35 protein-coding genes are annotated in these 46,127 nt (G+C 57.8%); 12 read left to right on the top strand and 23 right to left on the bottom strand.

Annotated elements, in window-relative coordinates; genetic code table 11:
* Nucleotides 1-562: 562 nt before the first annotated feature.
* From HRQ60_RS21040 to HRQ60_RS21010, 7 genes are all read right to left on the bottom strand, one after another.
* A complete protein-coding gene (locus HRQ60_RS21040; RefSeq protein WP_172199864.1) occupies nt 563-1,978 on the bottom strand; it encodes a zinc ribbon domain-containing protein in 1,416 nt (471 codons plus the stop codon).
* 343 nt (nt 1,979-2,321) lie between these two features.
* Entirely contained in the window at nt 2,322-5,690 is a 3,369-nt protein-coding gene (locus tag HRQ60_RS21035; protein ID WP_172199862.1) for a GH32 C-terminal domain-containing protein, read from the bottom strand.
* 211 nt (nt 5,691-5,901) lie between these two features.
* The gene (locus HRQ60_RS21030; RefSeq protein WP_216671660.1) at nt 5,902-6,855 is read right to left on the bottom strand and encodes an ROK family protein; all 954 of its coding nucleotides are present in this window, start codon (nt 6,853-6,855) and stop codon (nt 5,902-5,904) included.
* Between the two features lie 3 nt (nt 6,856-6,858).
* Nucleotides 6,859-8,331: a glycoside hydrolase family 32 protein gene (locus tag HRQ60_RS21025; protein ID WP_246281424.1), complete on the bottom strand. Its 1,473-nt coding sequence runs from the start codon at nt 8,329-8,331 to the stop codon at nt 6,859-6,861.
* 45 nt (nt 8,332-8,376) lie between these two features.
* Nucleotides 8,377-9,978 carry an ABC transporter substrate-binding protein gene (locus tag HRQ60_RS21020; protein ID WP_172199860.1) on the bottom strand — a complete coding sequence of 534 codons (1,602 nt, stop codon included), beginning with the start codon at nt 9,976-9,978 and terminating at the stop codon, nt 8,377-8,379.
* Between the two features lie 84 nt (nt 9,979-10,062).
* A complete protein-coding gene (locus HRQ60_RS21015; protein ID WP_172199858.1) occupies nt 10,063-10,944 on the bottom strand; it encodes a carbohydrate ABC transporter permease in 882 nt (293 codons plus the stop codon).
* Between the two features lie 26 nt (nt 10,945-10,970).
* Complete coding sequence (locus HRQ60_RS21010) at nt 10,971-11,933, bottom strand: ABC transporter permease (protein ID WP_172199856.1); 963 nt, start codon at nt 11,931-11,933, stop codon at nt 10,971-10,973.
* Between the two features lie 311 nt (nt 11,934-12,244).
* On the opposite strand from HRQ60_RS21010, the gene HRQ60_RS21005 reads away from it, so the two are divergent.
* From HRQ60_RS21005 to HRQ60_RS20990, 4 genes are all read left to right on the top strand, one after another.
* The gene (locus HRQ60_RS21005; RefSeq protein WP_172199855.1) at nt 12,245-13,294 is read left to right on the top strand and encodes a LacI family DNA-binding transcriptional regulator; all 1,050 of its coding nucleotides are present in this window, start codon (nt 12,245-12,247) and stop codon (nt 13,292-13,294) included.
* Nucleotides 13,295-13,388: 94 nt separating this feature from the next.
* Nucleotides 13,389-13,862 (top strand): translation initiation factor IF-3, encoded by a 474-nt coding sequence (infC, locus tag HRQ60_RS21000; RefSeq protein WP_172199853.1) that lies wholly within the window; start codon nt 13,389-13,391, stop codon nt 13,860-13,862.
* 505 nt (nt 13,863-14,367) lie between these two features.
* Nucleotides 14,368-14,838, top strand: a complete 471-nt coding sequence (locus tag HRQ60_RS20995) for a pyridoxamine 5'-phosphate oxidase family protein (RefSeq protein ID WP_172199851.1) — start codon at nt 14,368-14,370, stop codon at nt 14,836-14,838.
* Nucleotides 14,835-15,446 (top strand): GNAT family N-acetyltransferase, encoded by a 612-nt coding sequence (locus HRQ60_RS20990; RefSeq protein ID WP_172199849.1) that lies wholly within the window; start codon nt 14,835-14,837, stop codon nt 15,444-15,446. The genes HRQ60_RS20995 and HRQ60_RS20990 overlap by 4 nt, the downstream gene beginning before the upstream one ends.
* Nucleotides 15,447-15,743: 297 nt before the next feature.
* Here HRQ60_RS20990 and HRQ60_RS20985 read toward each other — a convergent pair whose 3' ends face one another.
* The 5 genes from HRQ60_RS20985 to HRQ60_RS20965 all read right to left on the bottom strand — a co-directional run bounded on the left by HRQ60_RS20985 (nt 15,744) and on the right by HRQ60_RS20965 (nt 22,148).
* A complete protein-coding gene (locus HRQ60_RS20985; RefSeq protein ID WP_172199847.1) occupies nt 15,744-16,013 on the bottom strand; it encodes a hypothetical protein in 270 nt (89 codons plus the stop codon).
* A 68-nt stretch (nt 16,014-16,081) separates the two neighbouring features.
* Complete coding sequence (locus HRQ60_RS20980) at nt 16,082-17,047, bottom strand: sigma-70 family RNA polymerase sigma factor (protein WP_172199846.1); 966 nt, start codon at nt 17,045-17,047, stop codon at nt 16,082-16,084.
* Nucleotides 17,048-17,073: 26 nt separating this feature from the next.
* Nucleotides 17,074-18,354 carry an NAD(P)/FAD-dependent oxidoreductase gene (locus tag HRQ60_RS20975; protein WP_172199844.1) on the bottom strand — a complete coding sequence of 427 codons (1,281 nt, stop codon included), beginning with the start codon at nt 18,352-18,354 and terminating at the stop codon, nt 17,074-17,076.
* Nucleotides 18,355-18,496: 142 nt separating this feature from the next.
* Entirely contained in the window at nt 18,497-20,350 is a 1,854-nt protein-coding gene (locus tag HRQ60_RS20970; RefSeq protein WP_172199842.1) for an ABC transporter ATP-binding protein, read from the bottom strand.
* Nucleotides 20,343-22,148, bottom strand: coding sequence for an ABC transporter ATP-binding protein (locus HRQ60_RS20965; RefSeq protein ID WP_172199840.1), 1,806 nt, complete (start codon nt 22,146-22,148; stop codon nt 20,343-20,345). Before HRQ60_RS20965 ends, HRQ60_RS20970 begins: the two co-directional genes overlap by 8 nt.
* Nucleotides 22,149-22,460: 312 nt before the next feature.
* Here HRQ60_RS20965 and HRQ60_RS20960 point away from each other — a divergent pair, with 312 nt between their 5' ends.
* A complete protein-coding gene (locus tag HRQ60_RS20960; protein WP_172199838.1) occupies nt 22,461-23,261 on the top strand; it encodes an SDR family oxidoreductase in 801 nt (266 codons plus the stop codon).
* Nucleotides 23,262-23,423: 162 nt separating this feature from the next.
* On the opposite strand, the gene HRQ60_RS20955 is transcribed toward HRQ60_RS20960, so the two are convergent.
* Together HRQ60_RS20955 and HRQ60_RS20950 are read right to left on the bottom strand one after the other, a co-directional pair.
* Nucleotides 23,424-25,796: a glycoside hydrolase family 3 N-terminal domain-containing protein gene (locus tag HRQ60_RS20955; RefSeq protein ID WP_172199836.1), complete on the bottom strand. Its 2,373-nt coding sequence runs from the start codon at nt 25,794-25,796 to the stop codon at nt 23,424-23,426.
* 154 nt (nt 25,797-25,950) lie between these two features.
* The gene (locus HRQ60_RS20950; protein ID WP_172199834.1) at nt 25,951-27,033 is read right to left on the bottom strand and encodes an S-layer homology domain-containing protein; all 1,083 of its coding nucleotides are present in this window, start codon (nt 27,031-27,033) and stop codon (nt 25,951-25,953) included.
* Nucleotides 27,034-27,581: 548 nt separating this feature from the next.
* Between HRQ60_RS20950 and HRQ60_RS20945 the strand changes: the two genes are divergently transcribed.
* On the top strand, nt 27,582-28,784 hold the full coding sequence (locus HRQ60_RS20945) for a MalY/PatB family protein (protein ID WP_172199832.1): 1,203 nt from the start codon (nt 27,582-27,584) through the stop codon (nt 28,782-28,784).
* Between the two features lie 146 nt (nt 28,785-28,930).
* Here the strand turns inward: HRQ60_RS20945 and HRQ60_RS20940 are convergent, their stop codons facing one another.
* Together HRQ60_RS20940 and cypC are read right to left on the bottom strand one after the other, a co-directional pair.
* Nucleotides 28,931-31,030 (bottom strand): CAP and S-layer homology domain-containing protein, encoded by a 2,100-nt coding sequence (locus tag HRQ60_RS20940; RefSeq protein WP_172199830.1) that lies wholly within the window; start codon nt 31,028-31,030, stop codon nt 28,931-28,933.
* A 150-nt stretch (nt 31,031-31,180) separates the two neighbouring features.
* Entirely contained in the window at nt 31,181-32,464 is a 1,284-nt protein-coding gene (gene cypC / locus HRQ60_RS20935; RefSeq protein ID WP_172199828.1) for a CYP152 family fatty-acid peroxygenase CypC, read from the bottom strand.
* Between the two features lie 206 nt (nt 32,465-32,670).
* Here cypC and HRQ60_RS20930 point away from each other — a divergent pair, with 206 nt between their 5' ends.
* Complete coding sequence (locus HRQ60_RS20930) at nt 32,671-34,152, top strand: methyl-accepting chemotaxis protein (protein WP_172199825.1); 1,482 nt, start codon at nt 32,671-32,673, stop codon at nt 34,150-34,152.
* Nucleotides 34,153-34,287: 135 nt separating this feature from the next.
* On the opposite strand, the gene HRQ60_RS20925 is transcribed toward HRQ60_RS20930, so the two are convergent.
* On the bottom strand, nt 34,288-34,947 hold the full coding sequence (locus HRQ60_RS20925) for an HAD family hydrolase (RefSeq protein ID WP_172199822.1): 660 nt from the start codon (nt 34,945-34,947) through the stop codon (nt 34,288-34,290).
* Between the two features lie 187 nt (nt 34,948-35,134).
* Between HRQ60_RS20925 and HRQ60_RS20920 the strand changes: the two genes are divergently transcribed.
* Nucleotides 35,135-36,145: an FUSC family protein gene (locus HRQ60_RS20920; RefSeq protein WP_172199820.1), complete on the top strand. Its 1,011-nt coding sequence runs from the start codon at nt 35,135-35,137 to the stop codon at nt 36,143-36,145.
* 159 nt (nt 36,146-36,304) lie between these two features.
* On the opposite strand, the gene HRQ60_RS20915 is transcribed toward HRQ60_RS20920, so the two are convergent.
* On the bottom strand, nt 36,305-37,996 hold the full coding sequence (locus HRQ60_RS20915; protein ID WP_172199818.1) for an alpha/beta hydrolase: 1,692 nt from the start codon (nt 37,994-37,996) through the stop codon (nt 36,305-36,307).
* 208 nt (nt 37,997-38,204) lie between these two features.
* Between HRQ60_RS20915 and HRQ60_RS20910 the strand changes: the two genes are divergently transcribed.
* Nucleotides 38,205-38,510 (top strand): hypothetical protein, encoded by a 306-nt coding sequence (locus HRQ60_RS20910; protein ID WP_172199816.1) that lies wholly within the window; start codon nt 38,205-38,207, stop codon nt 38,508-38,510.
* Nucleotides 38,511-38,632: 122 nt separating this feature from the next.
* On the opposite strand, the gene HRQ60_RS20905 is transcribed toward HRQ60_RS20910, so the two are convergent.
* Nucleotides 38,633-38,860, bottom strand: coding sequence for a hypothetical protein (locus HRQ60_RS20905; RefSeq protein WP_172199814.1), 228 nt, complete (start codon nt 38,858-38,860; stop codon nt 38,633-38,635).
* 324 nt (nt 38,861-39,184) lie between these two features.
* Here HRQ60_RS20905 and HRQ60_RS20900 point away from each other — a divergent pair, with 324 nt between their 5' ends.
* The 3 genes from HRQ60_RS20900 (at nt 39,185) to HRQ60_RS20890 (ending at nt 42,248) form a co-directional block, all read left to right on the top strand.
* On the top strand, nt 39,185-40,540 hold the full coding sequence (locus HRQ60_RS20900; RefSeq protein WP_172199812.1) for an MFS transporter: 1,356 nt from the start codon (nt 39,185-39,187) through the stop codon (nt 40,538-40,540).
* 319 nt (nt 40,541-40,859) lie between these two features.
* Nucleotides 40,860-41,690 carry an aldo/keto reductase gene (locus HRQ60_RS20895; RefSeq protein ID WP_172199810.1) on the top strand — a complete coding sequence of 277 codons (831 nt, stop codon included), beginning with the start codon at nt 40,860-40,862 and terminating at the stop codon, nt 41,688-41,690.
* A 129-nt stretch (nt 41,691-41,819) separates the two neighbouring features.
* Complete coding sequence (locus HRQ60_RS20890) at nt 41,820-42,248, top strand: GTP pyrophosphokinase (RefSeq protein ID WP_172199808.1); 429 nt, start codon at nt 41,820-41,822, stop codon at nt 42,246-42,248.
* A 155-nt stretch (nt 42,249-42,403) separates the two neighbouring features.
* Here HRQ60_RS20890 and HRQ60_RS20885 read toward each other — a convergent pair whose 3' ends face one another.
* The 4 genes from HRQ60_RS20885 to HRQ60_RS20870 all read right to left on the bottom strand — a co-directional run bounded on the left by HRQ60_RS20885 (nt 42,404) and on the right by HRQ60_RS20870 (nt 45,979).
* Nucleotides 42,404-43,135 (bottom strand): DUF998 domain-containing protein, encoded by a 732-nt coding sequence (locus HRQ60_RS20885; RefSeq protein ID WP_172199806.1) that lies wholly within the window; start codon nt 43,133-43,135, stop codon nt 42,404-42,406.
* A 97-nt stretch (nt 43,136-43,232) separates the two neighbouring features.
* A complete protein-coding gene (locus HRQ60_RS20880) occupies nt 43,233-44,279 on the bottom strand; it encodes an ABC transporter ATP-binding protein (RefSeq protein ID WP_172199802.1) in 1,047 nt (348 codons plus the stop codon).
* 51 nt (nt 44,280-44,330) lie between these two features.
* A complete protein-coding gene (locus tag HRQ60_RS20875) occupies nt 44,331-45,167 on the bottom strand; it encodes an ABC transporter permease (RefSeq protein ID WP_172199799.1) in 837 nt (278 codons plus the stop codon).
* On the bottom strand, nt 45,164-45,979 hold the full coding sequence (locus HRQ60_RS20870) for an ABC transporter permease (RefSeq protein ID WP_172199796.1): 816 nt from the start codon (nt 45,977-45,979) through the stop codon (nt 45,164-45,166). The genes HRQ60_RS20875 and HRQ60_RS20870 overlap by 4 nt, the downstream gene beginning before the upstream one ends.
* Nucleotides 45,980-46,127 lie beyond the last annotated feature (148 nt).

The raw sequence follows: 46,127 nt of genomic DNA, 5'->3' as shown, positions 1-46,127 counted from the left end.
TGTAACCTTTAATTCTTATTCTTATTTAGATTTAAATTTATTTATGAAGGTAAAAAGTGAAGAAACGTATCATATACGTAGGTTTGAGGGCTTCTATATCACTTTTCTTTTTTGCATTTTATATTCGAGCACCTCTGATAAGCAACATACATAAACAGAAAAAATGTTGTTTATCCCACTTCTGTTTTTTTATAGCTGTCCATCAGAAAAGAAAATGAACGTAAAGTTAACAGTGGCATAGGGATTAGTCCTGCCCGTTTTGAAGTTCCTCTTATAGGGCCTATTCCTAAAGCAAAATCAGGAAAACAACTACAAATAACTCCTTTACTATTCTTTTTTAAATAATTCGCTATAACTAAAATATGTAACAAATGAAAAATGACATTTTTCTTTCGTTCAATTTACTTTTAAACAGCCTTCTTCGGCTGTTTTTTTCTGCAAACAGTGTGTTTAAAAGCATGCTTTTAAGCACATAGGAAAGCGATATCCTTCTTAGGATTGCTTCACAGGCAACCAAAAAGAACGTCTCATGTACGAGCCGTTCTTTTAGCCATGCTTTTATTTATGAGAGTTTCTCGCCTTTGCCGCTCAAAATTTTCATAATGCCGTTCTCGTAACCTACTTGGTACACGGATCTATACCGGGAGTACACGGTTCCTAGGTCTGAGCTCTCTTCGGCTGTGATTAAGATTGTGACTTCCGTATTCTCATCGCCCTGCGCGGAATCGATCGAATCGATCCAGACGGAGCTTGTATTCGTATATCCGTTGACAAAATCCGAATATCCGGTATTTTTCTGCCATCGGCTGCCCAGCAGCGCGTACGCTCCACTGTAATTCCACGCGGACAAATTGTTGTAGAATTCCTGCACGGTGTACTCCGCCTGAGCCTGCGCCGCTTCTTGCTCGACCTGTCTGTTCTGCATGGCTTCTTCTTCCGCTTTTCGCTTCTCTTCCGCTTCCAACACGGCGGCTTGTCGGCGTTCTTCGGCTTTCACTTCGGCCTCTGCTTGACGTTCCTCGGCCTCGCGTTCTTCGATTTCGATCCGGCCGTTCAATACGATTAGCGCGGAATCCGCCTTCGCATATCCTAATGCCGTGTCCACTACTTTCGACGCAGACGCATATTTTTCTTCTTTGAGCAGCTGCTCGGCCTGACGGGAACTTACAGATACGATTTTTTGGACGATAAGATCCTGTACCTCTCGTGCTTCGTCGGTATCGATTTTCTCGACGTCATCCATCAGCGCGGCCAGTTTGCCTACATCGTCCGCGGCATCCAGTTCTGTGCGGACATGCAGCAGGCCCAGACGCTGCCGCTGATCCGCGGCGGCTTCTTTTTCACGATTCAAGAGTGTATTCGAACCGTCTCCCAGTTCCGCCTCGATCTGGGCAAGACTTTGCTCGGCTTCTTCTAACTTATGGCTGTCCATTTGCAAAGCAACCTGAACCAATGCGCTTTGTGCCCGGCTCGCTGCATGCAGCGACTCCTTGTCCGTGCTGATCGACGTGTCGTTGGGCAGCAGCTTCGCAGCTTCTTCCAATTTGATCTGCGCGGCCTGATATTGCCCCTGCTGCGCAAGCGCCCCTGCTTCCGTTTGAAGCAGCGAGGCCTGCTCGACGATCCCCGACTTATAGGAACTCCAAGCGTACCAGCCTCCTGCGATCATCACGACAAGGCACAAGAGAGCAAGCAGCGAACCGTAACGCTCGGCAAAAGTCGGTTTCGGTTCCGGATAACGATAGCTGCTCCCCTTACCAGACCGGCCGTTTTGGGAGAGTAACACGGAAGGAAGCTCGTTGACTGCCTGCCGTACAGGCTCTTTTGCCAGCGAGATTTTCGGTGCCTCTTTCACTTCCGTTTCCGGTTGGGCAGGCAGCGCAGACGGCACGGGTTTCCCCTTCATCAGACGCGTTCCGCAGGCGGAGCAGTAAGACGCCTCCTCAGGCTGCTTTACGCCGCAATGGGTACAATACATGGTGAATCCCTCCTGCAAGTAGCTGTTATTTACCTTAGTGAAAAGAACAATACAGGAAGCAGCCTCTCCTGCTTGCTCAGCTGCTCATAATGTAGCATAATTCATGAACGTTTAGGATGACATTTCCTTCCGATCAAAAAACTCTTAAACTTTATCGGCTTTTGTAACGTTCCTAGTAAGCCGAATCTGTGTCGAAAATGTTCGAACTCAAGAAAAGATCGGAAGAAATCGCATCGTGCTGGGAGACGAGACGGCCTGCCTCCATAGGCCCGCATCAAAAAAGCTTCTTTCAACCGGCTTCGCTGCCGGAAGAAAGAAGCTTTTTCACATTACCTGTTCGATATTATTTCTTGAGCTTCCACTGCTGCGCCCGATTATCGGGATCGTAGGCGCTCAGGATCGGCTTACCGTCGCTGCCCGAGGTCAGCGCCAAGCCGTTCGCGGCATTCAGCAGGAAGGTCTGTCCGCCTTTTTTGCGAAAGATCCAGCGCTGGTTGTCGTAACCCAGATAATCGTAAATTTGCAGCGTGCCGCGTCCGGTATCCAGATCGAGCGCCTGCCCTTCGGGCGTACGCAGCGACACCGATCCGTCGGCCAGCCCGGTCGGCACGGCGGTCCAGAGCGGATTGTCCTTCTTCTCCGCCTGCCGCAGGTCAACCGCCGAACCCCGCGCAGGGGCCGAAGCCGCAAGTACCCGTGCCGATTCGCGGTTGATCAGCGCAAAAGATTCCAGTTTGGCCGCAGAAGCATGGGTGATGCGCACGTTCTGGAACGAAGCCTGGCCGCCGAAGGCATGCAGCCCGAACTGTCCCGAGGCAAACGTCCCATCCTGTACGTCGATGACCGCTTTACCGTCCAGCCAGGCGCGGATCCGCGGACCTTTGGCCTGCACTTTCAGCCGATACGTGCCTCCGGGTACAACGGAAGCCGGAGAGGTGCCGAGCACCTGCCGCTCCGCGAAACTTCCGTTCATTTTGTAGAACAGACGGACCGCATCCATATTCGGGTCCAGATTGAGATAATATCCGCTGCCTCCGGCGGCATTTGCGCGAAACAGCAGCGAAGCCGCTCCGCCCCCACTGCCGAGCTTCACGGTCGATTCGTACGTGAAGTCGCCTGCCGTCCGCGCGGACATCGCCGCCGTATCGCCGGTATACCTTCCGCGCATCCCGTCTTCCGTCACGATCCAGGACGCCGAGGAAGGCGTCGGACTCAGCTTGCCGAGATCCGATACGAACGTTCCTCCATGCACGACCACCCGGGTAGTGCCGGACGCTCCATTCGCTGCCGACACCGTGACCGATGCTTCGCCCGCACCGACAGCCCGCAGAACGGCCGATCCTCTTTCCGCTGCGCTTACCGAAACGACGGAAGAATCGGAACTCGTCCAATTCAGGGAACCTTCGACCGACGAAGAGGTATGCGCGGCGGCCGACAGGGTGCGCTCTTCATTCGGACCCAACTCCACTTCCGACGCATTCAGCACCAGCTCCTCGCCCGCCTGCTTTTTCCATACGGAATCCAGCGCATGTACCCGGATCGAGCGGATCTTCACCTCGCCGCCCTGCGCGTAGAAGCTCATTCCCCGACTGGCGCTATCCGGGAAGATCAAGTCGGAGAAGACGGTTTTCCCTTCGCCCGCGAACACTTCGACCGACGACTCGTCCACGAAAATCCGCAGCTTGAGAATCCCGTTCTCCGGCCGAAGCTGCGCTTCCTGGCGCAGATCGAGCAGCGGCGAGAAATCGGTCACCCCCGAAGCCGAACGGTCGACCGACAGCTTGGCTTCTTCTACGGAATACGCAATATCCGTATGCTGCCCGCCCCCTTCGCGGACACGGAAGCCGAATGAATCCGCCGCCCCGTCTGCAGGCAGTTCAAGCTCGGCTTCGATCTCGTAAGCGCCCGCGGACAGTCCCTGCAGCGGGTTCGGCGAACCGGCCGCGACGGTCGTATCGCCGACCGTACGCAGCTCGCGGCGCAGAGAGTCCAATTCGCCGATCGGCCGCTGGACGAGGCGCACGCCTTCTTCTGTCCGTGTCAGCGACAGCTCTCTCGGCAGACTCAGCACGCCCTGCCAGCCGAATGTAGGGAAAGCGAACGGATAATCCCAATTGGTCATCCACGCCATCGTCACAACCCGGCCGTTCGGCGCATCGGTAAACGAAGACGAGGCATAGAATTCTTTGCCCCAGTCGGTCTTCAGCACCTGCCCGGCCGCATGATCGTTGACGAATTTGCCGTCATCCGTCAGCTGCCCGACGAAATATTCGGCGTCGGAACCTTCGGTTGCCGGATTGGCGCCCGTGCTGATCATCAGCACCCACCGGGTCTCGCCCGTGCCGTCTACCGGCAGCGGGAACAGATCCGGACACTCCCAGACCCCGCCGCGCACGTATCCGCCATAGCCGAAATTGTCCGTCAGCGTCCAATCGGTCAGATTCGTCGACGTGAAGAACCGGATATGGTCGCCGCCCGACACGACCATGACCCAGCGGTCGCGGGCTTCGTCGCGCACAACCTTGGGATCGCGGAAATCCCAACTCCCCGGATCGTCGCCGTTCTTACCGGGATTCTCGATCACGATCGGGCGGTCCTGCGGATAATGCCAGGTCCGGCCCCGGTCGGAACTGTAGGCGATGCCGATCCGCTGATTGCCTCCCGGCGCTTTGGGATTGTAGGACGTATAGTAGGCGATCAGACCGCCGCCGTCCGGCGACCCGTCGAACAGACCCGAGAGATTATCCGGATCGGCGACCGCGGACCCCGACCAGATATGGCCGAGATCATTCCATTCCAAGGCGAGCGGCAGGCTTTTCCAATGCAGCATATCGGGGCTGACCGCATGCGCCCAGCGTCCGCCGTCCTGATGGAACAGATGATACTCGCCTTGGTAGTAGATCATGCCGTTGGGATCGCTGGCCGAACCGCGCGGCGGCGAATAATGGTAGGCGGGGCGGTACGTCTCGCCGTAATAATTCGCCGCTGGCGTCAAATACGTATCCTGGAAAACGGCTGTGCCGCGCACGACCGTCAGTCCGGCGGACTGTCCGCCTGGCGGCACGCCGGAAGGGATTCCGCCGGCTTCGATCGCCGCTTCCGCATAGCCGTCGATATAGAGACGGGCCCGGCCGTCTTCGACGACGATCTCCAGCCGATGCTTCACGCCGTCTTCGCTTGGATACGTACCGGCCGACTCGGCTATATTCGCTCCGCCGGGTCCGAGCAGCCGGGCCCGTACGCGGCCCTGCTCGCGTTCCAGCAGCGCGGTATAACCGTCCGTTCCGCCGCTTCCTGCGAGAAACACCAGACCAGCCGAAGTATTCGCCGAACCGGGAGAAATATCGCCCCTGAACACCATTCGATTGGAAGGAGAGACGGCATGCATCCGCACTGCGGCGGAACCGTTCTCTGCCGTCCCCCGGATTCCGCGGTCGTCGGCGGTCCAGTTCCCTTCCCGAATGATAGCGCTATCAAAATTATGGTTCCAAATCGGTTCCTGCACGGTTTGGGCGGAAAGATCCGACAGTGCCGCTGCAGCCGTAGGGTTCGGCAGCGATTCCGCCTGCTGGGCTTCCGATTGTTGCATCGCGGGATTCGCGGATTCGTTCTCGGCCGATTCGGCCGCCTGAGCCTGAAGCCCTCCTGTCGGCAGAACGCCCAGCAGCAGTACCGCGCACAGCAGAGAAGACGCCGGTTTGTATGTTTTCATTCCATTTCCCTCCTTAGGATAGCTTGACGATCGGTCTTCGTTTGGCGCTTGACCTTGCGGTCTTCGTGCTTTCCTTCCAAATGTGCCCGCCGACGGATCTCGTATCCGTCGGCGGGCATGTGGAGGAACTTTATTCGGATTGTTCGGATTAAAAAAACGGGTCAAGTCATGCAAGGCGGGCTCGAGCAGCCGAGCGTCTCGTTGCCTGGTTCTATAAGCCGCTTTGCGGCACCAGACCGGCTTGTTCCTGCTCCAGCGCCCGGATGCCCAGCGCCAGCGCGCCGCGCAGGCCGGACTGCGTGCCGAGTCCCGGCGCGACGATATACTCGCCCAGCCCTTCGGCAAGCTCCGACGCCGCGACGTAGCCGTTCAGGCTCGCCGCCGCGCGCTGCCGGATCAGCGGCAGCAGATGCTCCTGCTGCATGACGCCCCCGCCGAGGATGATCCGGCGCGGCGACAGCAGCAGAACGGCCGCCGCGACCGACTCGGCGATATAATGCGCTTCGATCTCCCAGGCGGGATGATCGGGAGCCAGTTCATGTCCGGGAACGCCCCAGCGTGCTTGGAGCGCCGGACCGGAAGCCATCCCTTCCAGGCAGTCGCCGTGGTACGGGCAGGACCCTGCGAACGGATCGTCCGGATGCCGGCGCAGCCGCAGATGTCCGCCTTCGGGATGCAGCAGACCGTGCAGCAGCCGCCCTTCGGCATACACGCCGACGCCGACACCCGTGCCGATCGTGTAATACACGCAGCTGTCCAGGCCGCGGGCAGCGCCCCAGATCGCTTCGCCGTAAGCGGCGGCGTTCACGTCGGTATCCCAGCCGTACGGTACGTCGAAGGAGCGGCGCAGCGTGCCGAGAAAGTCGAAGTTCGCCCAGCCCGCTTTGGGCGTCGTCGTGACGAACCCGTACGTGGCGCTGCCCGGGCGCAGATCGATCGGTCCGAAGGAACCGACCCCGATCGCCTGTACGCCGCGGCCGGCGAAATAATCGATCGCCTGCGCCAGCGTCTCTTCCGGCTTCCCGGTCGGGAAACTGATGGTGTCATGAATCTCGCCGTCCGGACTTCCGATTCCGCAGACGAACTTGGTCCCGCCGGCTTCGATCGCTCCGATCACCGCGGAATCGCCAGGGAGCGGCGTCCGCTTGTCTTCTCTGTGCGTCATCCCTTACGCCTCCTTGGACGAACCCGCAATCCGGAAGATCTGCACAGAGCGGAACTTCAACGATTCGTCCGCCGAGAATACCGACAGCCGATCCGCTTCTGCCTTCGGGAAGATCAGATCCGTCATGACAAGGCGGCCGCCGCCTTCGAACACTTCGACCGAAGAACGGTCGACGAAAATCCGCAGCTGCGTATCGGATTCCGGTCCTGTCTTCGCCGTATGCCGCCCCGCGAAGTCCGCGTGGAATTCGCTTTCGCCCGACTGCGTGCGGTCGATATACAGCTCGCCCGCTTGTGCGTCGAAGCCGACCGGTGTTCCGCAGCCTTCTCCCTGACGCAGGCGGAATTCGAACGAACGTCCGCCTTCTGCCTGAACTTCCAGCTCGAAGGTGTCCAGACGCAGCGTTTCCAGCTCTTGACGCAGCTCGGCCAGCGTGACATCCGCAAGTTCCAGCACCGGTGTCCGCGCAGCTTCCAGTTCCCGCGCTGGACGCTGCATCAGCGTCATCTCGCCGTCCACCGTCTCGAGCGTCAGCTCCCGTGCGATGGTCATCGCTCCGCGCCAGCCGTCGGTCGGCGTCTGGTTCGCGTAGCGCCAGTTGCTCATCCAGCCGAGGTACAGCCGTCTGCCGTCTTCTTCGGGCACATCCGACCAGCTCACGCCCGCATAGTTGTCCCGGCCGTGATCGAGCCAGCGAACCTGCTGCGAAGCTTCGTCCGGCGTGAACGTAATTCCGTCGAAATCACCGATGAAATACTGCGTCCGCGAGCCTTCCGTACCGCTTCCCCCGTCACCGATACTGACCAGCATTACCCAACGGCTCTTGGCTTGGTCGCCGTCGACATGCAGCTCGAACAGATCCGGGCATTCCCATACGCCTTCATGCGAGCCGATTCCTTCACCGAAATCGCTGCCCCATGTCCACTGCTTGAGATCGGGCGAGTGGTACAGCGAGGCTATCTGTCCGCAGGCCACGACCATGATCCACTGCCCGCTCGGTTCGTGCCGGAATACTTTGGGATCGCGGAAATCGGGCAGGTCGGCGCGCTCGAGTACCGGATTGCCTGCGTATTTGATCCAGGTACGGCCTTTGTCCGTGCTGTAAGCGAGACTCTGGGTCTGCACGACCGGCGCGTCCGGGCGCTCCAGATGATGGGTAAAAATGGCGACCAGTCCCGGTTCGTCAGGGAAAAATCCGGTCGTATTGTGCCAATCCACCACCGCGCTGCCCGAGAAAATCGTACCGTGCTCGTCGGGTTCCAGCGCAATCGGGAGTTCTTCCCAATTCGTCAGATCGCGCGTGACCGCATGTCCCCAGTGCATGGGTCCCCAGGTGTCTCCGAACGGATGATGCTGGAAAAACAAATGGTATTCGCCGTCGAAATACACCATTCCGTTGGGATCGTTCATCCATTTCTGCTGCGGGGAAAAATGATAGTTGCCCCGATGATCGGGCTTCGTGACTTGCATCGTCATGGTTTGTCCGCCTCCTATACGTTCTCTATGTGTACGTGCTTCTACTTAAGACTTCACGGCGCTCCGGTCGTAACCGTCCTGCCGGATCTTCAGCCATTCCTGCAGGCCGAGCCGATCGAGTTCCGCGAGGTAAGCGTCCCATTCCTGATCCGCTTTGCCGTTCTGGTACCATTCCGTGCGTTTGCGCAGCATGTACGGGAAGAGATCGGCTTCGATCGTGGAGAGCCGGTCCAGTTCGTCGATACTGAAAAAGACGTTCGGGTACGTGTTCTCCGCCTTCATATGCGGAACGAGCACTTTCTCCATCAGGTCCATCCGCCATTTAGCGTCGTCCGGCATCGTCGTGTACTTGCCGAAGTATTCGTCGAGAATCGCGAGCGGTCCGCCGATACTCGTCTTCTGGCGCAGTTCGACCGGCGCGGAGCCTTCGAGCGGCAGATGCTTCAGCATTTTTTTGGCTTCGTCGAATTCGAAGATGTTCTGCTGGGTCTCGTCGCCGTAAGTGCCCCAGTTGTTCTGCACGGATTGGATCGGATCATACAGCTGATCGACCCATTTCGCCGTCGTTTCCAGCTGCTTGTTCGTGCTGGTTACGACCATCGAGCCGCGGAAAAAGCCCATGCCGTTATTGCGCGTAACGTTGACTTCGCCGCTCGGTCCGGCGACCGGAGGCATCAGGTCGTATTTGTCGTTCATGCCGGTAATGTTCGCTTTGTCCCAAGTGAAATACAGGCCATAGCGGTCGTCTTTGCCTTTGGCGACATACGTATTCCAGTCCTGCTGGAACGATTCGATATCGACCAGCTTGTTTTTGTACAGGTCGTACACGTAATTGACCGCGTCCTTGTAGCCGGGTTCCGTGCCCGTGAAGACCACTTTGCCTTCGTCCGTCACGACCAGATGCTCGGGATTTTCGCCCAGGCCGAACGCGCCGAACAGGAACGTCAGGTTCTCGCCGCCCGGTTTGTCGATGAACGACAGCGGAATCTCGTCGGCTTTGCCGTTTCCGTTCGGGTCTTTCGTTTTGAACGCGGTCAATACTTCCTTGAGTTCATCCGTCGTCTTCGGCATTTCGAGGCCCAGCTTCTTCAGCCATTCCACGTTGATCCACGGCATGTCGTCGACCGACTGGATACGCTCTTTATCCGAACCCAATTCCTCGATCCACGGGAACGCGTAGATATGGCCGTCCGGCGCGGTGATCATCGAGCGGTATTCCGGGTGTTCGTCGAGCACTTTTTTGAAATTCGGCATCTGCTGGTCGATCACGTCTTCGAGCGGCACGATCGCTCCGTCCTTGGCCAGCTTGAGCAGGTCGTAGTCGCTGTACTCCGCGGCGAAGATCGCATCCGGCAGGTCGCCGCTGGCCATCGCCAGGTTGCGCTTCTCCGCGAACACGTCGCTCGTATAGCTGGTCCAGTCGATATGCACGCCGGTCTTCTCTTCCAGCCGCTTGACGACCAGCTTCTCGTTCGGATCGGCCGGGGCAAGCGGGGAACTTGAAGTCAGCACGCGCAAAATCGGTTTGCCGTCGGCGGTCTTCTGCGGCTCGGACGAACCGCCTCCGCAGGCGGTCACGAGCAGCACGGTGGACAGGGCGGACGCGGAGAGTGCTTTTTTCCAATGCGGCAGGCGAAGCTTTTTCATAGGGGGATTCCTCCTTGGGATGATGAACCTCGGTGAGCGGATGATCGGACATCGAACACGGGAACGGCGGGTCGTCAGGCGGTTTTATTTGAGGGAACCGACCATGACGCCTTTTTCAAAATACTTCTGGAAGAACGGATACATCACGATCAGCGGCAGACTGGAGACGACGATAGACGAATATTTGATCATCTCCGACAGGCGTTTGAGTTCCGCCATCGCCTGCTGGTCGCCGATCATGCCGGGCGCCGCCTGGTTCTGGATCAGGATCGAACGCAGTACGAGTTGGAGCGGGAACAGCTTGGAGTTTTCCAGATAGATCATGGCGTCGAAGTACGAATTCCACTGCCCGACAAACGCGTAGAGCGCCAGCACGAACATGATCGGCTTGGAGAGCGGAAGGACGATGCGCATGAAGATCTTCAATTCGGAAGCGCCGTCGACGTTCGCGGCTTCCTTGAGTTCTTTGGGAATACTTTTGAAGAAGGTCCGGGCCAGGATGATGTTCCACACGTTGACCGCCCCGGGAATGATGAGCGCCCACGGCGTGTCGAGCATGCCGAGCTGACGGATCAGCAGGTAGGTCGGAATCAACCCGCCGCCGAAGAACATCGTGATCAGGAACAGCGTCATGACGAGTTTGCGTCCGGCCAGCGTATCGTCGGCCAGCGCATATCCGGCGCAGACCGAGACGAGCACGGTGAAGATCGCGAACGCGCCGGCATACAGCAGCGAGTTGAAGAAGCCGCGGATCATCGCGTCGTTGCTCAGAATTTTGCGATACCCTTCCAGGCTCCAATCGGACGGGTTCAGCGACAGCCCCCGATTGAGCAGTACGGTGGGATCCATAAACGAAGCGACGATGATATACACGAACGGGACAACGACGACCAGTACGGCCAGCGTAAGGAACAATCCGTTCAAGACGAGCAGAAACCGGTCGAACGGCGTATTTTTGACAGTCATCGCGGTTCTCTCCTTTCCGGCAAGATTTAGTAAAGACCCTGATTGTCGTTGAGTTTTTTGACGACGAAATTCACGGTGAGCAGCAGAATCACGTTAATGAGGGAATTGAACAATCCGACGGCCGCCGAGTACGAGTAATCCCCGGACTGCAGGCCGACTTTGTAGACGTAGGTCGCGATAATCTCCGAAGACGGCAGGTTCATCGACGTCTGCAGCAGATAGGCTTTCTCGAAGCCGATCGACATAATGCCGCCCGCCGCCAGAATGAACACGATTGCCATGATCGGCTTGATCGTCGGCAGATCGATATGCCAGATGCGCCGCATGAGGCTCGCCCCGTCGAGGCTGGCCGCGTTGTGCAGCTCGGGGTCGACGCCGGCCAGCGCCGCGACGTAGATGATCGACGCCCAGCCGGCGGTTGCCCAGATGTCCGACAAGATGTACACCCAGCGGAAGTAGGCCGGATCGGTCATGAACATCAGCGGCTGGCCGAACACCCAGGTCGCGATCGCGTTGATCGGCCCCGTCGGGGACAAGAAGATGAACAGCATCCCGGCGATCACGACGACCGACACGAAGTTCGGCGCGTAGAGGAACAGTTGGATATTTTTCTTGGCTCCGGCTTTGCGCACCTGATTGAGCATCAGGGCAAGCAGGATCGGAATCGGAAAGCCGAACAGCAGTCCGTAAAAGCTTAATTTAAGCGTGTTCATAAAAATAACTTCGAAGTTGGGCGAGTACAGGAACTTCTCGAAATACTTCAATCCCGCCCATTCGCTGTTCATGATGCCCCGGATCGGACTGAATTCCTTGAACGCGATAATGGCGCCGTACATGGGTACGTATTTGAAAATCAGAGTCAATAAAAGCGCCGGTGCAAGCAAAAGGTACAGAAAGCCGTTTTTTTTGAACGTGCCCAGCCCGCTTTGAGCCGTCTTTTTGCGCTGCACCAATCGGCTGCCTTTTCCGCTCTCCGCCGAATTTTCCATTCCGCTTCCTCCATTCCTTGCTGATCGATTTGGTCGCGGTAAGTCGTAAGGGCTTACATTTAACATTTGACCTCTTCCGCGTTTACAATTTACCAGAGGTGAGGTTCATATGTCAACTTATTTTGTCAAAATATTTTTTACATTTGTTTGATCGATATTAGGTATTAATGCTTTTATAACTTTACATTTGTAAACTTTGGATTGCTATTCAGCCCTTATTACGATACATTTGACTATGTAAGCCTTATCTTCGCGCCGCCTGCGGCCGAAACTTTCCTACTCAACCGAACCGATAAAGGTGGACCGCATCCATGGCCAAAGAGAAAGTGACAATTCAACAGATTGCGGACGCATTGGGTATCTCCCGCAACACGGCTTCCAAAGCGCTGAACGACAGCGGAGGCATTCCCGAAGAAACCCGTGCCCGCGTGATCAAAAAAGCGATCGAACTGAAATACAAACAATTCGCCTATATGGAAAGCGAAGGTTTTCTGCCCAAAAAAACGGGCAATATCGCACTGCTGACAACCAATCTGCCGAATACGTCCCACTTCGGTTCCCAGGTCATCAGCGGACTGGAGAAAAAGATCAGTATGGAAGGGTACAATCTGTCGATCCATATCGTGCGGGACGACGAACGGGGCGAACGGGCGCTGCCGGTCAACTTCGACGCTTCCGGCGTGGACGGCATTGTCTGCATCGAGCTGTTCGATCTTGCCTACAGCCGCCTGCTGACCGAACTCGATATTCCGGTCGTCTTTATCGACTGCGCGGCGGACGCGGCTTATCCGGACTTTGCGGCCGACGTCCTGCTGATGGAGAATGAACACAGCACCTACCGTATGACGCGCGGACTGATTGAAGACGGCTTGACCGAAATCGGATTCGTTGGCGACTTCAACCACTGCAAAAGCTTCCACGAACGCTGGGCTGGCTGCGGGCGCGCGCTCGCGGATGTGGGTCTCAAACTCTCCCGCGAGCAGTCGATTCTCGATGAAGACCGCTTCTTCCTGTTCGAGACCGACTGGATGGATCGGCGGCTGCGGCAGATCGACAAGCTCCCGCAGGCGTTCGTCTGCGCGAACGATTTTATCGCCGTCCGCTTGATGCGGGCGCTCAAGAACCGCGGCTTGAACGTCCCGGCCGACGTGCGCGTCTGCGGCTTCGACGATTCGCCCGAATCGCAGATCGTGGAGCCGCATCTGACAACGGTGCATATCTACAGCAGCGATATGGGTGTCAAAGCCGGCGAGATGCTGCTGTCGCGTATCCGCAATCCGCAGCAGCCGCACCAGGTCACCCACTTATACACCCAACCGATTTTCCGGGAATCGACGGTGGGCGGACCGCGCAGGGCTTGACGCTTCGGCGTAACTTTCCGGTGCCGGGCCGCGTTTACTCTTCGAAACGTTCAGCCGCACCGAACAAACCTTCAATGAAACGGAGCCTTCTTCCATGATCAAAAACGAAAAAATCAAAGCCGCCGAAGTCGACGTGACCGGCGTGAACGGCGAAGCGCTTGGTGTAATGGCGACAAGTGCAGCACTCAAACTGGCGCGGGAGCTTGGCGTGGATCTGGTCTGCACCTCGCTCTATTCCAGTCCTCCTCCCTGCTCCCTGATCTCTTCCGGCAAAGCCAAAGAAGCCAAGCAGCAGGAGAAAAAAGCGGCCCGGACGTCCAAAGTCAAAGAAATCCGGCTGACCGCCAACATCGAAGAACACGATTACGAGACCAAAAAGAACCAGGCACAGCGCATTCTCGAAGGCGGAGATTCGGTCCAGTTTGTCGTCAAAATCTCCGGCAAAGAAGGCCCAAAAGCCAAAGAACTGCTGGAAGAACTGCTTCGCGATCTGCAGGGAACCGGCACGAAAAAAACCGGCATCCAGGTCAGCGGCAAGCAGGCTGCGGTGCAGGTGGATCCGGTATAGGCGAACGCCGGCGGGAAACCGGAAGCGGGGAGCCTGACGCCCGGGTAGGCAGACGCGGGAAACGAGACTCTGGGAATCGGGCGCCGGGTCTGGCGGACGCAAGCAACCGGGCTCGGGGAATCAGGTTCGGAGATCGATGGATTCGGGAAGCCGCTGCAGGCGATTCCGGGGAGGCGGACGGTAGTGCTCGAGGTAGACTGGCATGCTAGGGATAGACAGCCGACGTCCTCCGCATAAGCTTCCGTGCAACCTTCTGGGCGAGAGCGTTCTCACAACCTCCCTCAGCGAAAACAACTGCGCAGAGGCATCTATTTCCCTCCTGATCCTCTCTTTTCGCCGAATAAATGCGTCAGAACCGTTATTCGACGAATCAGAGCATGATTAGTCAGGAAAAGCTGAAATTAACTGTTCGGAGAACGTTATTTTGTCATTTGCCCACGTAGAAAGGGGAAATAACAGTCGTGAGAACGTTATTTTCGAAAATAGACATAAAGGAAGTGACGATATGAACACCGGCAGTCTCCCCCGATTGAACGATACGCTGTATGCGCTGTTGGGCGGAACCGATCTCGGCGAAAAAACGCATATCGCGATGACGCTGCATACGGTCGACGAAGAAGGCTACCCCCATCAGGCGATGGTCAGCGCCGGCGAAGTATGGGCGGAAGAACGCAGCCGCCTGCGCATCGCGCTGTGGATCGGCACCGGCACGACGGCCAATCTGCGGCGCAGCGGCCGGGCACTGCTCGCGGTCGTATACGAAGGCCTATCGTATACGGTGCGTCTGCGCGCCGAAGCGCTGCCGGAGCTTGCGAACGCGAGGCATCCGCGTGCGCGATTTACCGCGGACGTGCTGGACGTCCGCGCGGACGCCGCCAAATACGCGGATCTGACCAGCGGCATCACGATCAAACTGCATGATCCGCAGGCGGTTGTCGAACGCTGGGAAGAAACCTTGGAGGAATTGAAGCAATGAGTGAACAAACAAGCAAATCCGCCCTATTCGATTTCAAAGAATTTCCGCGCCTCGAGACCTCCCGGCTGCTGCTGCGCGAAGCCAAGCCGGCAGACCGCGACGGGCTGTTCGCCATGTACGCCGACGAAGAAGTGATGCGCTACATGCCGCTTAATCCGTTTGAATCGGTCGAAGAAGCGGACGACGAACTGGGCTGGCACGCCCGCATTTTCCGGGAAGGCACCGGTATTCGCTGGATGCTCGAAGACCGCGATTCCGGCGCATTTGTCGGCACCTGCGGCTTCCTCGGCATTGAGCGCGAGCATAACCGGATGGAGATCGGCTACGATCTGGCGCCCGCTTTCTGGGGCAGGGGTCTGATGCCGGAAGCGGTGCACGCCGCCCTGGGATTCGGATTCGGTCCGCTCGGTGCGAACAAGATCGAAGCCCGGGTCGACCCCGGCAACGCCGCTTCGATCCGCCTGATGGACAAGCTCGGTTTCACCCGAGAAGGCCTGCTGCGCCAGCACGAATACGAGAAAGGCCGTTACGTGGACCTTGCGGCTTACTCGATGCTGAAGAGTGAATACGAGCCGAATCCGGTTTTGAGTTTGCTACAAAAAGGCTGACTTCTGCCGATTCGCAAAAAGAGACCGCCTTTGCCGATGCAAAGGCGGTCTCTTTTGATGAACCGGTCCTCTAAACGATTCTCCAGGACCTTGATCCAGATATCGGAAGATTAACCGCGCTTAGAACGTCCGAACGTTCAAGCGCGTTCCCCAGCTTGAGCCGTACGCTTGCGAATCTCGAATTCCGCGTCTTCGGAAATACGCTCCGCGATCCAGGGATTCGATATCGTTCCGTTCGACATTGGATGGGACCGGCTCCTCAAAGATGGCCTGCGGCGTACATGAGATGTCTTTTCTTTACTGCCCGTATCCGTCCGTGCCGCCGCGGTACTTCGCGTAGGCCGCGTAAGCGATATAGGCGACCGTCAGGATTGCATACGCTATTCTCGCATAATCCAACCAATCGCCGGCTGCGGCCATTCCGGCAAGCGCCGATACCGCCACCAGCACGACGATCATCAGACCCGCATTTTCTACAAAATGATATTCCGCTCCGTCGCGCTTCAAACGGTAAGCCACAAATCCTGCCGAGAGCAGCATCAACCCGAGCATGACATAAATGAGCAACCTTCATTCCCTCCCCGCCGTCTATACCTTTCATTATAGAGTATTTCGGAGCGAAGAAGCGGATTTCGTCAGCTGCCGGCCCGGCCGATTTGCTCCAGCTTATCGGGATTGCGCACGATATACACGGCGCAAATTCGCCCGGCCGAAGATTCGATCAGCAGAGCCGTATCAGGCTGCCCCGCTACCGTAAACACAAGACCCGGCTGGTCGTTCATCGGCAGCAGTCCAAACTCGGCTTCCGGCCCGGACACAGAACTTTCTGGCATCCCCGGCCGGTCCGCCCTTTCCGAGATCCCCGGCGATCCCAGCGAATCGGCCGCTCCGGCGAACTTCCGGGCCAATCCGCCCAGGAAAGCCGCTACCGCCTTCGCTCCGACTATCGGACGAACCGCCGCCGAGACCTTGCCTCCTCCGTCGGAGCGCAGCGACGCGTCCGGATGCAGCAGTTCCAGCATGCCGGTCAGGTCGCCGGTGCGCGCCGCGTGCAGAAACTGCAGCACCAGCGGTTCGGCATCGCCCGTAGGCATCAGTCCCTCAGGTGGCTGCGCCGCTGCGATCTTCGGCCGCAGGCGGGTCATCGTCTGCCGACAGGCCGCTTCCGAACGGCCTGTCGCTTCGGCGATCGCTTTGTAATCGAAAGCGAAAGCTTCCCGCAAAATGTAGACGGCACGTTCTACCGGATCGAGCGTCTCCAGCAGCAGCAGAATCGCAAAAGACACGCCTTCTCCCTGCAGATAGGCCGCCGCCGGATCATCCGCTTCGACCGCAATCGGCTCGGGCAGCCACGGGCCGATATAAAGTTCTCGCTGCAAACGCAGCCTTTTCAGGATATCCAGGCAGCGGTTGACCGTCATTTTGCATAAATAGGCTTTCATATGTTCTTTGTCTCCGGGCGGTTTCTCCTCCAGACGCAGGAAGACGTCTTGAACGACGTCTTCGGCATCCGAAGCCGTCCCGAGCATCCGATAAGCCAACGAGAACAGCAGCGGACGATATTCGCCGTACAGCTTCTCCCGATCTACGGAAACAACCATGCCTACCCCTCCTTTTCTTAACGGCTTTAATCCGGCAGCAGGTCCACCAACTTCCAGGTATACCGCCGCGCCAGCAGGCCCAGCGATCCGGTCAGCACGATATCGCGGCCCTGCAGACGCGTCCAGGCGAAACCCCGTGCGGGGCCAAGCGATGCGCAGAGTACAAGCGGCGCAGACCGGTAAGCCGGTTCGGCGCGCCCTTCCAGATCGGCGCGGATCGCTTTGGCCAGCCATTTGGCTTGGGACGTCCCTTCCCGGCAGCTCATTCCCTCGACGCGGCCGGTCGCGGGATCGACGATCCGGGCGCAGTCTCCGGCAGCGTAGCAGCCGGCCCATCCGCCGATTCGCAGCGAAGCATCGACGACGATCCGGCCGACTTCGTCGACCGGAAGTCCCCACTTCGCCGCCGCGGGACTCGCCTGCAGTCCAAGAGCCCATACGCACAGATCCGCCGGCAGGCTCTCGCCGTCTTCAAGCTCCAGCCTTCCGCCTGCGAAACGCACAGCCCGGCGTCCGTGCAGCAGGCTCACACCCGCCGCGCGCAGCTCCCGCTCCAGACGCTCGCCTACCTCCGCCGATGCCTGCGGCAGCAGCCGCTCCCCGCTGTCGATCAGCGTCACGACGGGATGGTCCGCCGTCAGTCCGCGCCCGCGCAGGCGGCGGCGCAGCTCGTCGGCCAATTCGGCCGCCATCTCGATGCCGGACAGTCCCCCGCCCACCACGATAGTCTGTACAGAGCGGCTGTCCGCCTCAACCCCAGCGGTCTGCCCTGCCGGTCTTTCTTCGCTCTTGATGCCCTGAATCCCGCCGACCTCCAAGGCTTCAAGCGCTTCGCGGATCTTGTCGGTTTCTTCGGGGTTCGATAAATCGAATCCGCCTCGTTCTTCTCCGCCGGTTCGGGGAACGCTTCCGGTCGCGATAACCAGCCGATCGTAAGCCAGCGTCTCGCAGCGTCCGTCCGGCCGCTTCAACTCCAGCTGCCGCTCCGAAGCGTGAATGCCGAGTACGTCCGCCTGCAGAAATTCGATATCGCTTTTTGCCAGATTGGCAAACGGAATCTTCGTTTTCTCCGGATGAACGGCTCCTCGAAACAGCAGCACTTTGCGCAAATGGTCCGCATTCCGGTCGATCAGAATGAGTTTGGCCTGAGCGGCTTTTCCTTTTCGCTCCGCATTTGGCACCGTCTGTCTCTCTCCTGTTTTCAACGCGTGGACCCTCAGTTCCTTTTTTAACATGAAAAGGGTCTGCAGACCCGCGTAACCGCCGCCGATCACGACGATTACCGGAATTTCGTTCGGGTTGTTCATGGACATCTCTCCTTTGCCGCCAGTCTGCCCATGAAACGATTGACGGAACCTTTTTGTGACAGCACGCCCTAGAAGGTCTCTCCATCAAAAAGCCGCCTGCCCATCTTCCGATGGACAAACGGCTGATTTTTTTCGGTTTGGCTCAATCTCCCGCTTCTTCCTGCATACCCTGACCGTTGTACAATCCGCTGTAGAAGCCGCCCCGTGCGAGCAGTTCGTCATGCGAACCGTGTTCGAGCAGGCCGCCGTCTTTGAGGACGAGAATCTGGTCGGCCTGACGGATCGTGTTCAGCCGGTGGGCGATCACGAAGCTGGTACGTCCTTTCATCAGACGCTGCAGCCCCTGCTGGATCTTGATCTCCGTCACCGTATCGATACTGCTGGTCGCTTCGTCGAGAACAAGAATCGCCGGATCGGCCAGCATCGCCCGGGCAATCGCCAGCAGCTGCTTCTGCCCCTGGCTGATTCCTCCGCCTCCGTTGTTGAGAATCTTGTCGTAGCCGCCCTGCAGACGGACGATAAACGAATGGGCATTGGCCAGCTTGGCCGCTTCTTCGATTTCCTCATCCGTCGCATCAAGGCGCCCGTAGCGGATATTCTCGCGGATCGTGCCTTCGAACAGGAACGTATCCTGCAGCACGAATGCCATATGCGAGCGCAGATTCTCCCGCTGGATACTGCCGATCTCGCGGCCGTCGATCGTGATCCGCCCGCCGCTTGCGTCGTAGAAGCGCGACAGCAGCTGGATCAGCGTCGTCTTACCCGCTCCGGTCGGCCCGACCAAGGCGATCGTCTCGCCGGGTTTCGCTTCGAACGAAATATCCGACAAGGTGTTCGGACCTTCGTCGTACGCGAACGAGACATCTTCGAACTTGACGGCGCCTTCGATCTTGTCGAGCTTCGTCGCGCGGCCTTCGTCTTTGCTTTCGACTTCTTCGTCCATGATCTCGAAGACCCGCTCCGCGCCGGCAATCGCCGACAGCAGCGTATTCCACTGGTTCGCCAGATCGTTCAGCGGCCGGGTGAACTGACGCGCGTATTCCACGAATACGATAATGACGCCGATCGTCACCTGGCCGTTGATCGCGAGAATGCCGCCGATCCCCGCGACCAGCGCGAAGCTCAGATTGTTCAGGCTGTTCATCAGTTTCGGAATCATGCCGGAGATCGTCTGCGCCCAGAAGCCCGACAAGCGGATCCGTTCATTACGCTCCGCAAATTCGCGCTTGACCCGGTCTTCCTGGGAGAACGCTTTGATAATCCGCTGGCCCGACAGCGTCTCTTCAATATAACCGTTCAGATCGCCCAGATTGCTCTGGCGCTCCTTGAACAAAGGGCCGGTCCGCCGCGTGATCCAGCGCATGCCGATCGCCATCAGCGGAACGACGATAAACGTCAGCAGCGTCAGCAGCGGGCTGAGCGCCAGCATCACGCCAAGCGTCCCGAACAGGATCAGGATGCTGGAGAAGATCTGGATCGCCGAACTGTTCAGCGTTCCGCTGACATTTTCCATATCGTTCGTGACCCGGCTCATCAGCTCGCCCTGCTGGCGTTTGCCGAAGAACGGAATCGGAAGCTTGTGCAGATGGGAAAACAGATCGACCCGCATCCGGTAGACCGTCTCCTGCGCGATCTCGATCATCCAGATGCTCTGCAGGAACATGGTCAGCGGGCTGAGCAGATAGACGGCGCCGAGCACCACCAGGAACAGCCCCCAGCCGAGGCCCCAAAAGGTCCTGTCGCCGCTCAGATAATCGTCGACCGCCACTCCGATCATGTACGGACCGAGCAGCGACAGAATCGAGCTGATCAGGACCATGAACAGGACAAGCCCCAGTTTGAGTTTGCGGCGGGCCAGGTATTTCCAGATCCGCACAAGCGTCCCGGACATATTCTTGGCCCGCTTTTTCTTCTTGTATTCGCCGCTTGCTTTCGTCGGGTCCGCGATGACCGGCGGCCGCGGCTGTCGGAAAGCTTCGGTCAGTGCATTAGGCATGCAGGGCTTCCCCCTGTTCGTATTGGGATTCGTGGATATGGCGGTACAGCTCCGAAGTGCGCATCAATTCGTCGTGCGTACCTCCGGCAATCAGACGCCCTTCGTCCAGCAGCAGAATCAGATCCGCCGCCCGGGTCGAACTGATCTTCTGCGTAATCAGGAACGTGGTGCACGAGATATCTTCCAGCGCTTCGAGCAGACGGCTTTCGGTCGCCAGATCCAGGGCGCTCGTACTGTCGTCGAGGATCAGGATCGCGGGACGGCGCACCAGAGCGCGGGCGATCGACAGCCGCTGCTTCTGGCCGCCGGACAGATTCACGCCGCGCTGCCCGAGCAGGGTCTCGTACCCGTTCGGCAGCTTCTCGACCGTGTCATGGATCTGGGCGATCTTCGCCGCTTCTTCGATCTCTTCGAACGACGCTTCTTCGCGGCCCCAAGCGATATTCTCCCGAATCGAACCGGTGAAGAGCAGAACTTCCTGAGGCACGTAACCGATACTTCGGCGCAGCAGATTCGTATCCCATTCGTCGATGCTCCGGCCGTCGATCCGGATCTCTCCTTTGTCGCGGTCGTACAAATGCGGAATCAGCTGTACGAGCGAAGACTTGCCCGAACCGGTAGCCCCCATAATGGCGACCCGCTTGCCCGCGCCGATCCGGAATGAAATGTCTTCCAGCACTTTGATCTCGCTGGTCGGATATTTGAACGCGACGCCGCGGAACTCGACGGCTCCTTCGACCACGGCGTTACCGGTACCTCCGGCAGCCTGCCGGCTCCGCTCGGCCCGGGATGCGGCAAACGCCTCAGCCGAAGCTCCGTTCTCCTGCCCGTACGCGCGGTTCTGTTCGAATTCCCCGTTCTGCGTATCGAGCACTTCCTTGACGCGCTGCGCCGAAGCGCCGGCACGCGAGAAGGTTACCGCGATCCAGGAAAACGCGGACAATGCGCCGATCGTACGCAGGGCATAGTTGGCGACCGCGACGACTTCGCCGACGGTTGCGCCGCCCGCGGCGATATCCGCGCGGCCGAACCACAGCACGGCGACAATCGCGGCGTTCATCACCAGCATGATAAACGGCATCGTCGTCTCGGTCAGGCGCAGCGCGGATACCGTATTCTTCATCAGCTTGCCGCTGGAAGCGGCGAAGCGTCCATTCTCGTGCTTCATACGCACAAAGACGCGGATCAGGCGAATCCCGGTCAGATTCTCCTGAATCACGCCGTTAACTTTGTCGAGGCGCTTCTGCACATTCTTGAACATGGACCCCGCCCGGCGCATGATCCACAACACGAATACCAGAAGCAGAGGCACGGTCAGGGCGAGCAGCAGCCCAAGCTTGAAGTTGACGACCATCGCCATCACGACGCTGCCGACCACCACAAGCGGAACGCGCGTCATGAACCGCAGGCTCATGAAGATGGTGTCCTGCAGCTGCGTCACGTCGCCGGTCATCCGCGTGATGAGCGACGAGGTGGCGAAGCGGCTGAAGACGGAATACGAAAACGATTGCACTTTATCGTACAGCGTCTCCCGCAGATCGCTGGCGAAGCCCTGGCTTGCGAACGAAGCGAAGAACGAACTTGCGATCCCGGCAACAAACGCAAAGACCGCGCCTACGATCAGAATGCCGCCCCACATCCAGACGACGCCGAGATCCGAATTGGCGATCCCGTCATCGATAATCTTCGAGATCAGATAAGGCTGTGCCAGCTCGACGGCAAGCTCGATCACCATCATCAAGAGCGCCAAGAGAGAAGCGGCACGGTACTTTTTGAGAAAAGCAAAAACCAACGACATGATCATTCCTCCGACCTGTACAGCAGTAATGGCAAAAAACGAAACGGCCTATTCCGGCGGACAACCCCACAAGCATCAGTTCCAGTATACCGGATTCGGCCGGTATCCCCCCGATAATCGTTAACCTTTTTACAAATATCTGCGTATTCTCTTACCTATGGCATATGTTAAAAATTATTTACCCTTCCCTTAGACGGAATAACTGACTTCGAGGCAGAAAGCTAAAATTTTGTATATTTATACGTGATTGACCTTTTTTTGAACGGGTAACTTTTAAAAAGATCAAGAAATCCGTCAAAAGGAGTGTATCCCATGTCCAACTCTGCAAGAATGAACGGAAAAGTCTCTGTCGTCACGGGAGCCGGTTCGGGAATCGGACGGGCCGCCGCGCTGCGTCTGGCCGAAGAAGGTGCCCGCGTCGCGCTGATCGACCGCGATTCGCAGTTCGTCGAAGGCGTACGGGCCGAGATCGAAGCCGCGGGCGGGCAGGCGATCGCGCTGACGGTCGATATCTCCGCACCCGCCCAATACCGCGAAGCGCTGGAGCAGATCGTGTCCGAATACGGACGGATCGACACGCTGTTTGCCAACGCGGGCATTCTCGGCGTCGTCGGACCGATCGAGTCCATCGAAGACGACGAGTGGGACGAGACGATCACGAACAATGTCAAAGGCACGTTCACAAGCGTCAAATACGCGATTCCCTATCTGAAAGAAGCCGGCAAAGGCAGCATCGTACTCACCAGCTCGCTCAGCGGAACCCGCGTCTTTTCGCAAAAAGGCTTCTCCGCCTACAGCACGTCCAAAGCGTCGATCGCCGCATTTGGACAGATGGCCGCGTTCGAGCTGGCCGCTTCCAATATCCGGGTCAACGTCGTCGCGCCGGGCACGATCGACACGAATATTTTCAGCAGCGAAGACAAAGAACCGGAAGCGGACAAGATGAACACCAAACCCGTCGAATATCCGGAAGGTACCGTTCCTCTGCCCGAAGGCAACGGCAAGCCGGAGCAGGTCGCGAATCTGGTGCTGTTCCTCTCGTCGGAAGAATCCGACCATATCAGCGGTGCCGTGGTGCATATCGACGGAGCGGAATCGCTGTTTGTAGGCTGACAGGCAGCAGCGGCCTACAAGTGCGGCCTGCCCATGCCCGGCTCCTGCGGGCTGCGCAGGTCTGCCGAAAAGCGGCTGCCTGTCCAGCTTGGGTCACCAGGCCGACAACAAAAACGATGCCTCCGAAGTAACGGGGCATCGTTTTTGGCGTGTCGCGTCTATCTAGCGGATCGTCACGGGATTCCCGAACACCCGCCGTCCAATCTCCCGCTTTCCACCGTCAAAAGCAAGCTTGAACGTCTCTTCCGCCTTGATCTCCTGCGACGAGAAGCCGAGCATCACGTCGAGCTGCACGTTCTCGAGGACAAGCTTCAGATCGCGGTCGTGGTAGCCGATCGAATCGTAGGCAATCTCGAGCCCAAGCGTCACCCGTTCGCCGGCCGGGATACTTACCCGTTTGTACGCTTTCAGTTCGCGCTCCGGCTGCAGGACGCTGGCGTATTTCTTGCGGACGTATACCTGCACGACCTGATCGCCCGCGCGCTGTCCCGTATTCACCACGTCTGCCGTCACCGAGATGCCGTCCGCCGTTTGTTCGAACCGGATATTCTCCGCTTCGAAGCTCGTATAGCTCAAGCCGTAGCCGAACGGATACAGCGGCGCCAGATCCATCTCCAGGTATTTGCCGCGCCAGAACTGCTTGTGTCCGGTCGCAAGCTGCGCGTAATGCACCGGCAGTTGGCCGAGCGCTTTGGGCAGCGTAACCGAGAGTTTGCCGCCCGGGTTGTAAGCGCCGGTGAGCGTCTCCGCGATCGCTTCGGCTCCGCGCATCCCCGGTTTCCATGCTTCGAGGATCGCGTGCATCGACTGGCTCTCTTCGAGCAGTTCGAGCGGACGCGCGTTGCACAGCACCAGCACGACCGGACGGCCGGTTGCCCGCAGCGCACGAAGCAGCTTCTTCTGTTCGTGCGATAAGCAGATCTCTACGCGGTCCGTCGATTCCCCGCTGTCGTTCTCGCGTCCCATGCCGCTCGTGTCGCCGCAGACGGCGATGATGACGTCGGCGTCCCGCGCCGCCGCGACCGCTTCTTCGATCTGGTCGAAGTCGGCGTCGCCGTTATAGTCGGTCGTATCCTTGATGCCGGTCTTGTAGACCACTTCGGCGTTTGGCAGCGCGCTCTGCAAAGCTTCGTATACGGTCGGCATATCCGGATGGTACAGGTCTTCGTAACGGGTTTCTTTTTTCTTGAAAAAGAGCGTCCGGGCCAGTACTTCTTCTTCGGTCAGCCCTTCGGAGTGGTAGTACATGTCTTCGATATGGGCCGGATACGAATAATCGCTGGAGCCGAATTCCTTGACGTGGGCGAGCGGTCCGATCACGGCGACTCTGCGCAGGGAAGGATCCAGCGGCAGAATGCCGTCTTCGTTCTTCAGCAGCGTCATCGTGCGCAGCGCCATTTCTTTGGACAGTTCCACCATATCCGGCGTGCAGACGGACGAATCCACGGCGGTCTCATCCACGTAAGGACGGTCGAACAGACCCAGGCGGAATTTGAGATCCAGCACTTTGCGCACCGCCGAATCGACCAGCTCCTGATCCACTTCGCCTTTTTCCACCAATCCCCGCAGATATTTCTCGAACATGAAGTCCAGCTCGCATTCGATCCCCGCTTCCAGTGCAAGCCGCACGGCTTCTTCCTGGGTCTCGCAGTATTCCTGGAACGACTGGATCAGCTGGATTCCGTTGCCGTCCGAGACGGTCAAGCCTTCGAAGCCCAATCGGCCCTGGAGCATTTCGCGCAAAATAGGAGCCGACGCGTGCACCGGAACCTGGTCGATTTCGTGATACGCGGCCATGACCGACAGCGCGCCCGCATCGCGGATCGCCGCTTCGAACGGTACCGCGTATTCGTCCAGCAGCTCGCGGTCCGTCACATGCACGGGTCCGCAGTTGCGGCCGCCGTCGCTGATCCCCTGGGCCACAAAATGCTTGAGCGTCGCGATAATGCCCTGCGTCAGATCGTCCGACTGCAGCCCCTGCACGTAGGCCGTTCCGTATTGGCTGACCAGGTACGCATCTTCGCCGAACGATTCTTCGTAGCGGCCGTAGCGGTGGTCCCGGATCACATCCACCACCGGCCCGAGCGCCCAGCGTTCGCCGGTCGCGATCATCTCGCGGCGCATGGCATCGGCCATCCGGCGGATCGGTTCTTCGTCGAACATGGCGCCGGCTCCGATATTCTGCGGGAACAGCGTATGATTGCGGCTGAGTACGCCCGATGTCGCTTCGGTCATGAACAGCACCGGAATGCCGAGCCGCGTCTCTTCCACGAAATGTTTCTGGATCGTATTCATCACGCGGGCCATCTCTGCCGGCAGCAGGTCGGTCGCCCCGCCGATCCGGCTGATGTAGCCGCAACCGTGCGGGACATTCCGGTTCGTCAGTTCCGCGGAAAAAATAAAGTTCTGTACGTCGGAGATCATGCTGCCGGTTCTTGCGGAAGTGAGCTGGGCGATCTTCTCCTCCAGCGTCATCTGATCGATCAGATCGTTCAGGCGTTCTGCGGTCGGTCTGGATGCGTCTTTGTACGTCATTCGGTGGTGAGCCCCCTTTGGATAATAAGCCATAAGTCGACAAGAATGTAACCGCCTTCAATAACTGCGTCCATTATATAAACCCTTTTCGAAAAAAGCTACGCGCAAGCAAAAACCGCCTCCGGAAGAGGCGGCCCTGCGTCCAAGCTCCCGGTTAAGGCAGCGTAATATCGTCTTCGACTTCGAACGGCGTCAGGAAAGCATCTTCTTCAAGCAGCGGTGCGATCATGGCGGCCATCTCGCTGCGAGTGACCTTTTTGTTCGGGTTCAAGGTGCCGCTGCTTGTCGCTTCGATCAGACCCGCCGCATACGCGGCGCCCACATCGTCGAGCGCCCAAGTCGGGATATTGCCTACGCCGCCCAGTCCTTCGGGCAGCGGCTGCGATTCCAGATGCGCGGCGCGCGCCACCATCGCCGCGGCTTCGGCGCGGGTCACCGGCTGTTTCGCTCCGAAAATCTCGCCTTCCAGATACCCGTCAAAGATACCTGCCGCGGACAGGCCGCCGACATAACGAATCGCCCAATCGGGAATCGGATCCGTGAAATAGACGTCGAATACACTTCCGTTCGCGTTCATGGAGCGGCCGAGAATCACCGTGAAATCGGCGCGGCCGATTTCAGCCAGCGGACGGAACTTGCGGTCTTTGGACGGCTTGACGATCTTCTCGTTGTACAAGGTCAGGATCGCTTCCCGGTTCGGGTCTTTTACGATATCGTAGAACGGATCCGGGGCAGCGGGAACGGGAGGCTTGGCCGGTGTAACAACCGGTCCTGGGCCGGTCGAAGGCACCGGAGGCTTGGCTGGCGTACCGGGTTGGGCCGGTGTTCCGGGCTGCGTCGGTACCGGACCCGGAGTGCCAGGATCGGCCGGCGGTTCCGGATCTGCCGGCATCTCATCCTGCTCCGGCGTCCAATCGGCCGGTCGTTCGCCGATGAATTCCACCGGTTCTTCCGAAGCGCTATCCGGCGATTCCGGTCCGGCAGCAGGCGGCGTAGGTGTGCCGGTCTGCGGAGCCGGAGCGGCGGATGGAGCCGGCACGACAGCGGCCGGCGTTTGCGGGGCCGGCGACGAAGCGGGCGGAGCCGGCTGCGCGGGGTCAGGCGTTATCACGGTGCCGGATACCGAGGTTGTTTCCGCCTTGGCGGTTGGCAGGCTCAGCGAGGGGGCGAGCAGCAGTGCCGCTGCGGCGAGAAACAGAATACGTTTGCGTACCTTGCGGGTGGTCGATTGGTGCATGTTCGATTTCTCCTCCTTGTGCAGCCCGATTCGATCAACGGGCCGTTCAGACTATTGGATCAAGCGGCTGTCGATTGCGGGGCATACGCAGGGCCCAAATAGGACCTTGTCAACACTAAAGGTAAGGTTACGCTCCCCTGAGATTTCGTACTTGAATCGTGTACGAAGTCTCCGACGGAATCGCACCTAAAGCGTGTGCGTTTCAGGAAAACGTCAACCTCTGATTAAGAGTTGAAAGGGTACTAGGGTCGGCGCATTCGCGTACACTCCAGAAAGCCATCATTCCCTCTATTACCTTACAAAAAAATGCCTTGGGATGCAAAACAGGAAAGATCGCCCTTTCTTGTACAAAAGCAGCCAAGCAGGCATTCTGCCGCCGTGAAAATCGGTGGCCGGGTTTACAACCAAGCTCTTGTTTTACCCCGATTTTCGGACCAAACACGAACGACTCTCACCGAGAGCGCACCTGCTTCCGCCATTGCTTTAAACGATGCCGTAACGGATAATATTGAGAGGATTGTTTGCCGACACAAGGAGGAATTATTCATATGACACTAAAAAGCCGCTACGACTTCCATACGCAAATCGACCGATTGGAGAGTGCTTCGGAAAAGTGGGACGGCCGCGAAAAAATTTTCGGTGCGCCGAACGCTCTGCCGCTTTGGGTAGCCGACATGGATTTTGCCGCGCCCCAGGAAGTGCTGGATGCGCTGCATAAACGGGTAGATCACGGCATATTCGGTTATACGTTCCGCACGCCGGCGTATTTCGAATCCGTCGTGAATTGGATGCAAACCCGTCATGGATGGACGATCGAGTCCGAATGGATCACATTCACACCGGGCGTCGTTCCCGCGCTGGCGTTCGCCGTAGAAGCTTTCACCAAGCCGGGCGACAAGATCGTGATTCAGACACCCGTCTATCCGCCGTTCTACAATATCGTGCGCGAAAATGGACGCCAACTGATCACGAATCCGCTGAGCCTGTCGGAAACGGGCGATTATGCGATGGACTTCGACGATCTGGAGAGCAAACTGTCCGACGAAGTAAAAATGTTGATCCTGTGCAGCCCGCATAATCCGGTCGGCCGGATCTGGTCGCGGGAAGACCTGGAGAAGCTGGCGGAGATCTGCCTCAAGCACGATGTGCTGGTGGTGGCCGACGAGATCCATGCCGATCTGATTTTTGAACCGAAATCGCATATCCCGTTCGCTTCGGTATCCGAAGCTGCACGCGACAACTGTATCGTCTGTACCGCGCCGAGCAAGACGTTCAATCTGGCGGGATTGTCGGTGTCGAACATTATAATCCCGAACCCCAAACTTCGGACCGCGTACGAGCGTACGGTCGCCAAAATGCACGGCTTGGGATCGATCAGCACTCTCGGCGCAACCGCGACCGAGGCGGCTTACACGCACGGCGGCGAATGGCTCGACGAGCTGCTGGTCTATGTTCGCGGCAATATGGAATACGTACAGGCCCAGATCCAGGAGCATCTGCCCGAGCTGTCGGTTAAGCTGCCGGAAGCGACCTATCTGCTGTGGATCGACTTCCGCGGACTGAACCTGGACGCCAAAGAATTGATGCAGTTCCTGCTGCACGAAGCGGGCCTTGCCCTCAACGACGGCACGATGTTCGGCATCGAAGCCGCCGGCTTCATGCGCATGAACGTCGCCTGCTCGCGCTCGATCGTGGAACAGGCGATGGAGCAGTTGAAAACGGCAGTCGCGGAGCTTCGGAGCAAGAAGTAAGCTTTGCGCCGGAGTCCATGCAGCCCCGACGCAGATTCGCAGTAAAAAAGCCTTCCCGAATGATCGGGAAGGCTTCTTCTGCATAGAGGCGGTCAGCTTGATCGACGTTCTGCTTGTCGTGTTGGCCAAGCGGAACGATTATCCGGTTATTCGGATTCATACGAATAGTCCGAAGCGTTAAGCGTGCCTTTTTTGACCTGGATAAAATAGGATACCTCTTCTGTTCCGAAGTAAACGTTAAGCTGCCCTTCCGTATAGATCCTCGAGGACGTAACGGAGAAGCGGCCTGTCCCATCGGTTTGAACCGGGATCTTCTCGAGTTCACCGAGGCTCTGTCCTTCTTCGCTGCGCTCGTCTACCTGAATGTCCAGCTGCCGGTTCGCCTGATCGCGGAACTGTCCTTCCATCCGCAGCGTCCCGTCCGCCCGGAATTCGGCAATCAGCGTCTTCTCGCCGAGTTCCGGCTTCGTATACACTTCCGGGAACAGCTCTCCCGGCAGCTTCTCCTCCGGCGTGAGCGATGACGGCGCGCCCGTCAGCTGCTTCATTCCCGACTGCAGCTTCATCAGAATAGCGGCCGCCTGCGCCCGGGTGACGATAAGATCGGAGCCGAAGCTCCAGCTCTGATTGCCCGACGTTCCGCGCATGTAATCCCGGATCAGCACATAGTCCACCGCATCGGAAAAATCGAAGTTCACTCCGTCTGCCGAAGCGATCAATCCGGCTGCACGGTAGCGATTGATCGGCTGGTCGCGGAATTCCTTTTTGCCGGGACGCGTACTAAACAGCAGCAGCCCGCGGTCCTTCGCTACCTGATAAGCGCCCTCTGCCCAGTACCTCTTCTTCTTGGAAGCATAGGCTTCATCGTCCACTCTATAGGTGCGCAGCAGCATAGTAAGGAACTGCGCTTCGGTAACGGGGTCGCCTGGGCGGAAATTCCCGTTTGCGTCCGGCGCGGCAATGCCTCTGCGCAGCGCCCACTCAATCGCTTCCCGGTCGGAGTGCCCGGCAATGTCTTTGACTTTAGCGGGATCGACGGACGGGTAATTTTTGCTTTTGAGCGGCTCGAATACTTTGACCGGCACGGTTGTGCGCACCGATCCCGAGCCTACTGTCACCTTGTAGCTGCCGGGTTTGAGCGCTTCGAGCACGCCGTCTGCGGAGACTCTCAGCCCGGCGGGCGAACTGCTGGAATAGGCAGGGGACGTGTTCGGCGAACCGGACGTTCCATCGGTATACCGCGCCGTAATCTGCAGAGGCAGCTTGGCTCCCGGATTCAGCACCAGCTCGTCGTACTGGGCAGACAGCCTTTTGAGGGTCCGTCCTTTTCCGGTCGTGAACGACCAGATTCTGTTTCGGGGCTGCGATTCGCCTTTCACCGTATAATCGAGCTTTACGGAGTAGAGGCTGTATCCGTCCAGAATCTCCTTCGGATACAGGTATAGCGTGTCGTACTGAAGTTCGCTGTAAAAAGGAACTTCTTGTCCCTTGGAATCCGTGATCGCCGCATGGAACGACTCGATATCCCGACCGGACGAAGCCGAGATGATGCCGCCGGAATATTCAACTCCAAAAAGATCGAGCGGATTCGGGTTCTCGAATCCATAAAAACCGATATCGGCATCGGTCATCTTGTCATAAGGGTATACGTTCACTGCCGGATCGAGCTGCGCGTAGTCCAAAAAACCGGGGTTCATCACCGCCGTGCCTTCCTGCAGCCCGATTCCGACCCACTTGTACCTGCCGTCCAAAATAATCTTGCGATGATAGGCGGTGCTCAGCCAAGCGTCGATCGCTTCCCGTGTTGTCGCTTTGTTGTAAGACATCACTTCGCCGATCCCAAGCGACCTTGTATCCGACCAACCGGCCGTCTGGGCGCGCTCCTTGGGCGAACTCCCCGTGAAGCCCTCTGTTCCCTGCGTCTCGTTATGAGCCGACAAGCCTTCAAAATGATGCCGATTGTAGTAGGCGGCGTGCGACTGCGACGCCTGGGTCAGTCTCGGCTCCAATTCCAACGGGCCTACGCCCACTTTTGCCCGAATCCCGTTCAGGTAAGCCAATCCGTCCAGTTGATCTTGGGTGTAGCTCCCCTGCTGGACTTCGGCGGCCGATACCGGCTGGACCGGATACGCCGGCATGCCGGCTGTTCCTACGATCAGAGCCGCTAATACAGCCGCTGCCCATTTCCGGCCGATCATCCCCCGATGACCGGTCCGTTCTTTCGTGTTGTCCCCATTTGCGTTCATCGTGGCACTCCCTTGTCAGGTCTTTGCCTGTGTTTCTTGCTCACTTTCTTGCAGCTTCAAGAAATTCTCCCTGTCCCCATATTTCTCCTGCTTTGCGCCTAACAAAAAAGCTCCGGGCGCCTTGTCTGCCCGAAGCTTTCTTCCTAATTCTCACACGCCCGATAAAGCGCCCGCTCCGCGTTTGCGCCGCACATTCTTCATCACGAACCGGCTCTCCGGCAGCGCCGGCATCCGTGACAGGCTGAGGCCCAGATCCTGCTCCGGAACTTCATACTCCAGCCGGTTCGCGAGGAATTCCAGACTCACCGCCATGGCGTCGATCGTCAGCCACTCGCCCGCGCAGCGGTGCCCGCCCCGGTGGTCGCCTCCGCCCTGCGGAATCAGATCGAACGGGCTGCCGCCCCAATGTTCGAAGCGTTCCGGCTTGAACGTATCCGGCTCCTCCCACAGCTTGGGATCATGCGTGGTGCCGTAGATGTCGAGCAGCACCATCGTGCCTTCCTCGAACTCGTGGCCCTGCCATGTAAAGTCATGAATGACGGAAGCGCCGAGGAACGGCGTAAACGGATAATACCGCCGCGTTTCCTGCACGAACCACTGCCGGTACTTCCCTTCGTCCGCGGCAAGCTTGGCCCGGTATTCCGGATGTTCGTGCAGCGCAATCGCGCTGAACACGACGTAGCGTCCGATCGCCACGATCGGCCGAACGATGTTAAGCAGCTCGATCGCCGCCATGCGGGCGTCCAGTTCGCGATCCTGCAGATCGCGGTGGAATGCCATCGCATAAGCGGCCGTGTCTTCCGGAGCTTTCACCTCGCCGGCGCGCAGGTCAAGAATGTAGCCTTCGAGCCAGTCTTCGGTCCGTCTGCGCGCCCGGCGTCCGGCCGCATGGCGGGGACCGACCGCTCCGAACGCTTCCACCATATCGCCCATATCGTTGGCCCTCTGCCGTGCCGTCTTTTCTTCGACCGGAACGCCGGCCCAGCGGCAGGCCGCGCGATGCAGCAGTTCCTGCGACTCGCCGAACAGTTCGAGTTCTTCGAGCTGTGCCCATCTGTCGGCTGCCGCTTCCCACTCTTCCGCCAACAGCTCCATGAAGACGTCCAAGCGCTCGCGCGACATCAACGACATGAACAGCATCTTGCGGTGGCGGTGCGCGTCGCCGTCCAGCGTCTGGATCGCGTTTTCGCCGAACAACGATTTCTGAATCCGTTTCGGGATGGCACCGGAACGCTGGAATTTGGAGGTGTCATAGAATAATTCGGCCGCTTCCTTGCCTCCGATACAGATCGCTTTTTGCCCAAGCAGCCGGGTCTGGAAAATATCCGAGTCCATTTCCCGGCGCCGTTTGAAAATAAAGTCGTATCCGTCTTTGAGCAGAGCGAGGCTGTTATCCAGCGTATGCTCCTGCGGGGTAGGTTCATTTTCCGCCATATTCGTCAATTCCTCCTTCGTTTGTCGCCTTTTCACGCTAATCATTACCTCATCCCCCGAAAAAGAAAACGCAAAACATACAAATCCGGCCCAATTGATGTGAACCAAAACGCTGCTGCGGACGATAACATAGTTAGCTGAAATTCCGGCGCCTTCGCCGCTTTTATGATTTTTTACATTCACCGAGAAAGAAGGGAAGAACCGTTATGCCGACCAAATTCGAAAGACACTCCTCCACGCTTATTTTCTACACGCTTGAATCGCTGCTGATCTCCTTGTACCCGATCTTCGTGATTCTCTGGCTGACCGGCCTCGTTTCCCTCACCAGCATGCTTACCGTCCTCGGGATCAACGTCCTGCTGATGATCGGCTACTATGCTCTCTACAAAGGTACGGCAGGACGGGAATGGGGAAAATACGCGCTGGTCATCGGCTGTTTCGTTGTAGGCAATGTCTTGTTCCTGTTTATTCCGAGCGGGGTCATCTGGGCAGCCCTGTTTATCTATGTGACCTTGTCGCTCGTCTATCTCTCCAAACCGGTTATCGTGCTGGCCACGATTGTCGGAGTACTCTCTCTGACATTCCAGCTGTTCGTTAACGCTTATGTCCCGACTTACGGCGCGCTCGATTATGCGGTCATGTATATCGTCATGTTCATGGTCGGCGCCTGCAGCTACGCGGTGTGCGTACTCGGCCGCAATATGCTGGAAGAATCGGCCCAGCAGCAGCGGATGATCGAAGATCTGCTCGGCGAAGTGGATCGTTCCTCGAACGAATTGAAAAGCTTTGGCGAGTCGGTGGCATCGGGAGCGGGCGAGACGAGCCGGATCGCCGAAGAAGCCGCGGGCAGCTTCGCCGAAATCTCCAAAGGCATCGAAATCCAGGCCGAGAATATCCAGGAGATCAATGAAGCGATGATCCAGTCGGGCGACAATATCGCGCGAATCCGCCGGGAAACGGACGAAATGAATGAATTGTCGCTCAGTACGACCCGACTGACCGAAGAAGGCAGCCTCAAAGCCCACGAACTTCGGGGCGATATGTCGCGTGTACGCGGCAGCATGAGCGAGACGGCGTCGCAGGTCGGTCTGCTGAACCGCTACGCCGAAGAAGCCCAGGCGATCCTGACCGCTATCACGGAAATCGCCAACCAGACCAATCTTTTGTCGCTGAATGCGAGTATCGAAGCGGCGCGCGCAGGCGAGCAGGGACGGGGTTTCGCGGTAGTGGCCGGCGAAATCCGCAGTCTGTCGGGCAACGTGCAGACCTCGGCTGCCGATATTGCCGGACTGCTGCAGCAGATCCGCAGCCAGACGGGCATCGTAGCCGATTCTGTCCGACTGAACGAATCGACGATCGAAGAACTGGAAAGCCGGACGTACGAGACAGGCGAGCTGTTCGAACGGATCACGCAGGACGCGGCGAATGTGCTGTCCAAATCGGCCGAAATCAGCGGCAATATCGACAGTCTGCAAGAATTCAACGGAGGTATTGCCGGCCAGGTCTCCGACTTCTCGGCGATCAGCGAGCAGACATCCGCCTCGGTGGAACTTGCCGCAAGCGGCGTGTATCGCCAGCGCGATTCCGTCCGGCAGATCTCCGACAGCGTGACGCAGCTCGACAGCATGATCGAAGCGCTGCGCGACCTGACCCGTCTGGGCGGCGGAGAAGAATCCAAGGTTGTTTAATCCTGAAATCTCCTTAAAAAAGCGGCAAGGACGCCTCAGCGTTCCTGCCGCTTTTTGTTGTACCTTTTTGCCGCCTGCGGGGCTTTGCCTACCCCGCGGCGGAATGTTACTCCACTGCCACTCTCACTGCTGCGCTTACTTTTCTTCGACTTTCGCCAGATCCGCCAGCCGGATATCCCGAATATCGTTGACGATCAAGTCGGCGCGCGACAGGTCCTGGTTGCCGGAATTCGGATTCACGAATCCGATACAGTGCATACCGGCCGCTTTGGCGGCGGCGATGCCGTGCCGGGCATCTTCCAGCACGACGCAGCGCGACGGATCGGCGCCGAGCAGTTCGGCCGCGTGCAGATAGACGTCCGGCGACGGCTTGCCCCGGGGCACTTCTTCGCTGCTGACGACAAAATCGAACTCGCCCTGCAGTCCGAACTTCTCCAGCACCGCTTCAATGAACACACGGGGAGAAGAAGACGCGATCGCACGCGGGATGCCGCCGCTCTGAAGTTCGGCGATCAGTTCCCGAATCCCTTCGATCGGCTGCATCTGCGCGGCTTTCAGCACATCGATCTTGATCCCCAGCTGGTATTCGATAATTTCTTCCACCGTCTGGCTCATCCCGTATTCGCCGCGCAGGATAGACCAGAATTCGGGATTGGTCATCCCGACGTATCCTTCCAGCTGCTCCTGCGTAATCGAATACCCGTAATACTCCAGTACCTGCCGGTCTACGTCAAAATGCAGCGGTTCGCTGTCGATAATGACGCCGTCCATGTCGAAAATAAACGCTTCGATCATCCTTCTTCGCCTCCTCGTCTCATCTCTTCCTTTCCACCTTAACCGGGGATTCCCCTTTTCGCAAATTCTTCATCGTTTCGACAATTGCCCTGGGTCCATATAGTACGTATAATATTTCACATGGGTAAGCATTTTGAAAATGGGTTATTTAAATTTGAAATCCGATCGGGAAGGACTTGAAACCCTTATGAGATTTTCTATCGGGATGCGGAATATCAAAACGGCCGTTGCCGTGCTTCTCTGCGTACTGATTTCTTTTGCCCTCAAACTCGAATATCCTTTCTATGCGGCGATCGCCACCGTCATTGCCATGGAAAGTTCGATCACAAGCTCCTATACGGCAGGCAAAAACCGTACGATGGGCACGCTGGTCGGTGCCGCTTTCGGGGGCTTGTTCGCTTTTATCGAGCCGCATAACGCCTATCTGTCAGCCCTTGGCATCATCTGCGTCATCGCCGTCTGCAACCTGCTGAAATGGAACAAATCCGTCTCGATTGCCTGCATCGTGTTCCTGGCGATCATGCTGAATCTGCGCGTCGGAGAACCGGCTTTCGCCTACGCGCTGCACCGGGTGCTCGATACGCTGCTCGGGATCGGCGTCGCGGTTCTGGTCAACTATTTCCTGATTCCGCCCAAACACGACCGCAATCTGGAAAGATCCCGCCTGGCGGTGCGCCGGCATCTGAGTACCCTTGCGCATCAGCTGCTGCGGCAGGGCGGAGGCGTGCATATCAGTCCGCTCAAAAAAGACCTGGCCGAGCTGCAAAAATTTTGCGACACCTACAAAGAAGAATTCGATCTGGTCCAAAACAAAAATCACAATCTGGTCTCGCGTATCGAACAGGAACTGGACGTTTATCGCAATACGTATTCCCATATGCGTATGATCCGGCTGCTGACCGATGACGATCCGGAAGGCGTGGCGAGTCTTGGAACAAGCCTGCTGCAGACCTCGAACCAGAAAGCCGACAGCGCTTTGTCCGCAGAGTCGCAGGCGGTTATCTACCGCTACCACGTCGCGTGTATTCTCGGCGAGCTTCAGACTCTGGGACTGGTCGTGCCGACGGATATCGCCTATCCGTTCGAAGCGCCCTCCGCTGCGGAAGCTCCGGCAGCCGCAGCCGCCGAATCGCCAAGCGGGCTTCCGGGCGACAATACGCAGCCCGAACGGCCTTATTCGGCAGCGGGCCGCTCCTGACACCGGCACGTTCGCTGCTTCATGCTGGGCGGCCTGTCCTTACCTTTCAACTGCAAAAAGCGTTCCGGGAATCGATCCCCGGAACGCTTTTTTTGTTCATGCTGATGTGCGTTTGATACTTTATTTTATGCGCCGGATCCTCTACCGACCTGTTCCAGCTTACCGGTACTGCCGCATAAACCGCTCCATCAGATACGTAAACGGTTCGTTATAATAGCTCGGGAAATACATGTCGCTGCCGTGGGTACCAAACGGCATCTCGACCAGGGCGACCTTGTCGCTGCCCACTTCCCGGTAAGCCTGGGCGAAATCGCGGGCTACCTGCACGCCGACGATCCCGTCGTTTACACCCTGGTAGATCAGCGCTGGAGGACTCTTCGCTGTCACGAGCAGAGACGGATCGGACAAGCCGTCCGCTCCTCCAATGCCCAAATCTTTCGCCAGTCCGTTCGCCGGATAATACGGAATGATGCCTTTGACCGTCATGCCGGGATCGAACAGAGCTTTGAATTCCGGATTGGCCGGAGCGAGGCCTGCCGCAGCCGCGAGCTGTCCGCCGGCCGAACCTCCGGAGAAGAACACGGACTTGGTATTGGCTCCGTATTCGTCCGCATGCTCCACCATATAAGTCGTGAACAGACCGATATGCCGCACCATGTCGCCGATATCGAAATCGCCGACCACCTGTTCGGGCACGACCGCCGATTCCACGAATTTCTTCGTATTGCTCAGACCGTACTGCACGTCGAAGACGACATAACCGCGCGAGGCGAAGTATTTATTCATCTGCGCGTAGTTGCCGGCCCCTTTATCTCCGATCGTCCAACCGCCGCCGTGGATACGGATCAGCACGGAGTTTTGCCCCGGCAGATTCTTCGCATCGGCCGGCGGCATATACACGTCAAAAGCCAGCTTTCTTCCGGCGTCTTTGCCTTCGGTTCCTTCATAATAGACAATGTCCGTCTTCACCCGGTAATCACCTGTTCGGGCGCCATAGAAATAATCCGGCAGCAAAAACGCACTGCGCATCATTCCGTCGTCTTCCATCTTCGTCGGATCTTCGCCGAAAGCCTGGGTGTAGGCTTCCTGTCCTTCGTTGACGATTTTGGGCGCGGAAGCGAGCGGAAGCGCACAGACGAGCAGAATCAGCAGTCCTGTCAGACGCACCACGCCCCGAAAAGTCGAACGCCAGAATCCTTTTTTGCTTCCGTACATCTTGACCAGCAGCGCCGCCGCTCCCAGGAACATCAATCCGAAGAACAGGGCATACTCCGGCAGAATGACTTCCAGCAGGCCCGGGTCGACGCCGCCCAACAAAATGGCGCACAAATACAGGCCAAGCCCCAGATTAAGCAGGAACCAAACGGTCAGCAGGCCTTTGAGAATACGGCGCAGACGTCCGCCTCCTCCGCCGGTTCCGTAAGGCGAATAGCCGCGCGTACGACCGTCTTCCTTTTCCAGAGTTCCGCTTTGCAGACGCAGGAAAGCGATGACGGCTCCGTAAGCGAACAGCGCCAGCACAATAATGAACGATACGATGCTGCGCGAATCCGGATCGCCAAGCGACGACGAAGATATCGTGTTCCATACCGGCACAGCCGCAAGTCCAAGCACGTGCAGCGCCAGATAGCCGTATTCCCAACCTCTATGTACGCCCCGACCCATTGCAATATGCAGATTCCCTAGCAGGGTCAGCAGCAGCAGAACTCCGTACAGATTCCATCCGCTTCCGGGAGCGTCGACAAACCCATAGACCCCTCCAAGCAGCAGCGATGCCACATTGCAGGCCAGCAGCAGAGCCGTGCCGGCCGTTCGAAGCCGGAACCGGCTCCGGCCTCTTCCGTATCCCATTTTGAATCCTCTCCTCTTGTATATTCTCTTTCGTATCCTATTATTCTTAAGAGAATTTGTCGAATCCATTCGAAGAGTATTAGGAAATCGTTCTGTGTTTCTGTTCATTTCTCCCACTCAAACACCGATAAGATTAAAAACGGATTGCATATTCAACAAAACCTAGTATAATACTCGGTAATAGAAATCAAAGGAGCTGACTTTCTCAATGTCGATAGACGATTATCTGGATCTGTACAATTACGCCGGTTCGCTTGGTGATAAGCAGTGGCAGGCGTCCCTGGCCGCTTCCCTGAGCGAAAAGCTCGCCGTCCCTCCCGCGTCCGAGGAAGAACTCGCTTTGGCTGCGCTGTGGGAACGTTTTGATCGGATCAACGAAGAACTGAAGACTCTGTTTGTCGGCATGCGCGCCTGCTCCGTTCAAGCGGATCGGCTGCAGGAGCAGGTCTGGGCTCTCAAAACCGAACGCATCATCATCTCGCAGCGTATCCGTTCCCGTCATGTGCGGGTGTAGCCGCTGTCGATGTCCACGTCGTTCCAGCGGGAAAAGGCGGGCAGTTGAAGGCATGTACGAACATGCCTTCAACTGCCCGCCTTTTCTGTGATCCGTTCTTCCCTAAGCCGGCTTCGGAAATCTTACTTGGACATTTCCATTTCTTTGCGCATCATGGACATGCACGAAGTCATCATCTCGTCGCACTCCTGCATTTTTCTCATCATCATGTCCATATCCATACCCATGTCTTTCATGTTCATGCCTTCCATGCCGGACATTTTCTCCATACACATCTTCATCGTGTTCATCTTGCTCGTCATTTCGTCCATGCACATCATCATCATCATTTCCATCGCCATCTTTTCCATCGTTTCGTCCTCCTCGGTGTATGTTTCATTTAATCGTTCGTACCCAATCTGTAGTTACATACCCTGCCTACTTGCACGGCAAACCGAATTTCAAGGACATCAAAGACTTTCATCGCTTTTCGAAAAAATCCTATAAATGGTAATACCTCAAGTTATCGGATAGGGATTCGATCTTATGGACTGCCGCTTTGCGCGCTTCGTAAACCCAGGATCAAAATTATTTTCCGATCGTAAATCTTGCCTGCTTCCCCTCTTGCCGGAGCTTCGATAATGGTATGATCCGTCTAAGAAGACTTCCGACTCTGTATCGAAAAGGGGATTGCCATGTCTCAGCTCGCCGCTTCCAAACCGCCCCGCCGCACCCGCAAACGCGGAGCCGGCACGGGGCTGTTCCTGTCGCTTCCGGTTTTGTCCTGGGCGCTGTACGATTTTGCGAACACGATTTTCTCCTCCAATATCGTCACGATCTTTTTCCCGCTGTATTTGCAGCAGGTGCTCGGTGGAGACGCACGCATGGATCAGATCGCAAGCACGTTTATCAGCTACGCCAACGCCGCGGCAGGCCTGCTGCTCGTCATCTTCACTCCGCTGCTCGGCGTCTGGATGGACCGGACCGGCCGCAAAAAGGCGTTTCTCGTTCCGTTTGCGCTCGCCGCGATTGCCTGCACGTTCTTGATGGGCTTTGCCGCGTATACGGACAGTCCGTCGTCGCTGCTCGGCCTGCCGCTGTCGATCGTGATCGTCCTGATCTTTTTTACGGCCGCCAAATTCTTCTACAATTCCAGTCAGCTGTTCTACGATAATATGCTGCCCGATATCGCGACCGGTTCGCAGGTGCCGCTGATCTCCGGATTCGGCGTCGCGGTCGGTTATATCGGCACGCTGATGGGCCTCGTCGTCTATCTGATCGTGGGCAGCGGGGATTACCCGCTCGCGTTCGTCCTCACCGCCGCGCTGTTCCTGCTCTTCTCGCTGCCGATCATGCTTCTCTACAAAGAAAAAGCTCCGGTGCCCGCTCCTTCGGCGGCAGGAACGAAGAAGTCCTTTTTCAGCGGCTACCGGGACATTTACGAGACGTTCAAGGAAGCCAAGCAGCACCGGGCCGTCTTCACGTTCATGATCGCCTACTTCTTTTTCAACGACGCTGTCGCGACCGCGATCGCCATGATGAGCATCTACGCTACGGCCGTCATGGGCTTCAGTGCCGGGCAGTTCATCCTGCTGTACCTGGTGGCGACGGTCTGGGCGATCATCGGCTCGTATACGTTCGGCTTGATCACCCGGCGGATCGGCGGCAAAAAGTCGTCCGGACTCGTAGCGCTCGTCTTGATTCTTGCGCTGATTCTGGCCGCCGCCGCGTTCTCCGATGCCGTCTTCTGGGCTGCGGCCTGCCTGTACGGCGTTGCGATGGGCTCGCTCTGGGTCACGTCGCGCACGATGATCGTCGAACTGTCTCCCCAAGACAAAAGAGGCCAGTTCTTCGGACTGTTCGCTTTCTCCGGCAAACTGTCTTCCGTACTGGGGCCGCTCGTCTACGGTTCCGTGACCTGGGCCCTCTCCGGTTACGGTACGCTGGCGAGCCGGGCCGCGCTGCTGTCACTCGTCGTCATGGCCGTCATCGGATTGATCGTGCTGCTGCGGGTGCCGTACACGAAACCTTCGGAAGAAGCGGAAGCGTAACGGTTCGGCGGACGAAAAACCGGATTGCCCTCACTTGAAGCTTCGTCTGCCGAACCTGCTTCTGCGTCAATCGTTTCCCGTATTCGAAAAAGCCGAAATCCGCTCCGATCCGCTGCGGATTTCGGCTTTTTCGCGTCTCTTTTGCCCGAATCCGATTGAATATGTACCCGAAGGGTATTTTATACGTGGACGAACCGATGTCGGCACCTGCGTGCGGCACGGATTTTGTTAAAAGAATAAAGTTTGTTATAATAAGTAACTGTATAGCGGTTCCGCTGTCTGCGGAATACGCCGAATAGACGACGAGGAGGAATTTGAAATGACGACGAGTTTGACTGCAAAAGTAAAACTGAACAACGGCGTGGAAATGCCTTGGTTCGGTCTGGGTGTATGGCAGGTCCAAGACGGCGAGGAAGCTAAGGATTCCGTCAAAGCGGCCATCAAAGCCGGTTATATCGGCATTGATACCGCGGCGGCTTACAAGAACGAGAAAAGCGTAGGCGAAGCGATCCGGGAGTCCGGCGCCAACCGCGACGATCTGTTTATCACGTCCAAAGTGTGGAACGGCGACCAAGGCTACGACGAGACGCTGGCCGCTTTTGACGCCACGATGGAGAAGCTGGGACTCGATGTTCTCGATCTCTATCTGATCCACTGGCCGGTACAAGGCAAATACAAAGACACTTGGCGCGCGATGGAAAAGCTGTACAAAGACGGACGGATCCGTTCGATCGGCGTCAGCAACTTCCAGCCGCATCATCTGGACGATCTGCTCGCGGACGCGGAAGTCGTGCCTGCGGTCAATCAGGTGGAATTCCATCCGCTGCTGACCCAGAACGAACTGCTGAACTACTGCGCGCAAAAAGGCATTCAGGTCGAAGCCTGGTCCCCGCTCGCACGCGGTCTGCTGTTCGACAACGAAGTCGTGACCGGCCTCGGCGACAAATACGGCAAATCCCCGGCGCAGATCCTGCTCCGCTGGGTACTCGACAAAGGCGTGGTCGTACTGACCCGCTCCGTCAAAGAAAGCCGCATCATCGAGAACGCGGATCTGTTCGACTTCACGCTGACGCCGGAAGATGTGACCGCGCTTGAAGCACTGAACAAGAACCAGCGTACCGGCCCGGATCCGGACAACTTCGACTTCTGATTCGGATCCCGTGAACGGACCTCAATTCTCAAGCGAAATGCAAAAGCCGTCTTCCATCGGGAGACGGCTTTTTGTAAACGGGGTTGTTTCCCTGAAACTCGATTCATTAAAAATACGGGAGGGATATCCATGTCCACATTAACCAAAGCGATCGCGATCGCCGCCCGATGCCACGAAGGACAAACCGACAAAGGCGGCCGGCCTTACGTGTTCCATCCGCTGCGGCTGATGCTCAAAGCGCTCACCGAAGAAGAACAGATCGTCGCTGTGCTGCACGATACAATCGAGGACAGCGACCTGACGCTTGCCGACCTGCGCAGCGAAGGCTTCTCCGACGAGATCGTCGAAGCGGTCGACCGCCTGTCGCGGCGGGAAGAAGAGAACTATCACGAATTCATTCTTCGGATCAAAGAAAACCGTCTGGCTTCAAGGGTCAAGATCCTCGATCTGCAGGACAATATGGATCTGACCCGGATCAAGAAGCCTTCGGAAAAAGATCAAAAGCGGCTGGAAAAATACAGCAAAGCGCTGGATACCCTGCTGTCGCACGATTTGTGAGAGGCCGAACAGAAAATGGACCGAAGGCCCGGATTCGCCTGCGGCAGAACGAACCCATCGACCTGCCCGGCATCACGGGCAGATCCGCATCGCAGACAATAAAAAGCCCCAAGAACTTCAGCGCAGTCGCGAAGTTCTTGGGGCTTTGACCCTGTTCAGGCCGACTTGGACCGCGACGACGCGAACCAAACAGCCAACAAGCAGCAGCCGAAGAGTAAATCCCAGGCCGTCATCGTATACACGGAGAGGCGTTCGAATACGGCGGGATAGCCAAGCACTCGGGTGACCATGATCGCGAGCGCCGCAATCCCGAAACTGCCCAATCCGATGCCGATCCCGCTTAAGCGAGGGACGAAGCGGACCAGACGGTCCGACAATCGCAGGACAGCCCCGTCTTCCCGGGCACCGACGCGGCGCCCGATCGACAAGCCGGCCCCGATCAACGCCAGGTTGCCGCCCAGAATCGCCATGCCGGCCCCAACGACGTGCGGGCTTACGCCCGAATAAGATTCGCCCGGAAAATAACCGACCATCCCGTTGCCGATGCCGTGGACGAGGGCTGCCGCGCAGGCGAATCTTTTCATTTTGCCGTCGAGCAGCGGCAGCACCAGCAAACAGCCCAGTGCGAACAGCAAGCCGTGGGCCTGAAATCCGAAGTTCATGACGGCCGCCAGCGGCGAAAGCACCTCGCGGCCGTCAATGGTGAGCGACCTTGCCACGCCCAGGTCGCTGATATAGTTGTACGCATAGAAGTAAGGCGGATTCTGCCAAGCGGCGGCCGAGACCGCTTCCGTCACGACATAGACGAGCGCGGCCAGAATGAACGCAGCGCCGCCTGCCGCAATCCGGCCCAAATGCCGATGATCCCTTGGTTTCCCCTGCTGCATAATGGGTTTGATTCCTCCGCTTCGGTCGAATCGATCCTAGGAGGCGGGGCGGCCTCCGAAACATTCAACGCCGCTGCCCGCCTGCTCTCTTCGCTTATTACCCGTATATTCGCCGAATGACCTCCTCGAATTCCGGCTCCCTCATCTCTACATCGTCGATCTCTCCCCAGCTTCCCAGCTCTCGCAGCACATCCATGGTCCGCGTCTCCTGCCGGTTCACCTCGACCGTCAGCGTGTGCTCGCCGCGCGCTACGATGCGCAGCGGCAGCAGCGTCCCGCCGACGGTCCCGAGAGCCGCGGATTGCGCCGCTCCCTGCCGCTCTCCGGGAACGGTGCAGCCGTCCCGATACGTCACTTTGATCTCTGTGGGCAGTCCAATCTCCCGCCGCAGGCCTTCCACCGTTCCGTCATAGGTCAGGCGTCCTCCCCCGATCACCATCACCCGGCGGCACAGCTGCTCGATATCGTCCATATCGTGCGTGGTGAGCAGGATCGTTTTGCCGAATTCTTCATTCAGCGTTTTCAAAAATCCCCGGATATTCCGCTTGGCATTCACATCCAGCCCGATCGTCGGTTCGTCCAGAAACAACAGCTCCGGATCATGCAGCATCGCCGCCGCGATATCTGCCCGCATTCGCTGCCCGAGCGACAGCTTGCGCACCGGCGTATCCCAGAACTCGTTCAAATCCAGCAGCTTCGCAAACTGATCCAGCCGCCTGTCCTTATCCGCGTCGCTCACTCCGTACATCCGGGCGAGAATATCATACGAATCCTTGACCGGCAGATCCCACCACAACTGGCTTCGCTGACCGAATACGACGCCGATTCCCGATGCGCAGCGCGCCCGTTCGGCATGGGGATCGATACCCGCCAGTTTGACTTGTCCCGCAGACGGATGCAGAATACCGGCCAGCATCTTGATGGTCGTCGACTTGCCGGCCCCGTTGGGGCCGATATAACCGACGAATTCTCCTTTTTCCACCGTAAAGCCGATATCTTTCACCGCTTCTTTGATCCGGTACTCCCTGGCAAAAAGCGAGCGTACGCCGGCGAAGCGCCCCTGCGCCACGACCGGCGTTTTGAACTGTTTGCACAATCCGAAAGCTTCGATCGCCGCATCCGAATGACTGGCTGAATTTTGCATACTCCGTCCCGCTCCTTTTACGAATCGTTTCGATGACCACACCGCTTCTTTTCAGCTTCCCGTACTCTGATACCTGCTGATCCCGAACGTCCAGAATCTCAGGGCAAACAGCAGCACCAGACAAGCGGCAGCGGCCAGCAGCGGAAATACCCAGATTCCGAGCTCGCCCCGCAGAATGTACAGCGCCGGCAGATAATTGACGAGCCCGACCGGAATCGCCGTCAGCAGCAGGCCGCCCATCCAGTCCGGATACAGCGTGAGCGGATAACGGGCCGCCGTCTGCGCCGCGTCTTCGGTCATATTTTGCAGCATCGAGATCCGCGTCGTCCAGAACCCGCATGTCGCCGTGGCCAGGCCGATCGCGAACAGCACCACCGCTCCGGTCAACACGGCAAAAACCGTCTGCGGAATCGCCCACCACGTCACCTGGCCGCTGCCCAGCATCGCGCCCAGCGCCCAGATCATAATCGCTCCGCCCTGGATCACTTCCCCGAACATCACCCGGAAACTGCGGGGCATCAGCGTCAGCAGCACGGGCAGGGGCTTGGTCAGCAGCTGATCCAGCTCGCCTTCGACCAGATAGCGCTCCAGATGATGCACCTCGTCCCCGAAAGTGCGATAAATCGTTTTGGAAAAAGTCATCACGGCAAACAAATACCCGACTTCGTGTACGCTCCAGCCCTGGACCGAACCGAACTTCGCCAGCACGATTGCCACCATGAGGAATTCGGACAGCTGGATCAGCGCCGCCAGGATCGTTCCCAACGCAAAATTGAACCGGTACTGCATCCGGCTGCGGATACTGGTGCGGATCAGCAGGAGGTACAGCTTTATGTAACTTCGGACCGCCCGTAGTCGACTTGTCCGATCATTCGCAATCTCCGTCATCCTCCCTGCACCTCCACCTTATGCCGAAGCAGACGCGTAGCGAGCAGACACAGCAAAGTCAGCACCGCGCACCAGGCCAGCGTGCCGAGCAGCAGGACGGGTTCCCCTTTGCCCAGGTACAGCTGTGTCGGAGCATAGAGCATAAACGGATACGGAGACGCCCACGCGATATGCTGCAGCCAGAGCGGCAGCCATTGCAGCGGGATAAAAAAACCGGCCAGCAGATTCATCATCGCCTGATTGCCCCAGTAGAGCCAGGAGGATTCCGTCGTCCACAGGGAGCTGATCCCGATCAGATAATTCAGACAAAGCGACACATACGCCGCTCCCGCCAGCGCAAGCAGCGCGACCGGCAGCGTCCTCCCGTTCTCCGCCGGAGTCAGGCCAAGCGCCAGCAGCATGATGAGGTAGACAGGGATCGATTTGTACAGAAACTGATACGCGATCTGCCCCGCTTCCTTGGCGGCGAGATGCGCGAACAGATGGACCGGACGCATCAGGTCGAGCGCGATCTGCCCCGTGCGCACCGACTGCGGAATGCCGAGGCCGTTCGTCGTGAAGCTCGAGACCCACAGCGAAGCCTGGGTAAACGTAATGTAGTGCATCATGCCAAGCATGCCGTATTCGCCGAGCGAATGGTCGCGGCCGAGCCCGATCCAGATGCAGGCGTACAGATAGCCGAAGATGCTGCTCGCGAAATTATGCAGCAGATGCGAGCCTCTGTACTGGATGTTGCGGGCGTAGGCTTTGGCGGCCAGCACCCGGTAAAGCCGGATATTGCCTGTAAACGAACTTGCCCTGAAAGAAATCATCTTACACCTCCGATAAGCTTTGGGTTGACGGTGAACGTCCACTTCAGACAAGGTGAAAAAAAGAGAAGGTCACTAGGGCGTGTTTTAAAACCCGATTCCGCCCAACTATTTCAATAAAATCATCGTCGAAGCCAAATAAACGAAGCTC

This window comes from Saccharibacillus qingshengii (assembly GCF_013185195.1).
Classification (GTDB): domain Bacteria; phylum Bacillota; class Bacilli; order Paenibacillales; family Paenibacillaceae; genus Saccharibacillus; species Saccharibacillus qingshengii.
Note: the sequence above shows the minus strand (reverse complement) of the source record. Positions and strands in the feature narration are given on the sequence as shown.

Coding starts and splice junctions, on each gene's coding strand:
- HRQ60_RS21040 (WP_172199864.1), bottom strand. CDS start 1,978: ATGTATTGTACCCATTGCGGCGTAAAGCAGCCTGAGGAGGCGTCTTAC.
- HRQ60_RS21035 (WP_172199862.1), bottom strand. CDS start 5,690: ATGAAAACATACAAACCGGCGTCTTCTCTGCTGTGCGCGGTACTGCTG.
- HRQ60_RS21030 (WP_216671660.1), bottom strand. CDS start 6,855: ATGACGCACAGAGAAGACAAGCGGACGCCGCTCCCTGGCGATTCCGCG.
- HRQ60_RS21025 (WP_246281424.1), bottom strand. CDS start 8,331: ATGACGATGCAAGTCACGAAGCCCGATCATCGGGGCAACTATCATTTT.
- HRQ60_RS21020 (WP_172199860.1), bottom strand. CDS start 9,978: ATGAAAAAGCTTCGCCTGCCGCATTGGAAAAAAGCACTCTCCGCGTCC.
- HRQ60_RS21015 (WP_172199858.1), bottom strand. CDS start 10,944: ATGACTGTCAAAAATACGCCGTTCGACCGGTTTCTGCTCGTCTTGAAC.
- HRQ60_RS21010 (WP_172199856.1), bottom strand. CDS start 11,933: ATGGAAAATTCGGCGGAGAGCGGAAAAGGCAGCCGATTGGTGCAGCGC.
- HRQ60_RS21005 (WP_172199855.1), top strand. CDS start 12,245: ATGGCCAAAGAGAAAGTGACAATTCAACAGATTGCGGACGCATTGGGT.
- infC (WP_172199853.1), top strand. CDS start 13,389: ATGATCAAAAACGAAAAAATCAAAGCCGCCGAAGTCGACGTGACCGGC.
- HRQ60_RS20995 (WP_172199851.1), top strand. CDS start 14,368: ATGAACACCGGCAGTCTCCCCCGATTGAACGATACGCTGTATGCGCTG.
- HRQ60_RS20990 (WP_172199849.1), top strand. CDS start 14,835: ATGAGTGAACAAACAAGCAAATCCGCCCTATTCGATTTCAAAGAATTT.
- HRQ60_RS20980 (WP_172199846.1), bottom strand. CDS start 17,047: ATGGTTGTTTCCGTAGATCGGGAGAAGCTGTACGGCGAATATCGTCCG.
- HRQ60_RS20975 (WP_172199844.1), bottom strand. CDS start 18,354: ATGAACAACCCGAACGAAATTCCGGTAATCGTCGTGATCGGCGGCGGT.
- HRQ60_RS20970 (WP_172199842.1), bottom strand. CDS start 20,350: ATGCCTAATGCACTGACCGAAGCTTTCCGACAGCCGCGGCCGCCGGTC.
- HRQ60_RS20965 (WP_172199840.1), bottom strand. CDS start 22,148: ATGTCGTTGGTTTTTGCTTTTCTCAAAAAGTACCGTGCCGCTTCTCTC.
- HRQ60_RS20960 (WP_172199838.1), top strand. CDS start 22,461: ATGTCCAACTCTGCAAGAATGAACGGAAAAGTCTCTGTCGTCACGGGA.
- HRQ60_RS20955 (WP_172199836.1), bottom strand. CDS start 25,796: ATGACGTACAAAGACGCATCCAGACCGACCGCAGAACGCCTGAACGAT.
- HRQ60_RS20950 (WP_172199834.1), bottom strand. CDS start 27,033: ATGCACCAATCGACCACCCGCAAGGTACGCAAACGTATTCTGTTTCTC.
- HRQ60_RS20945 (WP_172199832.1), top strand. CDS start 27,582: ATGACACTAAAAAGCCGCTACGACTTCCATACGCAAATCGACCGATTG.
- HRQ60_RS20940 (WP_172199830.1), bottom strand. CDS start 31,030: ATGAACGCAAATGGGGACAACACGAAAGAACGGACCGGTCATCGGGGG.
- cypC (WP_172199828.1), bottom strand. CDS start 32,464: ATGGCGGAAAATGAACCTACCCCGCAGGAGCATACGCTGGATAACAGC.
- HRQ60_RS20930 (WP_172199825.1), top strand. CDS start 32,671: ATGCCGACCAAATTCGAAAGACACTCCTCCACGCTTATTTTCTACACG.
- HRQ60_RS20925 (WP_172199822.1), bottom strand. CDS start 34,947: ATGATCGAAGCGTTTATTTTCGACATGGACGGCGTCATTATCGACAGC.
- HRQ60_RS20920 (WP_172199820.1), top strand. CDS start 35,135: ATGAGATTTTCTATCGGGATGCGGAATATCAAAACGGCCGTTGCCGTG.
- HRQ60_RS20915 (WP_172199818.1), bottom strand. CDS start 37,996: ATGGGATACGGAAGAGGCCGGAGCCGGTTCCGGCTTCGAACGGCCGGC.
- HRQ60_RS20910 (WP_172199816.1), top strand. CDS start 38,205: ATGTCGATAGACGATTATCTGGATCTGTACAATTACGCCGGTTCGCTT.
- HRQ60_RS20905 (WP_172199814.1), bottom strand. CDS start 38,860: ATGGAAAAGATGGCGATGGAAATGATGATGATGATGTGCATGGACGAA.
- HRQ60_RS20900 (WP_172199812.1), top strand. CDS start 39,185: ATGTCTCAGCTCGCCGCTTCCAAACCGCCCCGCCGCACCCGCAAACGC.
- HRQ60_RS20895 (WP_172199810.1), top strand. CDS start 40,860: ATGACGACGAGTTTGACTGCAAAAGTAAAACTGAACAACGGCGTGGAA.
- HRQ60_RS20890 (WP_172199808.1), top strand. CDS start 41,820: ATGTCCACATTAACCAAAGCGATCGCGATCGCCGCCCGATGCCACGAA.
- HRQ60_RS20885 (WP_172199806.1), bottom strand. CDS start 43,135: ATGCAGCAGGGGAAACCAAGGGATCATCGGCATTTGGGCCGGATTGCG.
- HRQ60_RS20880 (WP_172199802.1), bottom strand. CDS start 44,279: ATGCAAAATTCAGCCAGTCATTCGGATGCGGCGATCGAAGCTTTCGGA.
- HRQ60_RS20875 (WP_172199799.1), bottom strand. CDS start 45,167: ATGACGGAGATTGCGAATGATCGGACAAGTCGACTACGGGCGGTCCGA.
- HRQ60_RS20870 (WP_172199796.1), bottom strand. CDS start 45,979: ATGATTTCTTTCAGGGCAAGTTCGTTTACAGGCAATATCCGGCTTTAC.